General features: G+C 44.0%; 33 protein-coding genes and 1 tRNA gene (1 of these 34 only partly in view). 22 read left to right on the forward strand and 12 right to left on the reverse strand.

Going from position 1 to position 40,955, the window contains the following annotated elements; all coding sequences use genetic code 11:
• The 4 genes from ACEN2L_RS09550 to ACEN2L_RS09565 all read left to right on the forward strand — a co-directional run.
• A protein-coding gene (locus ACEN2L_RS09550) for a TonB-dependent receptor (protein WP_441743427.1) crosses the window boundary here: on the forward strand, positions 1-580 show its end. 2,507 nt of this gene lie to the left of the window's left edge; only the last 580 of its 3,087 coding nucleotides appear in the window; its start codon lies beyond the left edge, outside the window; its stop codon occupies positions 578-580.
• Between the two features lie 113 nt (positions 581-693).
• Positions 694-5,022: an alpha-1,6-glucosidase domain-containing protein gene (locus tag ACEN2L_RS09555; protein WP_441743428.1), complete on the forward strand. Its 4,329-nt coding sequence runs from the start codon at positions 694-696 to the stop codon at positions 5,020-5,022.
• A gap of 675 nt (positions 5,023-5,697) precedes the next feature.
• Positions 5,698-6,465 (forward strand): EAL domain-containing protein, encoded by a 768-nt coding sequence (locus ACEN2L_RS09560; RefSeq protein ID WP_441743429.1) that lies wholly within the window; start codon positions 5,698-5,700, stop codon positions 6,463-6,465.
• Between the two features lie 54 nt (positions 6,466-6,519).
• The gene (locus tag ACEN2L_RS09565; RefSeq protein WP_441743430.1) at positions 6,520-7,158 is read left to right on the forward strand and encodes a glycine-rich domain-containing protein; all 639 of its coding nucleotides are present in this window, start codon (positions 6,520-6,522) and stop codon (positions 7,156-7,158) included.
• 106 nt (positions 7,159-7,264) lie between these two features.
• Here ACEN2L_RS09565 and ACEN2L_RS09570 read toward each other — a convergent pair whose 3' ends face one another.
• A complete protein-coding gene (locus ACEN2L_RS09570) occupies positions 7,265-7,831 on the reverse strand; it encodes a DUF502 domain-containing protein (protein ID WP_306022562.1) in 567 nt (188 codons plus the stop codon).
• A gap of 33 nt (positions 7,832-7,864) precedes the next feature.
• Positions 7,865-8,134, reverse strand: coding sequence for an RNA recognition motif domain-containing protein (locus tag ACEN2L_RS09575; RefSeq protein ID WP_306022563.1), 270 nt, complete (start codon positions 8,132-8,134; stop codon positions 7,865-7,867).
• A 214-nt stretch (positions 8,135-8,348) separates the two neighbouring features.
• On the opposite strand from ACEN2L_RS09575, the gene ACEN2L_RS09580 reads away from it, so the two are divergent.
• The 3 genes from ACEN2L_RS09580 (at position 8,349) to ACEN2L_RS09590 (ending at position 13,954) form a co-directional block, all read left to right on the forward strand.
• On the forward strand, positions 8,349-10,322 hold the full coding sequence (locus ACEN2L_RS09580; RefSeq protein WP_441743431.1) for an alpha-amylase family glycosyl hydrolase: 1,974 nt from the start codon (positions 8,349-8,351) through the stop codon (positions 10,320-10,322).
• Complete coding sequence (locus ACEN2L_RS09585; protein WP_441743432.1) at positions 10,319-11,158, forward strand: alpha/beta hydrolase; 840 nt, start codon at positions 10,319-10,321, stop codon at positions 11,156-11,158. Before ACEN2L_RS09580 ends, ACEN2L_RS09585 begins: the two co-directional genes overlap by 4 nt.
• 99 nt (positions 11,159-11,257) lie before the next feature.
• The gene (locus ACEN2L_RS09590; RefSeq protein WP_306022566.1) at positions 11,258-13,954 is read left to right on the forward strand and encodes a glycoside hydrolase family 31 protein; all 2,697 of its coding nucleotides are present in this window, start codon (positions 11,258-11,260) and stop codon (positions 13,952-13,954) included.
• Positions 13,955-14,006: 52 nt separating this feature from the next.
• Here ACEN2L_RS09590 and ACEN2L_RS09595 read toward each other — a convergent pair whose 3' ends face one another.
• The 6 genes from ACEN2L_RS09595 to ACEN2L_RS09620 all read right to left on the reverse strand — a co-directional run bounded on the left by ACEN2L_RS09595 (position 14,007) and on the right by ACEN2L_RS09620 (position 19,990).
• Complete coding sequence (locus ACEN2L_RS09595; RefSeq protein ID WP_306022567.1) at positions 14,007-14,558, reverse strand: DUF2780 domain-containing protein; 552 nt, start codon at positions 14,556-14,558, stop codon at positions 14,007-14,009.
• 159 nt (positions 14,559-14,717) lie between these two features.
• Positions 14,718-15,164, reverse strand: coding sequence for an MOSC domain-containing protein (locus ACEN2L_RS09600; RefSeq protein ID WP_441743433.1), 447 nt, complete (start codon positions 15,162-15,164; stop codon positions 14,718-14,720).
• Positions 15,165-16,526 carry an MATE family efflux transporter gene (locus tag ACEN2L_RS09605; protein WP_441743434.1) on the reverse strand — a complete coding sequence of 454 codons (1,362 nt, stop codon included), beginning with the start codon at positions 16,524-16,526 and terminating at the stop codon, positions 15,165-15,167.
• Positions 16,527-16,571: 45 nt separating this feature from the next.
• Entirely contained in the window at positions 16,572-17,816 is a 1,245-nt protein-coding gene (gene moeA / locus ACEN2L_RS09610) for a molybdopterin molybdotransferase MoeA (RefSeq protein ID WP_441743435.1), read from the reverse strand.
• A 465-nt stretch (positions 17,817-18,281) separates the two neighbouring features.
• Positions 18,282-18,989 carry a substrate-binding periplasmic protein gene (locus ACEN2L_RS09615; protein WP_441743436.1) on the reverse strand — a complete coding sequence of 236 codons (708 nt, stop codon included), beginning with the start codon at positions 18,987-18,989 and terminating at the stop codon, positions 18,282-18,284.
• A gap of 134 nt (positions 18,990-19,123) precedes the next feature.
• The gene (locus tag ACEN2L_RS09620) at positions 19,124-19,990 is read right to left on the reverse strand and encodes a TraB/GumN family protein (protein WP_441743437.1); all 867 of its coding nucleotides are present in this window, start codon (positions 19,988-19,990) and stop codon (positions 19,124-19,126) included.
• 369 nt (positions 19,991-20,359) lie between these two features.
• Between ACEN2L_RS09620 and nirB the strand changes: the two genes are divergently transcribed.
• The 12 genes from nirB (at position 20,360) to ACEN2L_RS09680 (ending at position 36,130) form a co-directional block, all read left to right on the forward strand.
• On the forward strand, positions 20,360-22,954 hold the full coding sequence (gene nirB, locus ACEN2L_RS09625) for a nitrite reductase large subunit NirB (RefSeq protein ID WP_441743438.1): 2,595 nt from the start codon (positions 20,360-20,362) through the stop codon (positions 22,952-22,954).
• A gap of 10 nt (positions 22,955-22,964) precedes the next feature.
• Positions 22,965-23,312: a nitrite reductase small subunit NirD gene (nirD, locus tag ACEN2L_RS09630; RefSeq protein ID WP_306020748.1), complete on the forward strand. Its 348-nt coding sequence runs from the start codon at positions 22,965-22,967 to the stop codon at positions 23,310-23,312.
• Between the two features lie 9 nt (positions 23,313-23,321).
• Positions 23,322-26,144 (forward strand): nitrate reductase, encoded by a 2,823-nt coding sequence (locus ACEN2L_RS09635; protein ID WP_441743439.1) that lies wholly within the window; start codon positions 23,322-23,324, stop codon positions 26,142-26,144.
• Between the two features lie 72 nt (positions 26,145-26,216).
• Positions 26,217-27,272: a glycosyl transferase family protein gene (locus tag ACEN2L_RS09640; protein ID WP_441743440.1), complete on the forward strand. Its 1,056-nt coding sequence runs from the start codon at positions 26,217-26,219 to the stop codon at positions 27,270-27,272.
• A gap of 475 nt (positions 27,273-27,747) precedes the next feature.
• Positions 27,748-28,362 (forward strand): ANTAR domain-containing response regulator, encoded by a 615-nt coding sequence (locus tag ACEN2L_RS09645; protein WP_441743441.1) that lies wholly within the window; start codon positions 27,748-27,750, stop codon positions 28,360-28,362.
• A gap of 33 nt (positions 28,363-28,395) precedes the next feature.
• Positions 28,396-29,505, forward strand: a complete 1,110-nt coding sequence (locus ACEN2L_RS09650; protein WP_306020744.1) for a CmpA/NrtA family ABC transporter substrate-binding protein — start codon at positions 28,396-28,398, stop codon at positions 29,503-29,505.
• A 329-nt stretch (positions 29,506-29,834) separates the two neighbouring features.
• Entirely contained in the window at positions 29,835-31,241 is a 1,407-nt protein-coding gene (locus ACEN2L_RS09655) for a CmpA/NrtA family ABC transporter substrate-binding protein (protein WP_441743442.1), read from the forward strand.
• Between the two features lie 45 nt (positions 31,242-31,286).
• Positions 31,287-32,276, forward strand: a complete 990-nt coding sequence (locus ACEN2L_RS09660; protein WP_441743443.1) for an ABC transporter permease — start codon at positions 31,287-31,289, stop codon at positions 32,274-32,276.
• Between the two features lie 19 nt (positions 32,277-32,295).
• On the forward strand, positions 32,296-33,147 hold the full coding sequence (locus ACEN2L_RS09665) for an ABC transporter ATP-binding protein (protein WP_306020741.1): 852 nt from the start codon (positions 32,296-32,298) through the stop codon (positions 33,145-33,147).
• 108 nt (positions 33,148-33,255) lie between these two features.
• A complete protein-coding gene (locus ACEN2L_RS09670; RefSeq protein ID WP_441743444.1) occupies positions 33,256-34,476 on the forward strand; it encodes an alginate export family protein in 1,221 nt (406 codons plus the stop codon).
• Between the two features lie 145 nt (positions 34,477-34,621).
• Entirely contained in the window at positions 34,622-34,975 is a 354-nt protein-coding gene (locus ACEN2L_RS09675) for a VOC family protein (protein ID WP_441743445.1), read from the forward strand.
• Between the two features lie 237 nt (positions 34,976-35,212).
• Positions 35,213-36,130, forward strand: a complete 918-nt coding sequence (locus tag ACEN2L_RS09680; RefSeq protein WP_441743446.1) for a formate/nitrite transporter family protein — start codon at positions 35,213-35,215, stop codon at positions 36,128-36,130.
• A 1-nt stretch (position 36,131) separates the two neighbouring features.
• Here ACEN2L_RS09680 and ACEN2L_RS09685 read toward each other — a convergent pair whose 3' ends face one another.
• From ACEN2L_RS09685 to rnhA, 4 genes are all read right to left on the reverse strand, one after another.
• Positions 36,132-36,431, reverse strand: a complete 300-nt coding sequence (locus tag ACEN2L_RS09685; RefSeq protein WP_306020735.1) for a hypothetical protein — start codon at positions 36,429-36,431, stop codon at positions 36,132-36,134.
• 97 nt (positions 36,432-36,528) lie between these two features.
• Positions 36,529-36,753, reverse strand: coding sequence for a histidine kinase dimerization/phospho-acceptor domain-containing protein (locus ACEN2L_RS09690; protein ID WP_306020734.1), 225 nt, complete (start codon positions 36,751-36,753; stop codon positions 36,529-36,531).
• A gap of 3 nt (positions 36,754-36,756) precedes the next feature.
• Entirely contained in the window at positions 36,757-37,788 is a 1,032-nt protein-coding gene (locus ACEN2L_RS09695; protein WP_441743447.1) for a GGDEF domain-containing protein, read from the reverse strand.
• Between the two features lie 209 nt (positions 37,789-37,997).
• Positions 37,998-38,459 (reverse strand): ribonuclease HI, encoded by a 462-nt coding sequence (rnhA, locus tag ACEN2L_RS09700; RefSeq protein WP_306020731.1) that lies wholly within the window; start codon positions 38,457-38,459, stop codon positions 37,998-38,000.
• 80 nt (positions 38,460-38,539) lie between these two features.
• Between rnhA and dnaQ the strand changes: the two genes are divergently transcribed.
• The 3 genes from dnaQ to ACEN2L_RS09715 all read left to right on the forward strand — a co-directional run bounded on the left by dnaQ (position 38,540) and on the right by ACEN2L_RS09715 (position 40,955).
• Complete coding sequence (gene dnaQ, locus ACEN2L_RS09705) at positions 38,540-39,250, forward strand: DNA polymerase III subunit epsilon (protein WP_441743448.1); 711 nt, start codon at positions 38,540-38,542, stop codon at positions 39,248-39,250.
• A 79-nt stretch (positions 39,251-39,329) separates the two neighbouring features.
• Positions 39,330-40,643 carry a TIGR03503 family protein gene (locus ACEN2L_RS09710; RefSeq protein WP_441743449.1) on the forward strand — a complete coding sequence of 438 codons (1,314 nt, stop codon included), beginning with the start codon at positions 39,330-39,332 and terminating at the stop codon, positions 40,641-40,643.
• A gap of 235 nt (positions 40,644-40,878) precedes the next feature.
• A tRNA-Asp gene (locus tag ACEN2L_RS09715) sits at positions 40,879-40,955 on the forward strand.

Here is a 40,955-nt window from a genome sequence, read left to right on the forward strand (position 1 = left end):
TTCGCCAGGCGCCACGCCAGTAAGAGCAAGGGATGAGAATGGGGATCCGCTATCGGTAATCGTTCCTACTGAAAATGGTCGCTATGACACGGCAGTAAATAATGCTAGCGGCGGTTATATTCGCGGTCTCGAGCTGACCTATACGCAAATTTACGACTTTTTACCTGGGGCGTGGTCAGGCCTCGGTATGAACGCCAGTTACTCCTTCACTGAAAGTGAAATCACCCGCACGTTGACCGACTCAGTATTTTCAATTCAGCTACCAGGTTTGTCGGAAAATGTGGCTCAGGCCACCGTTTTTTGGGAGTACGAAGGTTTTGAAACACGAGTGAGTGCCCGTTATCGAGATGCGTTTGTCTCTAAGCAAGTGGCTGTAAACGAGCAAACTGTTAATTTTGCTTCTGAAGTAGTGGTGGACCTGCAAGCGGCCTACGACATCAATGAAAACCTAGGTGTAGTATTTCAAATCAATAACCTAACCGATGAACCTACCCGTAGCTATTTTGGACAAGAAGACTTAACAGGGACCATTCAATTTTTTGGTACTCAGTACTTCTTAGGAGTGACCTATTCATTATGAGTATTCTAACTATTAGTTCATTTAGTCAGCTGCTTAGCGGCAGAAAATTGTCAAATCTACCAAATTGTGTGGCTTTGTTAAGCAAACTATCCATGACATCGGAGCAACCCCCTATGTTTATAAACCCCCTTATATTAAGCCGCGTCTTGCTCATATTTACTGCAGTTGTTTTAGCAGGATGTGGTGGTTCGTCGGTCGAATCCGGCTCAAACCAATTATTAACCTGTAGTGTGCCAACGGTGCCTAATGCCGCTGGCACAATGTGTGTAGCTCCGCCGCCATTTAATTGTGCACCTCCTACTGTGCCTAACGAAACCAATGATGGGTGTATTGTAGGTGCAGACCCAACCGCGCCAGCGCCTAGCGTTTTTCCGACTGACTCCCAAGCTGTGTTGTATTACAACCGAGCTGCAGTGGGGGCAACAAATGTCGCTGGCGACCCCTCTTATGAGGGGTATCGTTTGCACACGTGGAGTGTTGCTGGCGCCTGCGATGCCTATGCTGCTTCTGATACGGATTGGGCCAACGGTCGTGTACATAACGGCGTTGACCCTAACTATGGCGCGTATTGGATAGTAGAATTAAAACCCGGATACGCCGGTACACCAGGGGCTTGTGGTAATTTTATTATTCATAAGGGGGATGAAAAAGAAATGGGCGGGGGTGACTTCACAATGCCGCTCTCTCAGGACGATCCTACTTTTCCACGCATGAACTTTGTTTTTTCGGGGGAGGCCTCAATTTTTGAATTTCCAATTGTTTCTCTTGGACCTCAACCAGTAAAAATTGAAGGGCAAGCCGCTCATTGGTTAGATGCCAATACCTTATTGTGGGACGTAGATTTCACTAAAGTCAGTACCGTGAAATTGCATTACTCCGCCGCCGCCGATTTAGCCGTAGATCTTGAAACTGGTTTAAACGGCACAGCAATCGAGTTAGAAGAAGTCACGCTATCCGATGAGCAAAAAGCGCTTGCGCCTCACCTTGCGAATTTACATGCGTTTCATGGTCAATGGACGGCTGAGGATGCGAAGCAAGTGCTAAAAGCACAAGCCGTCTTAGCCTCGTATGACAGTGAAGGATTAATTAATGGTGCCACAGGTATCCAAATCGCCAATGTATTAGATAACTTATACACCCGCGGTGAAGAGGATGCTGATGAAGCGCAACTTGGTCCGATTTACGGTGACGATGGCACTATCACTGCCGCTTTGTGGGCACCGACAGCGCAAAGTGTGAAGCTAAATCTGTATAACGCCAACAAGACTCTTGCTTCGTCAACAGCGATGACCTTGGACGATAACACTGGTATTTGGACCTACACTGGTGGTAGCGAGCTTGATCGAGCCTTATATCGTTTTGAAGTGACGGTTTATCATCCTAAGGCAGAAGGCTTACAAGTATTGTTAGTTACTGATCCTTATTCTGTGAGCTTATCAACCAATAGCCGTTTTTCTCAATTTGTTAACTTAAATGATGCTGATTTAAAGCCGGACGGCTGGGAAACGCAAACTGTTCCAACCATAGCTAACTTTGAAGATGCGGTTATATACGAAGGTGCAATCCGAGACTTTAGTATCCGTGATGAAAGCACAAGTGCAGCCAATCGTGGCAAGTACCTCGCTTTCACTGAGATGGACAGCGCGCCCGTCAAACACTTAAAAAAATTAGCCGAGAAAGGCTTAACTCATTTTCACATGCTGCCGGCTAATGATATTGCCACCATCGAAGAAGATGTGACTAAAACCGTTAATCTGTCCAGTACCTTAAATGCACTTTGTAGATTGAATCAATCAGCAGATATCTGTAAAGACTCATCAGTATCTCAAAACATGACGCTAGAAGAATTATTTACAAGCTATGATTCAATTTCTGAACCAGGTAAAGCCCAAGCGCTAGCCGAAGCAATGCGCGGTGTTGATCAATTTAATTGGGGCTACGATCCATACCACTTCAATGTGCCAGAAGGCAGTTATGCCTCTAATCCCGAAGGTGTAACACGCATTAAAGAAATGCGCGCGATGAATATGGCGCTGCATGAAATCGGCTTACGTGTTGCCCTTGATGTGGTCTACAACCACACTAATGCTTCAGAACTAAATGGTAAATCAGTATTAGACAAAGTTGTGCCTGGCTACTACCACCGCTATGAAGTTGATACTGGCGCTATCGTGCGTGAAACTTGCTGCGATGATACCGAGCCACGCAATGTGATGATGGAAAAGTTAATGCAAGACTCATTGATTCAATGGGCCAGCCAATATAAATTCGACTCTTTCCGTTTTGACATTATGAGCCAAGCCACCAAGGCCACAATGATCCGTTTGTTTGATGCGGTAAAAGCCGTTGATGAGGATACGTATTTTTATGGCGAAGGCTGGAATAAAGCTGACAGAGGTTACGAGCAAGCCACGCAAATTAATATGGCCGGAACTGAAATTGGTACCTACAACGACCGCATCAGAGAGGCCGTACGTCAAGGCCATATCTTTAGTAAAGACGCCAGTAACGATGCACTTGCTGCCCAAGACAGAATAAAAATGAGTTTGGCCGGCACCTTAACAAACTACGTATTGAAAGATTTTAATGATGTCGCGACTACCACAAATATTCTAGGTGGCTACGCGACTGATCCTGGCGATATCATTAACTACGTGTCAAAACATGATAATGAAACCCTGTGGGATCAATTAAATTATGTACTCCCGGATGATCTGACTTTAGCTCAACGTGTAAGAGCGCAAAACATTGCCGCAACCATTCCCTTAATGGCACAGGGTATTCCGTTTTTGCAAATAGGTGGGGACTTTTTACGCTCTAAGTCTATGGATAGAAATACCTACGATTCTGGAGATTGGTTCAGCTATGTAGATTTTACTATGGCCACCAATAACTGGAATGTCGGTTTGCCTTTGGCACAAGATAACCAAGCTCGTTGGGAAGAGATTGGTCAATTCATGAATAGCCCAGAGCGAGCGGCAAGTATGACTGAAATTGAGTTTGCCTCTGAGGTATTCAACGAACTGCTTAGTATTCGTAGCAGCTCTGCGTTATTCAGGCTCACTACGGCTGCGGATATTATCGACCGAATCGGTTTTCATAACATCGGCAAACGTCAAACCCAAGGTTTGATCGTCATGAGCATCGACGATGGCATAACAAGCAGCGACGAAGCGACTCGCCCTGACTTAGATCCCATGGTGGATGCTGTGATGGTGGTTATTAACTCCAGTTATGAAGAACATTCTCACACTGTGCCCACTGCCAGCGGTTTTGAATTACATCAGATCTTGGCATCGTCAATCGATCCTACCGTGCGCGGTGCTTATTTTAGCCCTGGCGAAGGTGAGGGAACGTTTACCGTTCCGGCCTTAACCACTGCTGTGTTTGTTAAAGCGCAAAGTGGTGAACAAGGGCTAGGACTCTCGGCGTATGCTACATCTGGCGCGCCGGATGTCGTGCCGTTCGGAAGTACAGTCGTATTGGTTCGCGGTGCATTTAATGGCTGGGGTGAGGTTAATCAAATGACCTACGCCGGCAGTGGCGTGTACGAGTCAATCATTAGCGTTCCAGCTGGCGATTACGAATTCAAAGTGGCCTCAGCAGATTGGTCAACTGTGGACTTTGGTGCAAGCGATCAAGATATTACCTTAGGTAGCGATAAAGCATTAAGTCGAAGCGGCGCTAATTTAAAATTATCCTTGTCTGAAGACGCTACTTTGAAATTCAGTTTGGATGCGAGTGATACTGAGGCGCCAATCATCAATGTTGATTACGAGGAGCCTTTCCATCCTACCACCGTATTTGTGCGTGGTGCGTTTAATGGTTGGAGTGAAAATAACCCAATGTCTTATGAAGTCGGCGGGCAATATATGGCGACCTTTGATATCACGGCTGGCGATTACGAATTCAAAATTGCCTCAGCAGATTGGTCTACAGTCGATTATGGCGCGGCCGATGCTGATACCTCTTCGAGCATTGGTAACCTCAAAGACGCTAGAAGGAGCGGGGGCAACATTGCTATTACTATTCCAGCTGATGGACGTTATACCTTCCTGTTTGATGCCGCTGATATCAATGCGCCAACTATTGCTGTTTTCAATGCAAAAATGTTTGGCGAGACCGCCGTGTTTATTCGTGGTGCATTTAATGGTTGGGGAGAGTCTGATGAGGTGGCTTATATGGGAAATAGCACTTACGAAACCCAAATAGCCATCGATGCGGGTGATTATGAGTTTAAAGTGGCTTCAGCTGATTGGTCTACGGTTGATTTTGGCACCTTAGGCGACGATCAAGTTGTGGCCTTAGATAGCAAGAAAGCCTTAGGTCGCTCGGGTGCTAACCTAAAATTGACCATTGAAAACACCGGAACCTATAAATTTACGGTTTCAGGTCCTGATCCAAGTCAGCCTAAAGTAACAGTGACTCAGGTTATGCCTTAATGAGTTAACACCGTATGACTGTTAAGCCGCTCAATTGAGCGGCTTTTTATTATTAGCCAATAACTAATAGTTGCTCAATAGATTAGATGTAGTGGGTGCTAAAATATGCTGCAATAAGGCTGTACTAACGGATGAGTAAGCGAGTTCTTTGATGTGAAAGCAGGCCTTAGCCAGCTGTTAGTTTGGCCCTTTCTTTCCGGCTAAGTACGCCAACACGCCTTTGTCAAACGTCAGAACCTTGCTCACCGAGGATTACGATATTGCCGATTACCAAGCTTTGCATAAAAAAAGCAAATCATTACGTAGATAAGGCCTGCCAAAGATATTCTAATGCCGGCTCTCATTAATATTGCAAGTGGCCTTCAACGCGGAATAGTCAAACGCTAGGAACTCAGTTTGTTTTTAAAAGATTCAAACCAGTCTGAAGAAGTGCACGATGACCAAATAGCTCCATGGCAGTTATTTGTTGTTTCACTGCTATTTGGCGACAAATGCTGACAGTTTCGTCGCTTTTTTTATCTCGGTAGATTATCGATTCTTTTGATAAACACTTAATTAGGGTAAACTTTATCTCTCACACTGTTTTACTTCGTCATGCCTTCTTTTTTCAAAATATCACGAATAAGAATTTTGTTTAAATTGAATAAATGATGAACAAATAAAGGGGGCGTTTTAGTGCTCAGTCCTTCACAAATACTAACAAGCAATAATTGTGGTCAATGTGCCAATAAAGACGAATTAGGTTTTGACTTTACAATGGCTTTTCAACCCATTATTGATTGGCATGAAAAACGTATTTTTGGTTACGAAGCCTTGTGCCGTGGACCGAGTAATGAATCTGCATTTTGGGTTATTTCTCAAGTTAATGACAAAAACCGCTACGTATTTGACCAACAGTGCCGTGTTAAAGCAATTGCTTTGGCTGCACAATTGAACCTTAAGTCAATGTTGAGTATTAATTTTTTGCCTAATGCTGTTTACAACCCACAGCGCTGCATCAGAACCACCCTAGAAGCAGCAAAACAGTATCATTTTCCCACTGAAAACATTATGTTTGAGTTCACTGAAGTTGAAAAAATTGACGATGCTGAACATGTCAAAAAAGTGGTTGAGTACTACCACGCCCTTGGATTTCAAACTGCAATTGATGACTTTGGAGCAGGGTATTCAGGTTTGGGATTATTAGCCAATTTTCAAACGGACATAATAAAGTTGGATATGGGCTTAATACGTGATATCAACATTGATAAATCCAGACAAATAATTGTCAAAAATACCCTAAATATGTTGCAAGAGCTGGGTATTAAAGCCTTGGTAGAAGGCATTGAAACAGTCGGTGAAATGCAGTGGTTAGCTCAGGCGGGCTGTTCATTGATGCAAGGTTATTTGTTTGCAAAACCGGGATTTGAATCCCTACCAGAGGTGGATTTTTCTCGCTTTTAGCAAAGCGGTACGAAGACCTTAACGAAATAAACAAGGAAGTCAAAAGGCGTATCAATGTTGCACTTTATTTATTTTTTATTACTTGGTGCTGGTGTTATTTTGGGGTGCAAAATTTACGTCCTCAATAAGAAGAGTAAGCGTTTAACCCTAATTGAGCAGTATAGCTTTCCCCTTAGTATTTCAACAAAAGTTGGCGAACAATACCCACAACTTTCTCAATCAGACCTTCGCTTAGTGATCAAAGGCTTACGTGAATATTTTCATGTTTGTAATCTTGCTGGTAGAAAGCCAGTCTCCATGCCGTCCCAAGTGATTGATGTGGCATGGCATGAGTTTATTTTGTTTACACGCCAATACGACCAATTTTGTAGTAAAGCCTTTGGTCGATTTCTACATCACACCCCAGCTGAGGCCATGAAGTCGCCAATGATGGCGCAAAAAGGCATTAAGACCGCATGGCGCTTTGCCTGTCAACGCGAAGGTTTGCCACCCAAACAGGCCAGTAGGCTGCCCTTGCTGTTTGCGATTGATGCCAAGCTCAATATTCGTGATGGGTTCCATTATCGCCTCAACTGTAAACATCAAGGTAAAGAAGCCTACTGTGCCAGCCACATAGGTTGTAGTGGATGTTCTGGTGGTTTTAGTGCTTGCTCGAGTGACGTTAGTTGCAGTGGTGGATGTAGTGGTGATTAATTATGAACTATTGGGTAGTGAATGATGTGCGTTTATAATGCTTAAAATACAAAGAGGCGTACTATTTTAATCTGCCTCTTTGTTTAAATGCAGCAAGTATGAGATATTATTTTTCGGCTTTAACGCCACCGGTTAAGGCGATCCGCATCGCTTCTTCCGCACCAATGTTTAACGGGGTGATCTGACTGCGTTTGACATACAAGGTGTAACCACCAATTTGATAACTCAGTGGTACGTAAACGCCTACTTTGTCTTCGTCATTAAATAACTGTTGACCGGTTTTTTCACCAGTCACAAAACCTATTAAATGCATATTGGGTTGAATTTCTATGGATACCACCGCCTTACTGTTCTCTTTGTCTTTGATAGAGAAGACGGTCATGATGTCGTTAATTGCGCCATAGATTGATTTAACTAAGGGGATTTTTTCGATTTGACGATTAAAAAAGCCAACCAATCCATTAATGAAATACAGATTCATCAATAAGCCCGCGACTAAAATAATGCCGCAGGCAAGTAAAATACCTAAACCGGGAAAATATAAATGCTGAGGAACAAAGGGCTGTAATAGACCTTCGGTGCCTTCCATAAACCAATAAACAAAATACAAGGTAAGGGTTAAAGGCAATACAGCAACAAGTCCTTTAAATGAAAGGGTAAGTAGTTTGTTCATGTTGTACTCTGGATAAACTTTGCTGGATTGATATCACTTAACTTCGGGTGGCGTTTCGGCTTTAAGACTTTGTGCGTATTTCACCCGAATTTTGTTTGCCCCTAAGTAACTGTCGTTTAGTTGTTTAATCGCCGCTTTTGCTTCGCCTGGTTTAGGTAACTCAACAAAACCAAAACCTTTCGATAAACCATTGGTTTTTTCACGTACTATGCTGCACGATTGCACTTTACCAAAGGCAGAAAAAGCCGCGTGAAGCTCGTCTTCAGTGGTTTCGCGATCTAAGTTTCTTACGAGTATTTTCATTCTTTCTCTCTTTTTATCAGTAGGTTGACACATCCGGCGATAGTTTAACAGTTTACATGCAAGTGTAAGAGCTGAATTTTTAACTATCTAGCGAAGTTGAATACGTATGTAGAGCGCTGTCAGAATGCTGCTGCTGCAGGTATTATTTGTAATTATTTTGTTAACGTTACAGGGCTGTTGTCAGTCACTTGTGTTTTGTTAGGATAATCTATCTATGTTACCCAGTAATTTGAAGCGTCACGCTCGTTATTTTAGTTTTATCGCCTTAACCCTTGGAGTTACCTTGGCTTGCACCCCCGTTAATCAAGACTCGAGTCCTGAAGAAAATAAAGCCAGTGACTTAGCGCGTTTTTTGCCGGCTGAACCACAGGGGAAACCCGTCGTTTATCAAGTGTTTACTCGCTTATTTGGCAACAAAAATCAAACTAATACGCCCTGGGGAAGTATTGCAGAAAACGGCGTTGGGAAGTTTAGTGACTTCACTGACACCGCTCTGCAAGGCATTAAGCAGCTCGGCGTCACTCATATCTGGTATACCGGTGTACCTCATCATGATGTTATCACCGATTATGTGGCCTACGGGATTAGCAATGATGATCCAGATGTTGTCAAAGGACGGGCAGGCTCACCTTATGCGGTAAAAGATTATTATAACGTTAATCCCGATTTGGCTGATGATCCGGCGCAGCGCCTTGCTGAATTCGAAGCGCTAATCAAACGCACTCATAACAATGGTATGCAGGTTATTATTGATATTGTGCCTAATCACGTAGCGCGCAATTATCAGTCCTTAAGCAAACCTCAAGGTGTTAAGGACTTTGGTCAAGACGATGACACGAGTGTGACGTATCGGCGCGACAATAATTTCTATTACGTAGTGGGAGAGGATTTTAAAGTGCCACAGCCCCTTGATGGCTATCAACCCTTAGGTGGTCAACCTCACTCCTTGAGTGATGGTAAGTTTGACGAGTCACCGGCCAAATGGACGGGGAATGGGTCGCGGCTTGCCCAGCCGCATTTTCATGATTGGTATGAAACGGTCAAAGTAAATTACGGAGTTAAACCCGATGGCTCGTACGATTTTCCCCGTTTACCAGAGCAATATTTAAAACTGGGAATTGCCGACCATCAGGCGTTTTGGGCCGACAAAGACGTACCCGATTCGTGGCGCAAGTTTCGAGATATTACTCACTATTGGCTTCAAAAAGGCGTAGATGGATTTCGCTATGATATGGCTGAAATGGTGCCCGTCGAATTTTGGAGTTATTTAAATTCTTCGATTAAGACACGCAACCCACAGGCATTTCTGTTGGCTGAGGTATATAACCCCAGTCAGTACCATAATTATATTCAATTAGGAAAAATGGATTATCTGTACGATAAAGTCGATTTTTACGACACCTTGAAAGCGGTAATGCAACAGAGGCAATCAGCACAAAAATTGCACCAAGTACAAACCGGCATTGCTGACATCGAGCCGCATATGCTGCACTTTCTAGAAAACCATGATGAGCAGCGGATCCCAAGCGATGACTTTGCCGGCTTAGTGGGCGGCGCACAAATGGGCAAACCCGCCTTGGTCGCATCTGCTTTAATTAGTCGTTCACCGACCTTGATTTATTTTGGTCAAGAAGTAGGAGAGGATGGCAGTGAAGACATGGGCTTTGGTAAGCCAAGCCGCACCACAATTTTTGATTACGCGGGTGTGCCAGCCCATCAGCGTTGGATGAATAACGGTCAGTTTGATGGTGGGCAATTAAGTCTCGAAGAGCGCGCATTACGAGATTACTACATCAAAGTACTGAATATTTCTGCCTATCATCCCGCCATGTTAGGTCAATATCTGGCCCTACCCATGCAAGCCAGTTTTGTTTATGCAACACAAAAAGACCAAGCAGGCAGATTACAACGTTTGAGTTACGAAGATGCCGCTAGGGTTTTTGCTTTTGTTCGCTTCACACCTAGCAGTAGCCTTTTGGTCATCAGTCATTTCTCTGAGCAAAATAGTGTGAATATTAGATTGCCTTTGGATACGAAAATAATTGAAAATGCGCGCCTTGGCTCCGGTCAGCATGTGGTGGTTGATTTACTGACTGCTGAACAATACTCACTTAATGTTGACGGCCAAAAAACGGTGTTTAATGCGACTCTCGCTCCTATGCAATCTTTGGTGATCCAATTAAAATGATGCGTTTTTTATCCTCAATCTGCTTCTCAGCGCTTTTACTCGCTTGCACTGAGTCTTCGACTACTGTGTCAGTGCCATCAACAGCGGCGGCAAATGTGCAAGAGTTACCCTTTGAGTTTGTAGTGGATGGCTTAGACAGACAGCGCAAAGTGCGTCTGTATTTACCGACAGATTATCAGACATCTGAACAATCCTATCCAGTTATTTATATGCTGGATGGTCAAAACCTCTTTGATGATGCAACCGCCTACGCTGGAGAGTGGGGCGTAGATGAAACACTGAATCAAATGGCAACGACTGAGGGGCTAAAATTTATTGTGGTGGGCATCGATAACGGTGGCGACAAACGCATGAATGAATATTCGCCTTGGGTAAATAAACGCTTTGGGGCTGCGCAAGGCGCACTGTTTACTACCTTTATCGTTGATGTAGTAAAACCCTTCATTGATAACAATTACCGTACATTAGATGACGTTGAACATACTGCCATTATAGGCAGCTCGATGGGCGGTTTACTGGCACATTATGCACTGCATGCCCATCCACAGATTTTTGGCAAAGCGGGCATTTTTTCCCCCTCATATTGGTACTCAGCAGACGTTTTTACGTATTCCAAAGATCACAAGGCCTCACTCGATGCAAAAATATATGTTATGTACGGTGATAAAGAAGGTGATGGCATGATAGTTGATACAACCTATATGCAGCAGCAATTAAGAAAGCAAGGGCACCCAAGGCAAAATATGCTGTTTAAACGCGTGCTCGGTGGTGAGCACAACGAGGCTTTGTGGCGCAGCCAATTTGCTGATGCGGTGAGATGGTTATTTAGCTCATAAAGCTAAGCAAGCCTTACTGGCTCTTCTATCCGCCTCGACTTTTCAGTGGATTAACATTTTATAATATTTGCTAAAATTTGCAGTAATAAGGACATCTTTATGACATTTAGCGCGCCGAAGACTGTTGGTATGGGGATACAAGCGACTGCATCGCTTTGTCATAAATACAACAAAGCTAAGCCTCGTTTTTTTCGGTTTAATCTGAATCTGTTATTTACCGTAGTTAGCTTGTGTTGTTGTTTGCCCGTCGGTTTTGCTGCCAACTACCAAAGTCACGGGGTCAACGGTAACACCTTAGTGATCAGTACTGACGAAGGGCATGTGCAATTGCGCGCTTATGGCGATTCCGCCTTTGAAGTGTTGTACAAAGTAGCAGGTGAGCAGCAAATACCGTCTTTCGCCATCAGTGAAAAAGCCCAGACTTCAACACTAGACATTGCAAATAACACAGACTTTTTATCGGTTAACGCAGGCAATATTAGCGCCGTCGTATCTAAGTCACCTTTGCAAATTTCTTTCTATCAAAATGGCAAGTTATTGGTGGCTGAGGAAACGGGCTTTTTTAAACATGCCACCACCCGTGGATTTCGTTTTACTTTGCAGGCAGATGAAAAACTTATCGGTGGTGGCCAGCGGATTGTCGGAATGGATAGGCGAGGACAGCGCTTTCCTTTATACAACCGCGCTCACTATGGGTACACCACAGAATCACAACAAATGTATTTTGGTTTGTCAGCGGTCATGTCCAGCGAACACTACACCTTAATCTTTGACAATTCTGCCAGTGGCTTCATGGATTTAGGGCAGACCCAAAGTGATATTATGCAGTTTGAAGCAGTCGCCGGGCGCAGCGCTTATCTCGTTGTTGCTGGCGATAACTACCCTAAACTCATTGAAAATACTATCAAGTTAACCGGTAAGCAGCCGCTCCCACCGCGCTGGGCAATGGGCAATTTTGCTTCGCGCTTTGGTTATCGTAGTGAGCAAGAAACTCGCGATACGGTGCAAACCTTTATCGATGAAGGTTTTCCCCTTGATGCCGTAGTACTTGACCTGTATTGGTTTGGTAAAGATGTAAAAGGCATGATGGGCAATTTAGCTTGGGATAAAACAGCCTTTCCAACACCCGAAAAAATGATTGCTGATTTTGCTGATTTGGGCGTAAAAACGATTCTAATAACAGAACCCTTTATCTTATCCACCTCATCCCGGTGGCAAGAGGCACTTGATAATAATGTGCTGGCTCTTGGTTTGGATAATCAAGCGAAACAATTCGATTTCTTTTTTGGCAATACGGGCCTCATTGATGTGTTTTCTGAGCCAGCCAGTCAATGGTTTAATGGCATTTATACCGAGCTGTACGAACAAGGTGTGGCCGGCTGGTGGGGCGATTTGGGCGAACCTGAGGTGCATCCAAGCGATACCCTGCATCAGTTTAAGGGAATGACGCTTACTGCTGATGAAATTCACAATGCTTATGGGCATATGTGGGCAAAACGTGTATTTGAAAATCAGCTAGCTATCGCACCCAAAGAACGGCCTTTTATTATGATGCGCAGTGGTTTTATGGGCTCACAACGATATGGCATGATCCCCTGGACGGGCGACGTCAGTCGCTCATGGGATGGTCTCAAGCCTCAGGTCGAATTGTCTTTACAAATGGGCTTACTTGGTTTGGCGTACACCCATTCTGATCTCGGTGGATTTGCCGGGGGAGAAGAATTTGATCAGGAATTGTACATTCGTTGGTTGCAGTATGGTGTCTTTCAGCCGGTCTTTCGTCCACATGGCCAAGAAGAAATTGCACCTGAGCCTATTTTTCATGATAAACAAACTAAAGATATTTTGCGTGAACATATCAAACTTCGTTACGCGATGTTGCCGTATAACTATTCTTTGGTATATGAAAATAGCCTGACAGGCATGCCATTAATGCGCCCGGTGTTTTTTGAGGATGAAAGCAATCCGGTTTTAATGGATATTAAAGACAGCTATATGTGGGGGAAGGCGTTGTTGGTTAAGCCGATCACCTCACCTGATCTCGATGAAGTTCAGGTAACCCTTCCTAAGGGGCGTTGGTTTGATTTTTGGACCGATGAGGATTACGAGGGAAATCAAACGATCAGCCTAAAAACCGAGTTAGATCGCATACCGGTTATGGTCAGAGCTGGAAGCTTTCTACCCATGGTACTGCCGGTACAAACAATCGATGAATACAACACCAAGCAATTAGATTTACATTACTACTCTGATGCCACCGTCGAGCGCTCAAAAGCGACCATGTACGACGATGATGGTAAAAATCCAAATGCAATCAGTTTAGGTGAGTACGAAACCCTTAGTTTCAGCGCATTACAACAAGATAAACAATTGCAAATTAGTCTTAATCGACAGGGCAAATATAAAGGTATGCCGCGAAAACGTGAGATGCGCTTGGTGATCCATAACTGGCTTAAAGCGCCCTTGCAAGCCCAGAAAGTGATAAAGACTTTACTACCTAACATTGGAGAAGCTGAGCCAAATACTAGCGCAGAATCACCTGCGCCAGTTTCATCCAGTACAGAGCCTTCAGTCAAACCAGCGCCTTTAGTAACGGTTGCTAGCGAGAAAGGCAAAACCGCTCCTATCTTATCATCACTGCCATTAGTGACTGATATAGAGACCTTGGATAAAAGTAAAGCTGCCATGTATTGGGAAGAGACGACCAGCACCTTGTATTTAAAGTTTAGTTGGCAGCACGATATTCAAGTGAGCGTGAAACAGTCAGATGATGACGAACTTGTGACAACACCTTAGCAACAAAAAAGCCCACTGTGTGGGCTTTTTGATAATGTAATGAAGATGAAACTCAAGCAGAAAGTTTGCTTAGACCTTGCATCAAGGTAGCTTTGATTTGTTGCCCTTGCTCTGTGTCTAAGTATGCTTTTGCTGCATTAACATATTGCATAATCATTTCAGGCTTCAAACCTAGGGCTTCAAATTGTTTTTTAACTTCGTTAACGGCCTTAAGCGAATCACTGTAGTTAGCGGCTTTATCCATCAATCCACCTAAACCACCTTCGCTTGCCATATTACTGATATCAGGCACTGCGCCTAATAGGCCACCTAAGCCGGGCAACGAATCAGTTAAACTGCCGAATTGTTCACTGGATAAATTGCCTTTGGCATAGTTAAAAATAGACGCAAGTCCACCAGTGGCCTGAGAGTCGCTGACTCCAAGGGTACTGCTGACAGAAGCGATCATGTCGCTGACATTGGGCATCGCTGGTTTTTCTGCTTCAGCTTGTGTCTTGACTTCCATGCCTAACATACTTTTTAACGAGTCCAACCAACCTTCAGCGTGGCTTTGTGGGGTAAAAGCCAGTGCGGCGACTATTAAACCTAGGTGTTGTAATTTCATCGGTTTCTCCTGAGTGATGAATTAAAAACTAATTCGCATCGTAATATGCATAAGTGTCACGCATTATCATTGATTTTGTGGGGCGAAAGCCAATGATAAATGATAAAAATCAATGGCAACCTGGTTTTGCATCGGGAGATTGCGCTTAACTGTTGGGATTTACACTATAACGACTTTATCACCTAGCGTGATTCTGCCATCAGCAATGACCTTGCAGCAAACACCCCCTCGCCAAACAGGCAGCAATGCTTTGGTTAAACCGAGTACTTGGGCATCCATTTTGGGGCAGGGATCAGTTTCGCCCGTTACCAGCAAAATTAATTGACCAATTTTAACTTGTTTGCCAACGAAGCTAGCATCAAAGGATACGCCTGACACCAGTAAGTTGGCACGGCGAAGCGTCCAAGGTAAGACTTTATCGAGTTCATTCTCTACTACTTGCCATTGCTCGGCACTGAGTAGGGTGACTTGGCGTTTTCCGGGTTTACCGCGAGCATCACCATCAACACCTGCAACGCGAGTCACCATTGTTGCGTTTTTAACTTGCATTGGTGCTTTGGTTTTAGGGCGAAAAGCAATCCCCTTCAAAACAAGGTTGTTGGTCATTTAATGACTCACTGTAGGGGGTAACTGTGTTTGGGCTTGCACGTGTTTGAGTCGTAAACTCAGCAAGACGGCGGCGGTACTCAGTCCACAGATAAAACCAATCCAAAACCCAGCCCCCGCCATTTTAGGTACAATCCAATCGGTTAGGCCTAATATACAGCCTATGGTCATGCCCACGATCCAATATGAAACAAAGCTTAAGTAAAACATCCAAGCGGTGTCTTTGTAACCTCGCAAAGCGGTACCCGAAATAACCTGTATAGCATCTGAAAACTGAAACATCGCTGCCAGTAATAACAAACTTGAAGCCAAGAGAATCACTTCTTCATCAATGCTATAGAGCCGCGCAATCATTTCGCGGGCAAATACTGTAAATGTGGCGGTAAAAACGGCTATGCTAATGCCCACTAAAAAGGCACAGCGAGTAGCAATTTTAGCTTGGTCAGGGCGGTTTTCACCTAATAAATAACCAATACGAATACTGGTTGCCATACCCAAACTCAGTGGGATCATAAACATCAGAGCCGAAAAATTCAGGGCGATTTGATGAGAGGCCACCACCGTTGCACCAAAAGGTGCAAGTAATATGGCTACCACTGCAAACAAGGTGACCTCGAATAAAATGGTCATGGCAATCGGAAGGCCTAGTTTTATGCATTCACTGATCAAGCTTAAATCAGGCCAGTAGAATCTTTGGTACAAGTTAAACTGACTCAGCTTTTTTGAGTATTTGGTATAAATTAGTGTCGCGATAAACATCGCCACAAATACCAGTGCAGTTGCAATACCACAACCCGCACCACCCAATTCAGGCAAACCAAATTTACCGTAAATCAATACATAATTAGCCGGAATATTTACCAGCAAGCCAATCACCATAATGACCATGCTCGGTTTAGTAATCGATAAACCCTCGCTGAAGTTTCTTAGAACCTGATACAAGGCAAAGGCCGGCATACTAAATAAAATATATTGAATGTAGTCGATGGTAATAGTGCGAAGCTCAGACTCCATGTTGATGACATTCAACAGTGGTTCAAAAACAAAGCTAAATGCAACTGCCAGCAGGGCAAATACCATCGATAACCACGCCATTTGCTGCGTATAATTGGCGACCTTATCGGTTTGTTTAGCGCCGTTAAAGCGTGAAATAATCGGTGGCAAAGCGAGCGTAATACCCTGAATAAAGACAATAACAGGCAAAGTGAAACCAAAACCGATAGCCACTGCAGCCATATCGGTGGCGGAGTAACGACCCGCCATAATGGTATCTGATACGCCCATTAAGGTTTGGGTAATTTGGGCAATCAGTAAAGGCCAAGCTAAGTGTAATATTGTTTTTAGTTCTTTTTTAAAGGCCACTGTTTTCTTCTTTTAAATAAGGTTGTTTGTAGGGGTAGTACCGAATCAATGTAAAAAGGCAAAAGGTAAAATCTTCACTAATTCGCCCTGTTCGATGTCACCTTGAGCTTGTGCCAATAATAAATAACAATTGGCTTTACTAATTGAACTCATTACCCCTGAGCTTTGATTTTTTTGCGCCTCGACCCACAGTTGTCCCTGTTCGTCTCGCTCATAAAAGGCGCGTTGGAAATCTGCTCTACCGGGGCGTTTTGTGACTTTTTTTGCTACTTTCGCCACTAAATATGCTTGTTTATCAAGGTTGATTTTTTGCCCTGATAGGGTTTTAAGCAAAGGCAAGACAAGTTGCTCAAAGGTGACAAATGACGAAACGGGATTACCAGGAAGACCGCAAAAATAGGCTTTGTTCAACTGGCCGAAGGCAAAAGGTTTACCAGGTTTGATGGCCACCTTCCAAAAGTTGATTTGCCCCAGTTCAGCAAGTATTTCTTTCACGAAATCGGCTTCACCCACTGATACGCCACCGCAAGAAATAATGACATCACACTCTTTATCTGCCTGTACAAACATCCTACGTAAAACCGTTTTATCATCCGCTACAATGCCGTAATTGAGTACCTTCATTTTCATGCTTTGAAGTTGAGCGGCTAGGGCGTAGCTATTACTTTCGTATATGGCGCCAGTTTTTAAGGGCTGGCCAGGTGGCGTCAGCTCGTCACCAGTAGCCATAATCCCCACGGTCAAGGGGCGAATCACTTTTACATCTGCTTGGCCAATAGAGGCAATAAGAGCCAGTTCAGCCGGTCCAAGACACATACCTTTGGCCAACACTCGCTCCCCTAGGCGAATATCGTTTCCTGCCGGGCGGATATTGTGTCCAGATTGCGGCACATGCGTAACGCTAACCATATCGTTGTTAATTTGCGTGTTCTCTTGCATTACCACTGCATCTGCGCCTTGCGGTATGACCGCCCCGGTCATTATACGCACGCATTCACCTTGTTCTATTTGACCGGTGAAGGGTTGTCCGGCTAAGGCAGTACCGATAAGTTGTAGGGTGCTTGTATGCTTAAGATCGGATGCGCGCAGGGCATAACCATCCATGGCAGAATTATCTGCTGGAGGCACATTCATGTTCGATATAAGGTCAGTCGCTAACACACGTTGATGGGCTAAGGCTAAACTCACCACCTCTGATTCACTCACTGCTGTTACTTGCGATAAAATATTTTGTACGGCACTTTTCAGTGGCATTAAACCTGGTGCATCACAATGTTCTAATGTGCTCACAGCTTCTCCTGGCAACAAAATCTGAGCTTCAAAAATTAGCTGCGTACTATGGCAAAAAATGCCGTTTAACGATAGGGAAGATTGGTTGAATTCGGTATTTTATTGCCAAAGATGGGACACTAGGGCATGTTGACCTTTGGAGTATGAATTTTGTTCAAATCCAAAGCATTTTGATCGCGACGACGGATTACAGGCCCAGTGGGCTAAGTCAATATCCGGCAACAAAGAGCAAAACGCTTTGGGTTGAACCCTTCGGGTCCGTAACGGATGTTAAGCGTTTGTGCAGCATTTCTACTGCTTCATCACTCGCTCATGTAGAATAACGACACCGCGCTCGTGCTTTATTGTATAAATACCGCACAACTCGCTGCAAAAACACACACCAAAGGTCAACACGCCCTAGGCTGACTATAAAATAGTCGCGACTCTGTCCATAACATTTATTGAAAGCCTATAACCTTTGGCTTAGGGCCAACTGGCTAAAATGCGAGCGTATTCTCCTGAAGTACGCATACTGTCAAGGGCAATATCGAAGGCTTGTTGTAGTGTTTCATCTTGCGTGATTGCGCCATAATCTTGGCTGGTAAAGATACTATGCACACTAATATCTGTGTCAGGAAATAAGGCATTCTTGGTATAGCTTAACAGTCGACGTTCGCCAATAACAATATCGGTTTTGTGATTGATGAGCAGTTTTAATTGTACGTTTCGGTCAACTAATTCTAAGTAGTCGGTGTTCTTCACTGCTAAAGCAAAATCGGGACCCAGCACTGTGGTGGCAGATTGATAAGCAATCACCGACTTGTCAGCAAGATCATTAATCATTTTAACTTGAAGATTGGCCTCTTTTAGGGAAATTGCCACATCCTCAAAGGGAAGGTAAGTAGACGTTGTATACCCCCTGTCTGTGTTAAATGCCGCAGGACTGGCAATATCATATTTACCTTCGTTGAATTCTTTAATGAGTCGATTGTAAGCAAGCAAATGAAACTCTGCTTCATACCCCATTTTATGCGTAACCTGACGGATAATTTCTACGTCAATACCTGTTATGCCTTGTTCTTCATCGAAATAAGCCCACGGCGCGCCTAAATTCACTGCCACCTGAAGTTTTTTTTCAAAGCCATGTCCGTGAAATGAAAACAACAACAAGATAAGCAAAATATTGCGCATGGTAGTCCTTGATGATTGGAGGTGAGAGGCACTAACGATTAAACTAAAAGTACCACTAAGCGATGGTTGACAATATGGTAACTATAAAAAACGCTTAGTTATTGAAACTAAGCGTTTACTTCAATTAACAAGGTTTACAGTTGTTCTATTTTGTAACCCTTGGCGGCTAATTTAGCCAAGACACTGTCAGGCCCAGCTAGGTGTAATCCACCGACTAAAATAAATTCAACGGGTTCATCATTTAACATCGCTTCAATTTTAGGAAACCAATTATTGTTACGGTCGACTAATAGGTCTTGATAAATTTGCGGATAGTCTGCTTTAAAATCATCAATTGATACGTCAGCCATAGCCTGCATATCGCCAGAACGCCAACTGTCTCGTAGGTCATTTATGGTTTCAGGCAGCTTTTTGATATCACGAATAGCGTAATCAATCATGCCGCTTTCGTCATCTTTACCCAGATTAACTAAAAATGAGATTTGCTCGTCAGGGGTTTCAAACCATGCTTGCGGTTTGCCATCGGCTTGGGATTTGTTGGCATAAAACTGATCAACCCCTTCACTGGTAAAACCCAGAGCCTGTAATTCCATTATACTCAATGTCACTGCGATTAAGCTCGGCTTTAAAGTTGCCATGGCTTCGATAGGGACATTACGCTCTGCCATATGTTGTTTTAGCTTGGCATAGGTGTCAGCGTTCAGCACTTTATCAAGGGTGGTGCCATCCGCATAAACCATTTGGGCCATCATTTTTTGTTGAAATTCAATGCTATTGACTGCCACCATGTCAGTTTCAAATACTACTTTATCTGCGGCGTCATAAGCCACATCATATTCAGAGGGTAAGGGATAGTCTTCGGGGCTAAGAATATGGATGGTACCGCCCACATACACCGTGTGTTTATCGTTACTGACCTTCCAAACTGAAGCGGCCTGAACCTGCAATGATATTGCGCTCGCAGCCAAGATAAACGCACCACATAATTTATTTAACGTCATGTTTTTATTATTTCCATGTCAAAATGAGTAAAAAAGAGGTCGCAGAATAGCGGCTAACCCTTAATAAGAGCAATATGTGTTTGGACTATTTGGTTTGCGCCATGATGGCACTTTTGCACCAAATTATGACGTAATACCTGTATATTATTTAAAGGATTTTGATTAACTCATTGATATTAATAGATTTAATTTGTGGCATTAAAACTGTATAAATAAAACTAACTAAGTAAATTAGCCTAAATTTATTTGTAACTTAATTTAATCCTTGCCAACAACTGTGTTGGTGATGGTTTGGCAAAGAAGCCCGCATGTCTGACTCGTTCAGCAATGCGGGCTTTTTTTTGCTCTCATTTTAGTTAAAGGTGATATATGACAATGTCAGCACAAATCAAAAGCAATCAACAAACACGGATCGTTGTGGTGGGTAATGGCATGGTTGGCCATCATTTTGTTGAGCAGTTAATTCAACATAATGCCAATGTAGCCCAGGATGGACAGACTATACACATTTGTGTGTTATCAGCAGAGCCAAGACTGGCCTACGACAGAGTACATTTATCCGAATATTTTTCAGGCAAAACAGCCGAAGAACTCGCCCTAACTACACCACAGTACTATCAGCAGAACCAGATAGAGTTTAAATTGGATGCTGCGGTGGTTGATATCGATAAGCAAGCCAAAACCGTGACCACAGTGCAAGGTGAAGTATTAGCTTACGATAAACTTGTTTTAGCCACTGGCTCATTCCCTTTTGTGCCTCCTATTCCTGGCAACGATCAGGCCCACTGCTTGGTTTACCGTACTATTGAAGATTTAGAAGCCATTAATCATGCTGCTCAGGTTAGTAAAGTGGGCGTGGTGGTGGGTGGTGGATTACTAGGCTTAGAGGCAGCGAATGCACTTAAGCAGGCCGGTTTGCAAACCCACGTTGTCGAATTTGCTCCTCAGCTTATGGCCGTTCAAGTAGATGAGGGCGGTGGTCGTTTATTGCGCAGTAAAATAGAGGCGCTAGGGGTACAAGTGCATACCCAAAAAGCCACCCAAAATATTGAAAAGGGCGATAGCTGTCGCTACAAAATGTGTTTTGCTGATGGTTCAAATTTAGAAACAGACATGATTCTATTTTCTGCTGGTATTCGTCCGCAAGATGCCTTAGCTCGTCAATTTGATATCGCGATTGGTGAGCGCGGGGGCATAAAAGTTGACAATTATTGCCAAACCTCAGCGCAAGATATTTATGCCATTGGTGAATGTGCCTTATGGAATAATTTCATATTTGGATTAGTGGCACCAGGTTACACCATGGCGCGAGTCGCTGCGACCCATATACTAGGCGGCGATTTGAGTTTTTTAGGCGCCGACATGAGTACCAAGTTAAAGCTCATGGGGGTGGAAGTTGGCTCTATTGGTGATGCTCATGCCAGACAAGCAGGGGCCTTGTCGTATATTTACGAAAATCAGCCGCAAGGCTTGTACAAAAAAATCGTCGTAGACGCCACGAAACAAAAACTTCTGGGTGCAGTGTTAGTAGGTGATACCTCAGACTACGACACCTTATTACAATACGCACTTAATGGGATTGACCTTCCTGAATTTCCAGAAAGCCTTATATTACCTGCAGGTAGTGAGGGTAAACCCGGTTTAGGTGCAGACGCATTACCAAGCACCGCAACCATTTGTTCTTGTCACAATGTATCAAAGGGCGACATCATCGCTGCCTTTGATAATGGCGCTTGTAGTGTTGGTGATATTAAAAGCTGCACTAAGGCCAGCAGTGGCTGCGGTGGTTGTTCGGCCTTACTGAAAAGTGTGTGTGACAGTGAATTAAGCAAACGCGGCGTCGAAGTCAAAAAAGACATTTGTGAACACTTTGCTTATTCACGCCAAGAGCTATTCCATTTAGTGAAAGTGGGACACATCAAAACCTTTGATAGCTTGCTTGAAAAACATGGGCACGGACTAGGCTGCGAAATATGTAAACCTGCTGCGGCTTCTATTCTCGCTTCGGTGTGGAATGAGTTTATCTTAAAACCCGATCATGTCAGCTTGCAAGATACTAACGATACCTATCTTGGCAACATGCAAAAAGACGGTACCTACTCCATCATCCCTCGCATTGCAGGTGGTGAAATTACCCCCGATAAACTGATTGTACTGGGCCAAGTAGGCAAAAAATACAATTTGTACACAAAGATCACCGGTGGACAACGCATTGATTTGTTTGGCGCTCGTGTAGATCAATTGCCAGAAATTTGGGAAATATTGATCAATGCTGGCTTTGAAACGGGGCACGCTTACGCCAAATCATTGCGCACAGTGAAGTCCTGTGTGGGCAGCACCTGGTGTCGCTTTGGGGTGCAAGATTCTGTTGGCCAAGCTATCGATTTAGAAAACCGTTATAAAGGGTTGCGAGCTCCGCATAAAATTAAATTTGCGGTATCAGGTTGCACCCGTGAATGTGCCGAAGCCCAAAGTAAAGACATCGGTGTCATTGCCACAGAAAACGGCTGGAACCTTTATGTGTGTGGTAACGGCGGCATGAAACCACGCCACGCAGATTTATTTGCTACCGATTTAGATAGCGCGACCTTGGTTAAGTATATCGACCGCGTATTAATGTTTTATGTACGAACCGCAGATCGGTTACAGCGTACCTCCGTGTGGCTAGAAAACCTTGAAGGGGGCTTAGATTACCTAAAACAAGTGGTCATCGAAGACTCGTTAGGCCTAGTAGAGGAGTTAGAGAAGCAAATGCAGCTTGTGGTTGACTCTTATCAATGTGAATGGCGCACAGCCATAGAAAGTCAAGCATCTCGTAAGCGTTTTCGTCAGTTTGTTAATAGCGATAAAGTGGATTCCAACATTGTTTTTGTCCAAGAAAGGCAGCAAATACGCCCCGCCACAGAAGCAGAAAAACAGAGCTATCTGCAACAGGCAGATATAAAAACCAGCGAAGTGGTATAAGGAAATGAGCATGACAAAGACAGCAAATTGGATGACAGTGTGCCAAACCAGTGATTTGGTTGACAATTCAGGCGTATGTGCACTGATTAACGAACAACAAGTGGCGTTATTCAAACTTAGCGTGCGCGAGCAGGTGCAACTTTTTGCCATTAGTAACTGGGATCCAATCGGTAAAGCCAACGTCTTGTATCGTGGTTTATTGACCTCTGTGGGAGAGACCATCACCGTCGCTTCCCCCTTATACAAACAGCGTTACAGCTTAGCCACGGGACAATGTTTGGACGCTGATGAGATCGCTGTTCGCGTTTATCCCATTCGGATAGAGCAGCAATTGGTTCAAATCCAAATAGATAAGTAGAACATGTTGATGTCGCAAACAAATACCGTGAAGACCAAACGAGCCAGTCAAGAACAAGGCCCTAGCGAGGTGTCAAGTACCTGTCCTTACTGTGGAGTAGGGTGCGGTGTTGATGTGTCGGTCGACTATGTCAAAAGTGATACTGGCAACGGATCTACAGTGCGCTTAAGTGGCCTATCAGGTACCCGTGATCACCCTGCTAATTTTGGTCGTTTATGTGTCAAGGGGACGCAATTATTAGCCACAAACAGCCTTGCTGGACGCATGCAAACCCCAACGATTGACGGTAAAAAAGCGTCTTGGTTAGCGGCCATCAACAAAGTTGCCCAAAGCTTTAGTGACATTATTGCCACACACGGAGCAGACTCAGTGGCTTTTTATGTATCAGGTCAGCTATTGACTGAAGATTATTATGTCGCCAATAAGTTGATGAAAGGCTATATCGGTAGTGCCAACATCGATACTAACTCGCGCTTGTGCATGTCATCGGCGGTAACGGCATATAAACGGGCCTTTGGTGCAGATGCGGTGCCATGCTGTTATGAAGATTTAGAAGAGACTGATCTAGTGGTACTGGTAGGTTCTAATGCCGCTTGGACCCATCCAGTGTTGTATCAGCGTATCGAACGCGCTAAAAAACGCAATCCTGCACTTCAAGTGGTTATTATTGATCCTCGTCGCACCGCAAGTAGCGAATTAGCTGATTTACACCTGCCAATTAAGCCCGGCACTGACGTAGCCTTATTTAACGGATTGCTAGCCTACCTGAGTGCTAATCAAGGTTTAGACCATCGTTATATCGAGCAACATACCGAAGGCTTTACTGCGACCCTTGAAATGTGCCAAAACTGGTCAGTAGACCAAGTGGCTGCTTTTTGTGACGTAGACAACAGTGTCATTACCCAGTTTTTTGACTTATTTAAGCTGCGAGACAGAGTGGTAACGGCTTATTCAATGGGAGTGAATCAATCAAGCAGTGGAGTTGATAAAGCCAACGCCATTATCAATTGCCATTTAGCGACGGGTAAATTAGGTCGTGAAGGTTGCGGACCCTTTTCGCTAACAGGCCAGCCCAACGCCATGGGCGGGCGTGAGGTGGGTGGCTTGGCCAATATGCTAGCGTGTCACATGGACTTGGATAACGCTGTGCACACTCAGTTGGTACAAAACTATTGGCAGTCCCCTAACATAGCCACTAAGCCAGGTTTAAAAGCTGTTGATTTATTTGATAAAATTCTCGATGGCACGGTTAAAGCTGTGTGGATCATGGCCACCAATCCTGTGGTGAGTATGCCTAATCGGGATAAAATTATTGCGGCTTTGCAAACCTGTGAGTTGGTGGTGGTATCAGATGTAACAGCCCAAAACGATACCATCGACTACGCCCATGTCACCCTACCTGCCACCACCTGGTCAGAGAAAAATGGAACGGTGACAAATTCAGAACGGCGGATTTCGCGCCAACGGGGGATATTACCGGCTTTTGCTGAGTCAAAACACGATTGGCAAATAGTCTGTGATGTGGCCAAAGCCATGGGTTTTAAGCAAGGGTTTAACTATCAAACCGTGCATGAAATCTTTAATGAATATACCGGATTAAGTGCCGAGCAAAACCAAGGTTCTCGAGATTTAGACTTGTCGGGTATCAGTCAGTTAAGTGCTGAGCAGTATGACAAACTGCGCCCGGTGCAATGGCCCATCAATGCTGCGAATCCACAGGGGACAAAACGGCTATTTAGCGATGCCAAGTTTTACACCCAAACCGCAAAGGCGCAATTTATTGCACTCAGTGTGCAGCTACCTGAACAACAATGCTCAGCGGCTTTTCCCTTTGTGCTAAACAGCGGGCGTATTCGTGATCAGTGGCATACCATGACTCGTACCGGCAAAAGCAGTGAACTCAACGCTCATCAACCTCTCCCGACACTGGCTATTCATCCAGAAGATGCAGCGGCTCTCAATCTTAAACAACACGATTTTGTTCAGCTCTTTGCAGCGCATAATGATCAGCCTAAACCTAAGGATGACAGCAGCGAAACCAAGGTGGTGTTAGCCATTAAGATTGACAGTAGACAGCGTCAAGGAGAGGTTTTTGCGCCCATTCACTGGAGTGCGGCCAATTCATCAAGCGCTGCGATTGCTTCTTTGTATAGTGACGCTCATGATCCCTTATCGGGCCAGCCAGAATTAAAACATGCCGCTGTTGCGCTCAGCCCCATCCGTTTTGCCAGTCAAGGTCAGATATTCACTAAGCAGCCTTTAGCTCGTGATTTTTTGCGCCGCTGTTTTGATTATTATGTGCAGACTCCTTTATCGCAGGGCTATATGCTTACTTTTGCGAGTCAGCAACAGATCCCAGCGCTTAAGTCTCTTATCCAACAGCACTTTCCACTGTATGACGAGTGGATGAGTCAACTGCTTGATGGCCAACAAAACAGCTATGCCTTGCAACAGGGGCAGCTAATGTTAGCCATGTTTACAGGAAGCGATTATCGTCAAATAGACCAAGTGTGGTTGAACGCATTATTCAGCCAAACCCAACTTGGTCCACTGGATTTTAACGCCTTGTTAACCGGGCAACCGCTAACCGCATTTAATGCAGGTCCCTTAATATGCAGTTGTTTTAAGGTGGGCGAAAATACGATTAAACAAGCCATTGAAGCGGGCTGTGAGTCGGTCGAAGCCTTGGGAGCGAAGCTCAAATGTGGCACCAATTGTGGTTCATGTAAATCAGAGCTGAGCCAATTGCTCAATCAATATACCCCGGCACCGCAAACACAGATGTCAGTAGCGGCTGCTCGTATTTCAGTTGTACAATTAGATGAGCAATAGAACACCAGCGTTATCAAAGATTGTATAAAATCGCGATAGCCAAGACCTACTACATACTAAATAAGCGACACTATGTTAGAACCTGAAATTACTGATTTTAAACACTTTATTCGGCTAATAGGACGAGGGCAGCGCGCAGGTCGCAGTTTAACAATCCAAGAAGCGCAGCAAGCCATGACCATGTTGATTAACGGCGAGGCCACGCCTGAGCAAAAGGGCGCGTTTTTAATGTTATTACGTGTGCGTGAAGAAACTGCAGAAGAATTAGCGGGCTTTACCTTAGCTTTTAGAGCGTTTAATCACAGCGGGCTTGCTGGATTAAACGTCGATTTAGATATGGGCTGCTATGCCGGTAAAAGACGCCACCTTCCTTGGTTTTTGTTAGCCGCAATATTGTTAGCCCAGCAGGGTAAACGGGTTTTTCTACACGGCACTCACGAGCCGGATTCAAAACGTTTATACCTCAAAGAAGTATTGCCACACTTGGGCTTGTCGGTATCACGCTCTGTCGAACAAGCACAGGGAAATTTAGACAACTGTGGTCTAGCCTACATGGATTTAGCGTTACTGAACCCGCAACTTGAAGAGATTATTCAGCTTAGAGATCAATTTGGATTGCGCTCTTGTGCAAATACTTTGGCGCGTATGCTTAATCCAAGTGCCGCACCTTACAGTTTGCAGGGCGTGTTTCATCGCAATGTGGATATCAAACACAGTGAAACTGCATGCTTATTAAACGAAAAAAACGTTTTATGTTTTCGCGGTGAGGGCGGTGAAATAGAATTTAATCCTGAGCGCGACGTAAGCTTACATATTGCTAGATCCGGTCAAGCAGAGGTATGTGAAGTCAGCTCTGCCACTGAAAATTGGGCGCTCAAACCCAAAGAATTAGTCGCCTCGTATATGCTTGAAGTATGGCGTTCAGATACAACTGACCACTACGCTGAGCAAGCCATTATCGGTACTCTGGCGATTATGTTGGTGCTCACCGAGCACCTGGCTTGGCACATTGCGATAGATCAAGCTAAGCAATACTGGTCCGCGCGAAATAAAGTATGGCCTTTCGAGCTGCCAAAATCGCCTGATGCGCTTGCTTTTAATACTCAGGGTAAATTCTACGCTCACTAGGAATACTTAGGCCAATTTCACCGTGAAGTTGGCTGTTTGCTTGTCGGGCCTTTTGTCAGTTGATTAAAGTGAGGTAAGGCACAAATCTACTTTGCTTTATATTGGTGCAGTTGCACAGCGTTTTGACACAAAAAAATAACATTTCAACTTTCCATGCCCTTGCGTCGCGCTTAAGTGTGAGACAAATGCGTCTCTTGATGACTACTTGTCATTCGTAAAGCGAGAAGGATTAACCATCGAGCAACTGCCGATGAAGGTATATTGGCTAAAATGAGGGACTTTATGCCCAGCTGAGCAATAATTAGCCGTATAAACGATATTTACCCTCCCTTTTGCATAAAAATTATTCATAAAATTTTGCCGTTTACCATTGTATTTTTTGTTTCGTAAAATCACTCAGTATTGGCTTAGGGTTTGCAGTATCTATTTCATGAATAGTTATTAATCTGCCCCGTTAATCATGTCAGGAAAATCAGTGAACCGGACACACAATACGTCATCCTTAAATAACCAAGCTGAGCTATGTATTTTGTTGATAGATGAAAATGTACAGCGCGCAGAGTCGATTAGTTGTGCCCTGAATAATTCGCGCTATCGCATTAGTCATTTAGCCAGCCCTGGCGCATCTTTATTAAAACAGGTTGATGAGATCCAGCCTGATATTATTGTGATAGATATTGAGTCGCCAAGTCGCGACATACTGGAAAGTTTACAAGCAATTTCACATTTCAATCCAAAGCCTGTGGTGATGTTTTCAGCGCAAAACGACACCAATACAATTAATCAGTCTATCGAATCTGGCGTCAGCGCTTATGTTGTGGGTGACATAGAGCCTGTCAGGGTCAAACCCATTTTAGACGCAGCAGTCGCACGATTTCGCGAATTTCAAAAACTCAAAAATGAACTGAGTGATACCAAACAACAATTAGCCTCTCGAAAAACCATTGATCAAGCTAAACGCCTACTCATGAAAAAGAAAAATATGTCAGAAGATGAGGCGTTTCGGGCAATGCGCAAAACCGCGATGGATACCGGCCAGAAGTTAGACGATGTAGCAAAAACCTTACTTTCCATACTCGGAACGTTGTGAGGGCACATGGCTAAGACAAATAAAGGTAACAATATGAAAAAACCAGAACAAACCACCTTAACCTTAGGTTTTATTCCATTAACAGATTCTGCGCCCTTAATTGTGGCCAAAGAGTTGGGATTTTTTAGTCAATGGGGTTTAGATGTTACCTTACAAAAGCAAAATTCCTGGGCAACGTTGCGTGATAAATTGCACGCGGGTTTGCTAGACGCTGCACAAATGTTAGCACCCATGCCATTAGCCAGTACCTTGGGACTGGGTTGTACACCTACTGCGGTCATTACGCCGTTGGTATTAAGCCTAAATGGCAACGCCATTACCTTGTCTGAAAAATTACATCAAGAAGTCATTGCCGAAAATAAGATCACGCATTTGACCTTGCCAATGGCCGCCTATTTGTTGCAGCGGGTTATCGCCACCAGAAAAGCGCAAGATAGACCAAAATTGAAGTTTGCCACGGTATTTCCCTATAGCTGCCATTTTTATCAATTACGGGATTGGCTCGCCTCGGCTAATATTACCGATCAGGATGTTGATATTGTGGTCGTTCCTCCGGTGAATATGGTCGCGCATTTACAAAGTAGTGAAATCGATGGCTGCTGTGTTGGCGGCCCTTGGAATGCGAAAGCGGTGAGAGCGGGGACAGGGCTTACGGCCTTAACCTCATTTGATATCTGGCAGGATTCGCCAGAAAAGGTGCTCGGCCTGTTAGAAAGTTGGTACAAACAGAATCCTAATACGGTATTAGCCCTAACCGCCGCCTTAAAACAAGCGTGTAGCTGGCTTGAAAGCATTCCTAATCGCTTTGAAGCTGCTCGGTTGTTGTCGTCAGAGCAGTATTTGGATGCATCGGTTGACGTGATTGCGCCATCGTTAATTGGGAGTTGTCTTACTCACATTACCATGCCACCACGCTCAATTCCTTCTTATAACCAGTTTTCTAAATCAAATAATGGCACCATCAATATTCCAGAATATGTGCGTGGTGAATGGCTAATGAGTCAAATGAACAGTGCTGGCCAACTTGCAGGGGTAAACGTACCGGTAGATTTAGTTAAACGAGTATTTAGGCCTGATATTTACCAACAAATGCGCCTCACCCTAGAAGATCAAAAAGTTCAATTTTTTAGGCATTCGGGCTAAATCATGTTTTTAGGGGCTTTATCATGGTGACACGTAATGCGCACATATTTAGCGCAACGTGCACTATGATGACAAGCTTAAGTAAAATTCAATCTAGGACGAATTTATTAAGTTATTGATAATAAAGAGTTTTAAATGTTGGCATCTATCATGCTAAACAATATCTGAAACCAGTGTGTTTCTAACGCACCAAGAACTATAACAATATAAAACTCATTATTGTTCGCACAGCATCGACGCTAAGCATCAATAAGGCAATGTAGCCCATACAAACTTTCCGTGTCCTGGAGTTTGTGTGGGTTTTTTTTTGGCTAAAACTGGAGAAAACCATGAAAACCACCACATTAATGAGCAAATTAAAGCGCCGCGCTCGCCAGTTAAGCCTTAGTACACTTGCAGCCACTTTTAGTCTAAGTTTGCTTTCTTTAGGTTCCGCTCAAGCAGAAAAATTGGCTTGGCCAGAAAAAGAAGAATTGAAGTTTGGATTTATCAAACTGACTGATATGGCACCATTAGCGGTTGCCTATGAAAAAGGCTATTTTGAGGAAGAAGGTCTGTATGTGACCTTAGAGGCTCAAGCGAATTGGAAAGTACTCTTAGATAGAGTAATTGATGGCCAATTAGACGGCGCCCATATGTTGGCTGGACAGCCCTTAGGCGCGACTATCGGTTTTGGTACGCAGGCTCACATTATCACCGCCTTTAGCATGGACTTAAATGGCAATGCAATTACGGTCTCAAATGATATTTGGGCCCAAATGAAACCTCATGTACCAATGGAAAATGGTAAACCGGTCCATCCCATTAAAGCGGATGTATTAAAATCGGTGATTGATGATTTTAAGAGCAAAGGCAAACCCTTCAAAATGGGTATGGTATTCCCCGTTTCTACCCATAACTATGAGCTTCGCTACTGGTTGGCTGCAGGGGGAATTCACCCAGGATTCTATGCGCCAGATAAGGGCGATACCAGCGGGCAAATCAATGCCGATGCTTTATTGTCAGTGACACCTCCCCCCCAAATGCCGGCTACCATGGAAGCAGGCACAATTAACGGTTATTGCGTTGGAGAGCCATGGAATCAGCAGGCGGTATTTAAAGGCATAGGTGTACCCGTGGTTACCGATTATGAAATTTGGAAGGATAATCCAGAAAAAGTCTTTGGTGTCAGTAAAGAATGGGCCGACAAATACCCTAACACCCATATTCGAGTGGTGAAAGCCATGATCCGTGCTGCGATGTGGTTAGATGCAAACAACAACGCCAATCGGCCCGAAGCCGTGAAAATATTAGCGAAAAGCCAATATGTCGGCGCCGATGAAGAAGTGATCGCTAATTCGATGACCGGCACCTTTGAATATGAGAAAGGGGATATAAGAGAAGTACCTGACTTTAACGTATTTTTTAGGCACAACGCGACGTATCCTTATTACAGCGATGCGATTTGGTATTTGACTCAAATGCGTCGTTGGGGGCAAATTTCCCAGCAAAAACCAGACTCTTGGTACAAAGACATCGCTAAAAAAGTTTATCGCCCCGATATTTATGCTCAAGCGGCTATGGCGCTTGTCACGGAGGGTAAAGCTAAGGCATCTGATTTTCCTGAATTTAGTAACGAAACAGGCTTTAAAGCACCGCAAACCCATTTCATCGACAATATTGTTTACGACGGCTCACAGCCTAATGCTTATTTAGAAAAGTTCTCGATTGGCTTAAAAGGCGATATCCAGCTTTAAATTACAACTGAGGTAGGCCCTTGGCCTGCATTCAAGGAGATTATTATGTCTAAAACCGTCACATTACCGCTCAACTTGCTGTCGATGAGTCGTATTAATATTGCTTCGCTGGGCACGTGGCTTAGACAATTGGCCTTGCCAGTCATTGGCATCGTCGGGTTTTTAGCCTTGTGGAGTGTGGTGGCAAGTAACATCGATACCTCCTTAGGCAAGTTTCCAGGGCCAGGCGCAGTATGGGAGCAAGCCGTCAATTTAGTGGATGAACATGTGGCTCAGCAACAAAAGGCCAGTGATTTTTATCAGCGCCAAGCAGAGCGTAATGCGGCTCGATTGGCACAAGATCCCAGTTACGAAGTAAAGATTCGTGACTTTACCGGGCCGCCCACATTTTTTGCACAAATATGGACCAGCTTGTATACCGTGGCGGTAGGCTTTCTATTCGCCTCACTTATTGCGGTACCGCTGGGCATTTTATGTGGGCTCAGCAAAGCAGCTTACAGCGCTATTAATCCGTTGATACAGTTGCTTAAACCCGTTTCGCCTTTAGCATGGCTCCCCCTTGTGACAATGGTAGTAAGTGCAGTGTATGTCAGCAGCGACCCGATGTTTTCTAAGTCGTTTATTACCTCTGCGGTAACTGTTTCATTGTGTTGTTTGTGGCCCACCTTAATCAATACAGCGGTAGGGGTATCGAGCATTGATAAAGACCTATTAAACGTCAGTAAAGTGCTGCGTTTAAGTCCGATGTCTCATGTCTTTAAGATTGTGATGCCCTCGTCGATTCCGATGATATTCACCGGTTTGCGTTTGTCATTAGGCATTGGCTGGATGGTGCTAATTGCCGCAGAAATGCTGGCGCAAAATCCGGGCTTAGGAAAGTTTGTGTGGGATGAATTTCAAAATGGTAGTTCTGAATCCTTAGCTAGGATCATGGTGGCTGTGCTGACCATTGGGATCATCGGTTTTGCGCTTGATCGCCTCATGTTGATCCTGCAGAAAAAGGTCAGTTGGGATAAAACCGCGGTGTTACGTTAATAGTAGAGAGGGGAATAGTATGACAAGTAAACACCAGTTAGAGTTAAGCCAAGTGGGTATCGATTTTCCTACCGCAAAAGGCCCCTTTACCGCGTTAAAAGATGTGAATTTACGTATTCATAAAGGTGAGTTTATATCCTTAATTGGTCACTCAGGTTGCGGTAAGTCAACAGTTTTAAATATAGTGGCAGGGCTTCATCAAGCTACAACCGGCGGGGTTATTCTAGACAGTCAAGAAGTCACAGAGCCTGGACCTGAAAGAGCAGTGGTTTTTCAAAACCATTCATTATTACCTTGGTTAAGTGCCTATAAAAATGTTGAATTAGCGGTAAAACAAAGCAGTAAAAAGCGCAATAAAAAAGAAATTCGAGAGTGGGTTGAACATAATCTTGAGTTAGTTCACATGAGTCATGCAGTTGATAAATTACCGTCTGAAATATCAGGCGGTATGAAACAGCGCGTTGGTATTGCTCGTGCTTTGGCGATGGAGCCGAAAGTATTGTTGATGGATGAACCTTTTGGAGCGCTTGATGCGTTAACTCGCGCCCATCTGCAAGACTCGGTGATGGAAATTCATGCTGAACTGGGAAATACAGTGATTATGATCACCCATGATGTAGATGAAGCGGTTTTGTTGTCTGACCGCATCGTCATGATGACCAATGGTCCAGCGGCCACAATTGGCGAGATATTGTCCATCGATCTTGAACGCCCGCGTAATCGAATCGAATTAGCCGATAATCCTAAATACAACCACTATCGCCATGAAGTGCTGAAGTTCTTATACGAAAAACAGCGCAAGGTGGAATCGGTCAGCAGTCACCGCTTGGCACAGCGCAATAATAAGGTGGGACAACACAATGCCGCCTAAACAATAAGCCGTAGCGGTTTTAACTAAGCACGACTCAATAAAAACGTAATTGAATTTTGATGCTGTATGGCGTCATAGGACACTTTTGCCCAAAAACCGAGGAAAAACATGAAAAATTCTAATCAAAGCTTTACCTTAAATAAACGTGTATGGTGCGTCATTGTTGGGCTTGTAAGCATAAGTAGTGGTGCTATTGCAGATGAACTCACCACGGCACTTACTAGCGGTAAACCCAGCGCTGATTTTAATTTACGCTATGAAAGTGTTGAGCAAGAAAACGGGCTAAAAGATGCCAGTGCATTAACCTTACGAACTCGATTAGCTTACACCACAGGTAAGGTCAGTGGGTGGTCTGCCTTGGTGGAAATGGAAGATACGCGTATTGTTTTAGGGCAGGGCGATTACAGTGTGCCGCAAACCGCTTATCAAAGTGGAGTGTATTCTGTGATTGCTGATCCGGAGCATACTGAATTAGATCAGGGCTTTGTACAATATACCAGTGAGACAATCACTGCCAAAATAGGCCGTCAGGTTATCGCATGGGATGGGCAACGTTTTATTGGCCATGTTGGCTGGCGTCAAGACCGTCAAACGTTCGATGCAGTCAGTGTTAAATATAACCCTCGTCAGGATCTGACCCTTAATTACGCTTATATCACGCAGCGCAATCGTATTTTTGCCGAGGCACAAGACCAAGACAGCAAAGACCACCTATTCAATGCGAGTTTTAAAACTCGCCTTGGCACACTGACCGGCTATGGTTATGTATTAGAGCTCGATAATGAAACCGAAAATGACTTAGATACATTTGGTGTTAGTTTTGTTGGAAGTGCTGTGGCAGGTGAGACGAAGCTGCTTTATTCACTGGAATACGCCAATCAAACCAGCCAGACTGTCACCACAGACTTTAGTGCAGACTACATGTTGGCAGAGTTTGGAGCGGTGATGGGGGGCATTACTGCAAAATTGGGCTACGAATCTTTGGGCTCTGATGATGCTGCTTACGGGTTTTCTACTCCCTTGGCTACCTTGCATAAATTCAACGGCTGGGCTGACATATTTTTAACGACGCCAGCACAAGGTTTAGTGGATACCTATATTTCTCTTGCAGGTGGTGCACTTGGCGGTAAGTGGATGGCGGCCTATCACAGTTTTGAAGCAGATAACGCCAGTGATTCCGTGGATGACCTGGGCAGTGAGCTTGATTTGCAATATGTTCGTGCCTACGGACCACATTACAGTATCGGTCTTAAATATGCCGCGTATTCGGGAGACAGTGGCAAGGTTGATACGGATAAATTATGGGCTTGGCTTAGCGCCAAGTTTTAAATTCAAGCTAGTAAAACGAAGGGCCAAAGGCCCTTCTATTCTGCGTTTCAACTTACATTAACAAAACCCTTCAAGCATCAAAATTACATTTCTATTACATCTGCTCCTTGCTAAGCTACTACCTTCTCGTTAGTTGGAGTCATTTATGTCACAACACCATAAAATTAATTATATTGAGATCCCTGTGAAGGGACTTGCCTCAAGCAAAGCCTTTTTTAAACAAGTATTTGGCTGGTCTTTTGTTGACTATGGCGATGATTACGCTGGTATCGTCGGCGCTGGCATTGAAGGTGGTTTGTTTTCTTCGGATTTAACCGTATCGACTAAAACAGGCAGTGTGTTGCTGGTCTTGTATAGTGAAAATTTAGCGAAAACTCAGCAGGCAATTATTGCTGCGGGAGGGGGTATTGTAGAACCAACCTTTGATTTCCCAGGAGGACGTCGTTTTCATTTTGCTGACGTAAATGGTAACGAATATGCAGTGTGGAGTGATAAATAGGCTTTTGCAATGTGTCACCCACAGAGACTTGTGTTCGAATATGTTACGAACAGCACTGGCATGATTTGCCCTATATGTTGGGTTAATGGGTAAGGCGAGTCATTCACATAAGGAATGGGCGGGCTAACCGTTAAAATTCAGAAAAGCGCTTTCATTTTTAGGGGACACGTTGCTGAGCCAGATTATTGTTGATAGACATAAATAAGGACATCAGCTGCTTTTAGCCAACAGGATATTATGATGCAGCACAGCGACAGCAATGAAAATAAACAAGCCATTAGTGATGAAGCGAAGTCACGAAATATGGCGTCACAGCGCGAAAATCGTGAAAAAACACCTGCGCCAACCGAAAAATCTTTAACCGGCTCAGAACGAGAAGCCGTTGCTGAACACGGCAGGTTATCGTCTTTGACTGTGTATTCGATCATTTTACGAGAGGGAGAGGAAGAATTACAGCGACCAGTATCCTCGCTCTGGTGGTCTGGAGTGGCAGCAGGTTTAGGGATATCGACCTCCGTTTTAGCAGAAGCCGTTCTTCGAACGCATTTAGGCTCAGCTCATTCTTACTTAACCATTATCGAAAGCCTAGGCTATACCTTGGGTTTTATATTGGTCATTTTATCAAGGCTGCAACTGTTTACAGAGAACACCATCACAGTGGTGTTACCCTTGCTCGCTAGCCCCAGTAAAAATCGATTTATCTGTACTGCTCGCTTGTGGGGAGTGGTGCTAGCAGCCAATTTGGTTGGGACCTTTATTACCGCAGCTATTGCTATGCATGGCGGTGTACTGACTCAAGAAATTCTGGACTCTGTTTTACAAATTTCTCGTCATGTGGCTGCGTTAAGCCCGATGGAAACCTTATTGAGAGGAATACCATCAGGCTTTTTCATTGCCGCAATAGTATGGATGTTACCCTCTGCAAAAGGCTCTGAAGTGCTGGTGGTTATGCTATTTACATGGCTTATTGCCGCGGGGGAGTTTACTCATGTTATTGCCGGTTCAAATGAGATTTTTAGTCTTGTTTTGATAGGTGAAATGCCTTTCGCGGCTGCATTTTTGCAACATATCGGTCCCATGTTAATGGGTAATATTATTGGTGGGACTGGGCTTTTCGCCATGTTAGCCTACGGGCAAATTCGAGAAGAGATGTAGCTTAGCTTTTTCGCTCAATAGCGGGGATTTCAAAGTAAGCATCAGGTGATTTTTCTTTTAGTTCAGCGAGTGATGACTTACGGGCTTGACGTTGTTGTACACTCTCTCCAAATACACTGAGGTGCTCGTCTTCTATCATCTTGCTTATCTCACAAGGCGTCAAAATATTGAGTAATTTTGCAGCTTGGAGCAAACCTTCAGTTCTGAATTTGTGTTGGTTATTTGCTTTACTTTGTTTGATATTTTCAAAGGTCTTTGTGAGTTCAGCTCGACAATAGTCAATAAATGCCCGGTGTTCCATCTCTACGTACCTCTTCCTTGTTCGCTTGTTAGGGAAATGTCTGGGTGAATCAGCCATATCATGCCAGCTTGTGGTGGATGATATAGCTTGGTTAAGTTTAGTCGCTTTTAGGACTGACTTTGTTGCTCCGCATGTCGCTAATGGTTTGCTCACACCGTTTACATTGCTGCAATATCACCTCAAAAGCCTGAGCAATTTTTTCGCTACTGCCTTGGTTGGCAATTAGCATCTTACCCAGTTCAGCATGAAGCGAAATGCTGTTCAATGGATTTCTAAGGCGATGGGTAAAATCCTTGAACTCTGTTTCGTCGATTCGATCCATGACTTACATTACCTTGATTTTGTGGGCTAGCTTTGCTTCACTCTTGAGATAATTAACGCGGTTTTTACCTGAATGTTTTGCCGCATAGAGTTGCTGATCTGCGAGGCGAACAAAGTCATCAAGACTTTGTTCTTGGTGGTCAACATGATCCGCCTCAAAAATTGCTAAGCCGATACTTACGGTCACAATATCAAAAGGCTTATTATTTTCATGGACAATGCGCAATGCTCTAATTCGGTCCAATATCTTATTTGCAACGACCAGCGCCCCCTCAAGATCAGTGTCCGGTAAAACTACAGCAAATTCTTCTCCACCATAGCGCCCTACCACATCTGTTTCTCTGCGTTTAACGGATATTATTTTTTCAGCAACTTGCTTTAAACATTCATCACCTTGAATATGGCCGTAACAGTCGTTGTATAACTTAAAATTATCAATATCGATCATCATTAACGCCATTTGGTGACCATAACGAACAGTGGCGGCATAATGTTGCAATAACATTGTATCCAATTGCCGACGGTTAGCCGCACCAGTGAGGCCATCGACATAAGACAAAATTTCTAGTTTTTTACGATAATGAATTAATTCCATTTGATTGCGTACCCGTACACGCAGGATTGCAAAATTCAGTGGCTTGACTACGTAGTCTGCGGCGCCAAGTAACAGTCCCTTTTCTTCATCGTCCGGGCTGTCAGCAGCGGTCACAAAAATAATGGGGATGTGGGCAGTTAATTCATTAGACTTGAGTTCTCGGCAGGCTTCGTAGCCGTCCATCGTAGGCATATCAACGTCCAAGAGGATAAGATCGACTTCTTCTTTCAGAATGTAATCAAGTGCATCTTTCGCGTTGTCATACAGTACAACGTTATACTCAAACCCAAACAAGGCCTCCAACGCGTCTAAGTTGCTTTGATAGTCATCGACTATCATCAAGGTTTGTCTTTTAAATTCACTCTTATCAAATGATGTCCCCGGACTCCATGTGGAGCGGACCTTGGACAAACTCGGCTTAGCCATTTTATTACTCTCCATGATAAACGCTTTGCTAATAAGAAAGGGTTTGTCGCTACTGATTGTGTGAATATGCAGGTACAGTACCAGTTTTGCTTTGGTTTTTTAAGTTATTGATAAGCAATAGCTTTGTTTAAATTTATGTTGTGCTGTATGAGTCAGCTCCGGGTGGCATTGTGACTTATTTACAGTGCGTGTAGTCTTTACAGTACCTTGACTCACCCTTCTGTTTACGCATTAAACCCAATATCATCCAAGTGATTTTTACTTTCAGCAGCAGCCCGAGCGAGTTGATCGCAGGCTTCATTCTCTGGGTGTCCAGAATGGCCTTTTACCCAGTGCCAGGTGACATCGTGACGAGCGACTTGCTCATCTAAACGCTTCCATAGATCAACATTTTTGACGGGCTTTTTGTCAGAGGTACGCCAGCCATTTTTACGCCAATTTTTAATCCATTGATTGATGCCATTTTTTACGTACTGGCTATCAGTAGTAAGATTGACCTTACACGGTTCGTTTAGGCAGGCTAATGCCTCGATGGTCGCCAACAATTCCATTCTATTATTGGTGGTATGTTTAAACCCTTGGTTTAATTCTTTACGATGTTGACTAAACACTAAGACAGCACCATAGCCACCAGGTCCGGGGTTACCTAGGCAAGAGCCGTCGGTAAAAATTTCGACTTGTTTCATGTAATTATGCCATTTTTTTATTTTAGCGCAGTATAATGAGCGAGATACGTAATGCTACAAAATTCTAAAAAGAGTGTGAAATGCGACAAATTGTACTAGATACCGAAACTACGGGTATCGATCCCAGACAGGGACACCGAATTATCGAGATAGGTTGTGTTGAGTTACTCAATCGTCGATTAACTGGCAATACTTTTCATGTATACATCAATCCTCAACGTATTGTTGAGCAAGAAGCAATCGAAGTGCACGGTATTACTAATGAATACCTTACTGATAAACCGGTTTTTAGTACTGTAGCTCAAGAATTTATTGAATTTATCAAAGGTGCGCAATTAGTTATTCATAATGCGCCGTTTGATGTCGGGTTTATGGACGCCGAGTTTGCTCGCATCCCACGCTTCGCTGGGCAAAAAACGGCTGAGTTTTGCACAGTACTAGATACCCTTGATTTAGCGCGCCAGTTGCATCCAGGACAAAAAAATAACTTAGATGCCCTGTGTAAACGCTATGGCATTGATAACTCCCATCGTGAAAAACACGGGGCCTTATTAGATTCTGAAATCTTAGCCGATGTGTATTTAATGATGACAGGCGGCCAAACAGATTTAAATTTGTCTGGTAAGTCACATACCGAGGGAGGGGTGCAGCAAGAAGTGATTAGACGTTTGCCTGGTGACAGAAAAGCGTTAAAGGTTGTGAAGGCTACGGCCGATGAACTGGCTATGCATGAACAACGCCTTGATCTTGTTTTGAAAAAAGGGGGCAGTTGTCTTTGGCGACAACAATAACAGGAATGGCATGTTAACGAGTTTATCCAAGTATGTAGGGTCTTACTTCCAAATATTGGGGGTCTGCGTACTGATTTGTGTGAACACTAGTGTAGAAGCGCAAAGCAAAGTTGCGCCTGCTACTAACGAAGCTACGTCGGCCACAGATAAAAAAACTGAGGATGCCGATAAGTCGGTGCTGACTTTATTAGGTACTGAATATCAAAATGGCATAAAGCTTTTGCGAAATCGCTTTCGCATTGATTACATGGTTGACGAAATTACCATGATTTTCTTTCGTGAATACGGCAGTTCACCCGTGGTGCTGGTAAAGCCTGATGGCAGCAAAATTTTTCAATCTGATGCCGACGGTATTGATTTGTTTTGGTATGACACCGCGACCTACGACATGATCAGTTTAAAAAAGCCTACTCCTGGTCCTTGGCAGGCGGTTGGGCAAATTCGTGAAGATAGCCGAGTAATGGTGATTAGCGATATCGCTCTGCATGCTGAACCTTTGCCGCGGGTTATTTTTTCAGGTGAAATTCTCAAGCAAACTGCGTACTTAACCAATCAAGGTAAGCCAATTGATTACCGCGCTTTTCGCGATGTGGTAGAGCTTAGTATCGATTTTTCTAGCACAAATAATCCAAATTTTAATAATTTTGGTGCCCAGCCACAAAATATCGCAACCTTTGAAGACAATGGTAAGGGCATGGATGAGCGGCCCTTAGATGGTATTTTTACCGGGCAATTCAATTTAGCGGTAGCGGATGGAGAATGGACGCCGGTATTTTCAGTTTCAACGCCAATGTTTACGCGCGAACAGGTGGGTGAAAATCTGATGCTTTATCCAAATCCGATCAAGATTTCAGTTGAAAAGGATGAGGTGGGTAAAGGTTTTCATAAACTATCTATCGATACAGAGCGGGAATTAGTGGATATTGCCACTTTATTACTTGACGGTAAAATCCGTTTTCCAAATGGCGATATCCAAAACTTTTCCATCACTGACATGTCCAATGATGTGCGTCAATTTGACATTGTTAATTATGAATCTGGTGTATACCGAGTGAAGCTTACCGCTTATGGTAATACCGTTGAAGGGCGGGAATTTATTCTGGATGTACCTGAATATAGCTTTTTGGTGGAAGAACCGAGACCGCTAGTTGAAGCGCTTACTCCTACGACCGATCCTGCCTTAGCGGCTCAATCAGACGAGTCGAATATGAACGAACAAGTGCCAAATGCTGTGATGGGGGAAAATAATACGAATGCAGAACCAGAGCGGGCGGAAGAAGAATCACAAGGTTGGCAACAAAGCACGATTATTTGGTTTGTTGTTGGCTTGAACTTATTGATTGTAATTTTTGGCGTGGCAGCAATTTGGTTTTTTAGTCGCCGACGCAGCTAACGTTAATGAAATAGTGATGCGTGCTGCAAATATCGAATTAATTTAGGCTGTTTTTAAGGCGACAGGCCATTAAAACAGCGTAAATTGGTTAATCCTGCAGCAAACGATTCACTTTAGTGTATTTTGCTTGAAAAAGCGGTTGACTCACCTTTGGCTTACCCGTATTATCTGCGCCGCGGTCGACGAGGTGAGTCCAGTACTTACATTGTAACTGCTTGATAATGTTAAAGAATGTGGAGTGGTAGTTCAGTTGGTTAGAATACCGGCCTGTCACGCCGGGGGTCGCGGGTTCAAGTCCCGTCCACTCCGCCA

The sequence above is a fragment of the Flavobacterium sp. W21_SRS_FM6 genome (assembly GCF_052119645.1).
In the GTDB taxonomy this organism is placed as follows: Bacteria; Pseudomonadota; Gammaproteobacteria; order Enterobacterales; family Alteromonadaceae; genus Paraglaciecola.

What these genes read in the sequence shown, in the direction of transcription:
- ACEN2L_RS09565 (WP_441743430.1), top strand. Translation starts at nt 6,520, where the DNA reads ATGTTGCACTTTATTTATTTTTTATTACTTGGTGCTGGTGTTATTTTG.
- ACEN2L_RS09620 (WP_441743437.1), bottom strand. Translation starts at nt 19,990, where the DNA reads ATGACGTTAAATAAATTATGTGGTGCGTTTATCTTGGCTGCGAGCGCA.
- nirB (WP_441743438.1), top strand. Translation starts at nt 20,360, where the DNA reads ATGACAATGTCAGCACAAATCAAAAGCAATCAACAAACACGGATCGTT.
- ACEN2L_RS09690 (WP_306020734.1), bottom strand. Translation starts at nt 36,753, where the DNA reads ATGGATCGAATCGACGAAACAGAGTTCAAGGATTTTACCCATCGCCTT.
- ACEN2L_RS09595 (WP_306022567.1), bottom strand. Translation starts at nt 14,558, where the DNA reads ATGAAATTACAACACCTAGGTTTAATAGTCGCCGCACTGGCTTTTACC.
- ACEN2L_RS09675 (WP_441743445.1), top strand. Translation starts at nt 34,622, where the DNA reads ATGTCACAACACCATAAAATTAATTATATTGAGATCCCTGTGAAGGGA.
- ACEN2L_RS09555 (WP_441743428.1), top strand. Translation starts at nt 694, where the DNA reads ATGTTTATAAACCCCCTTATATTAAGCCGCGTCTTGCTCATATTTACT.
- ACEN2L_RS09650 (WP_306020744.1), top strand. Translation starts at nt 28,396, where the DNA reads ATGAAAAAACCAGAACAAACCACCTTAACCTTAGGTTTTATTCCATTA.
- ACEN2L_RS09600 (WP_441743433.1), bottom strand. Translation starts at nt 15,164, where the DNA reads ATGACCAACAACCTTGTTTTGAAGGGGATTGCTTTTCGCCCTAAAACC.
- ACEN2L_RS09695 (WP_441743447.1), bottom strand. Translation starts at nt 37,788, where the DNA reads ATGGAGAGTAATAAAATGGCTAAGCCGAGTTTGTCCAAGGTCCGCTCC.
- ACEN2L_RS09590 (WP_306022566.1), top strand. Translation starts at nt 11,258, where the DNA reads ATGACATTTAGCGCGCCGAAGACTGTTGGTATGGGGATACAAGCGACT.
- nirD (WP_306020748.1), top strand. Translation starts at nt 22,965, where the DNA reads ATGACAAAGACAGCAAATTGGATGACAGTGTGCCAAACCAGTGATTTG.
- ACEN2L_RS09670 (WP_441743444.1), top strand. Translation starts at nt 33,256, where the DNA reads ATGAAAAATTCTAATCAAAGCTTTACCTTAAATAAACGTGTATGGTGC.
- ACEN2L_RS09575 (WP_306022563.1), bottom strand. Translation starts at nt 8,134, where the DNA reads ATGAAAATACTCGTAAGAAACTTAGATCGCGAAACCACTGAAGACGAG.
- ACEN2L_RS09580 (WP_441743431.1), top strand. Translation starts at nt 8,349, where the DNA reads ATGTTACCCAGTAATTTGAAGCGTCACGCTCGTTATTTTAGTTTTATC.
- rnhA (WP_306020731.1), bottom strand. Translation starts at nt 38,459, where the DNA reads ATGAAACAAGTCGAAATTTTTACCGACGGCTCTTGCCTAGGTAACCCC.
- ACEN2L_RS09665 (WP_306020741.1), top strand. Translation starts at nt 32,296, where the DNA reads ATGACAAGTAAACACCAGTTAGAGTTAAGCCAAGTGGGTATCGATTTT.
- ACEN2L_RS09615 (WP_441743436.1), bottom strand. Translation starts at nt 18,989, where the DNA reads ATGCGCAATATTTTGCTTATCTTGTTGTTGTTTTCATTTCACGGACAT.
- ACEN2L_RS09570 (WP_306022562.1), bottom strand. Translation starts at nt 7,831, where the DNA reads ATGAACAAACTACTTACCCTTTCATTTAAAGGACTTGTTGCTGTATTG.
- ACEN2L_RS09655 (WP_441743442.1), top strand. Translation starts at nt 29,835, where the DNA reads ATGAAAACCACCACATTAATGAGCAAATTAAAGCGCCGCGCTCGCCAG.
- ACEN2L_RS09585 (WP_441743432.1), top strand. Translation starts at nt 10,319, where the DNA reads ATGATGCGTTTTTTATCCTCAATCTGCTTCTCAGCGCTTTTACTCGCT.
- dnaQ (WP_441743448.1), top strand. Translation starts at nt 38,540, where the DNA reads ATGCGACAAATTGTACTAGATACCGAAACTACGGGTATCGATCCCAGA.
- ACEN2L_RS09680 (WP_441743446.1), top strand. Translation starts at nt 35,213, where the DNA reads ATGATGCAGCACAGCGACAGCAATGAAAATAAACAAGCCATTAGTGAT.
- ACEN2L_RS09660 (WP_441743443.1), top strand. Translation starts at nt 31,287, where the DNA reads ATGTCTAAAACCGTCACATTACCGCTCAACTTGCTGTCGATGAGTCGT.
- ACEN2L_RS09635 (WP_441743439.1), top strand. Translation starts at nt 23,322, where the DNA reads ATGTCGCAAACAAATACCGTGAAGACCAAACGAGCCAGTCAAGAACAA.
- ACEN2L_RS09685 (WP_306020735.1), bottom strand. Translation starts at nt 36,431, where the DNA reads ATGGAACACCGGGCATTTATTGACTATTGTCGAGCTGAACTCACAAAG.
- ACEN2L_RS09640 (WP_441743440.1), top strand. Translation starts at nt 26,217, where the DNA reads ATGTTAGAACCTGAAATTACTGATTTTAAACACTTTATTCGGCTAATA.